44 protein-coding genes, 1 riboswitch and 1 other annotated feature (2 of these 46 running past the window's edge) are annotated in these 57,671 nt (G+C 36.6%); of the genes, 2 read left to right on the forward strand and 42 right to left on the reverse strand.

Annotation, left to right across the window (positions count from 1 at the left end; genetic code table 11):
* The 25 genes from sigH to DYE54_RS02925 form a co-directional block, all read right to left on the reverse strand.
* On the reverse strand, positions 1-392 hold the 5' portion of the coding sequence (gene sigH / locus DYE54_RS02805) for an RNA polymerase sporulation sigma factor SigH (RefSeq protein ID WP_115309810.1). The gene continues 280 nt to the left of window position 1, outside the view; 392 of the gene's 672 nt are visible here — the first part of the coding sequence; its start codon is at positions 390-392; its stop codon lies off the left edge, out of view.
* Between the two features lie 80 nt (positions 393-472).
* Positions 473-1,009: an NYN domain-containing protein gene (locus DYE54_RS02810; RefSeq protein WP_115309811.1), complete on the reverse strand. Its 537-nt coding sequence runs from the start codon at positions 1,007-1,009 to the stop codon at positions 473-475.
* A 12-nt stretch (positions 1,010-1,021) separates the two neighbouring features.
* Positions 1,022-1,750, reverse strand: coding sequence for a 23S rRNA (guanosine(2251)-2'-O)-methyltransferase RlmB (gene rlmB / locus DYE54_RS02815; RefSeq protein ID WP_115309812.1), 729 nt, complete (start codon positions 1,748-1,750; stop codon positions 1,022-1,024).
* 16 nt (positions 1,751-1,766) lie between these two features.
* A complete protein-coding gene (locus DYE54_RS02820) occupies positions 1,767-2,234 on the reverse strand; it encodes a Mini-ribonuclease 3 (RefSeq protein ID WP_115309813.1) in 468 nt (155 codons plus the stop codon).
* Positions 2,224-3,678, reverse strand: a complete 1,455-nt coding sequence (cysS, locus tag DYE54_RS02825) for a cysteine--tRNA ligase (RefSeq protein ID WP_115309814.1) — start codon at positions 3,676-3,678, stop codon at positions 2,224-2,226. Before cysS ends, DYE54_RS02820 begins: the two co-directional genes overlap by 11 nt.
* A gap of 49 nt (positions 3,679-3,727) precedes the next feature.
* Positions 3,728-3,932, reverse strand: a binding site (T-box leader).
* 128 nt (positions 3,933-4,060) lie between these two features.
* Positions 4,061-5,281 carry a peptidase T gene (gene pepT / locus DYE54_RS02830; RefSeq protein WP_115309815.1) on the reverse strand — a complete coding sequence of 407 codons (1,221 nt, stop codon included), beginning with the start codon at positions 5,279-5,281 and terminating at the stop codon, positions 4,061-4,063.
* A 56-nt stretch (positions 5,282-5,337) separates the two neighbouring features.
* Positions 5,338-6,810: a glutamate--tRNA ligase gene (gltX, locus tag DYE54_RS02835; RefSeq protein ID WP_115309816.1), complete on the reverse strand. Its 1,473-nt coding sequence runs from the start codon at positions 6,808-6,810 to the stop codon at positions 5,338-5,340.
* A gap of 56 nt (positions 6,811-6,866) precedes the next feature.
* Entirely contained in the window at positions 6,867-8,030 is a 1,164-nt protein-coding gene (gene ispD / locus DYE54_RS02840) for a 2-C-methyl-D-erythritol 4-phosphate cytidylyltransferase (RefSeq protein ID WP_115309817.1), read from the reverse strand.
* Positions 8,027-9,184: a PIN/TRAM domain-containing protein gene (locus DYE54_RS02845; protein WP_115309818.1), complete on the reverse strand. Its 1,158-nt coding sequence runs from the start codon at positions 9,182-9,184 to the stop codon at positions 8,027-8,029. Before DYE54_RS02845 ends, ispD begins: the two co-directional genes overlap by 4 nt.
* Positions 9,185-9,329: 145 nt before the next feature.
* Positions 9,330-10,706 (reverse strand): DNA repair protein RadA, encoded by a 1,377-nt coding sequence (gene radA, locus DYE54_RS02850; RefSeq protein WP_115309819.1) that lies wholly within the window; start codon positions 10,704-10,706, stop codon positions 9,330-9,332.
* A gap of 173 nt (positions 10,707-10,879) precedes the next feature.
* Positions 10,880-13,339 carry an ATP-dependent Clp protease ATP-binding subunit gene (locus DYE54_RS02855; protein ID WP_115309820.1) on the reverse strand — a complete coding sequence of 820 codons (2,460 nt, stop codon included), beginning with the start codon at positions 13,337-13,339 and terminating at the stop codon, positions 10,880-10,882.
* 95 nt (positions 13,340-13,434) lie between these two features.
* Positions 13,435-14,505 (reverse strand): protein arginine kinase, encoded by a 1,071-nt coding sequence (locus DYE54_RS02860; protein ID WP_115309821.1) that lies wholly within the window; start codon positions 14,503-14,505, stop codon positions 13,435-13,437.
* A gap of 11 nt (positions 14,506-14,516) precedes the next feature.
* A complete protein-coding gene (locus tag DYE54_RS02865; protein ID WP_115309822.1) occupies positions 14,517-15,059 on the reverse strand; it encodes a UvrB/UvrC motif-containing protein in 543 nt (180 codons plus the stop codon).
* Positions 15,060-15,064: 5 nt separating this feature from the next.
* Positions 15,065-15,538: a CtsR family transcriptional regulator gene (locus tag DYE54_RS02870; RefSeq protein ID WP_115309823.1), complete on the reverse strand. Its 474-nt coding sequence runs from the start codon at positions 15,536-15,538 to the stop codon at positions 15,065-15,067.
* 406 nt (positions 15,539-15,944) lie between these two features.
* On the reverse strand, positions 15,945-16,433 hold the full coding sequence (locus DYE54_RS02875; protein ID WP_115309824.1) for a ferritin: 489 nt from the start codon (positions 16,431-16,433) through the stop codon (positions 15,945-15,947).
* 361 nt (positions 16,434-16,794) lie between these two features.
* Complete coding sequence (locus DYE54_RS02880; RefSeq protein WP_115309825.1) at positions 16,795-17,571, reverse strand: ABC transporter ATP-binding protein; 777 nt, start codon at positions 17,569-17,571, stop codon at positions 16,795-16,797.
* The gene (locus DYE54_RS02885) at positions 17,565-18,476 is read right to left on the reverse strand and encodes an ABC transporter ATP-binding protein (protein ID WP_115309826.1); all 912 of its coding nucleotides are present in this window, start codon (positions 18,474-18,476) and stop codon (positions 17,565-17,567) included. The genes DYE54_RS02880 and DYE54_RS02885 overlap by 7 nt, the downstream gene beginning before the upstream one ends.
* On the reverse strand, positions 18,473-19,297 hold the full coding sequence (gene opp1C / locus DYE54_RS02890; RefSeq protein ID WP_115309827.1) for a nickel/cobalt ABC transporter permease: 825 nt from the start codon (positions 19,295-19,297) through the stop codon (positions 18,473-18,475). Before opp1C ends, DYE54_RS02885 begins: the two co-directional genes overlap by 4 nt.
* The gene (gene opp1B, locus DYE54_RS02895; RefSeq protein WP_115309828.1) at positions 19,294-20,238 is read right to left on the reverse strand and encodes a nickel/cobalt ABC transporter permease; all 945 of its coding nucleotides are present in this window, start codon (positions 20,236-20,238) and stop codon (positions 19,294-19,296) included. Before opp1B ends, opp1C begins: the two co-directional genes overlap by 4 nt.
* Positions 20,239-20,352: 114 nt before the next feature.
* Positions 20,353-21,942 carry a nickel ABC transporter substrate-binding protein gene (nikA, locus tag DYE54_RS02900; protein ID WP_115309829.1) on the reverse strand — a complete coding sequence of 530 codons (1,590 nt, stop codon included), beginning with the start codon at positions 21,940-21,942 and terminating at the stop codon, positions 20,353-20,355.
* Positions 21,943-22,316: 374 nt separating this feature from the next.
* Positions 22,317-22,640, reverse strand: a complete 324-nt coding sequence (locus tag DYE54_RS02905; protein WP_115309830.1) for a DMT family transporter — start codon at positions 22,638-22,640, stop codon at positions 22,317-22,319.
* Positions 22,641-22,681: 41 nt separating this feature from the next.
* Positions 22,682-23,143, reverse strand: coding sequence for a MarR family winged helix-turn-helix transcriptional regulator (locus DYE54_RS02910; RefSeq protein ID WP_115309831.1), 462 nt, complete (start codon positions 23,141-23,143; stop codon positions 22,682-22,684).
* A 281-nt stretch (positions 23,144-23,424) separates the two neighbouring features.
* Positions 23,425-23,727, reverse strand: coding sequence for an arsenic resistance protein (locus DYE54_RS02915; protein ID WP_281267705.1), 303 nt, complete (start codon positions 23,725-23,727; stop codon positions 23,425-23,427).
* Between the two features lie 333 nt (positions 23,728-24,060).
* Entirely contained in the window at positions 24,061-24,354 is a 294-nt protein-coding gene (locus DYE54_RS02920; protein WP_115309833.1) for an ArsR/SmtB family transcription factor, read from the reverse strand.
* A 132-nt stretch (positions 24,355-24,486) separates the two neighbouring features.
* Entirely contained in the window at positions 24,487-25,212 is a 726-nt protein-coding gene (locus DYE54_RS02925; RefSeq protein ID WP_115309834.1) for a dihydrofolate reductase family protein, read from the reverse strand.
* 347 nt (positions 25,213-25,559) lie between these two features.
* Between DYE54_RS02925 and DYE54_RS02930 the strand changes: the two genes are divergently transcribed.
* On the forward strand, positions 25,560-26,123 hold the full coding sequence (locus tag DYE54_RS02930) for a hypothetical protein (protein WP_115309835.1): 564 nt from the start codon (positions 25,560-25,562) through the stop codon (positions 26,121-26,123).
* Between the two features lie 100 nt (positions 26,124-26,223).
* On the opposite strand, the gene DYE54_RS02935 is transcribed toward DYE54_RS02930, so the two are convergent.
* The 17 genes from DYE54_RS02935 to DYE54_RS03015 form a co-directional block, all read right to left on the reverse strand.
* Positions 26,224-26,880 (reverse strand): DsbA family oxidoreductase, encoded by a 657-nt coding sequence (locus DYE54_RS02935; RefSeq protein ID WP_115309836.1) that lies wholly within the window; start codon positions 26,878-26,880, stop codon positions 26,224-26,226.
* 46 nt (positions 26,881-26,926) lie between these two features.
* The gene (locus tag DYE54_RS02940) at positions 26,927-27,526 is read right to left on the reverse strand and encodes a hypothetical protein (protein ID WP_115309837.1); all 600 of its coding nucleotides are present in this window, start codon (positions 27,524-27,526) and stop codon (positions 26,927-26,929) included.
* A 327-nt stretch (positions 27,527-27,853) separates the two neighbouring features.
* Complete coding sequence (locus DYE54_RS02945) at positions 27,854-29,794, reverse strand: heavy metal translocating P-type ATPase (protein WP_172460543.1); 1,941 nt, start codon at positions 29,792-29,794, stop codon at positions 27,854-27,856.
* A gap of 203 nt (positions 29,795-29,997) precedes the next feature.
* Positions 29,998-30,273 carry a metal-sensing transcriptional repressor gene (locus DYE54_RS02950; RefSeq protein WP_115309838.1) on the reverse strand — a complete coding sequence of 92 codons (276 nt, stop codon included), beginning with the start codon at positions 30,271-30,273 and terminating at the stop codon, positions 29,998-30,000.
* Between the two features lie 546 nt (positions 30,274-30,819).
* Positions 30,820-31,668 carry a MerR family transcriptional regulator gene (locus DYE54_RS02955; protein WP_115309839.1) on the reverse strand — a complete coding sequence of 283 codons (849 nt, stop codon included), beginning with the start codon at positions 31,666-31,668 and terminating at the stop codon, positions 30,820-30,822.
* A gap of 280 nt (positions 31,669-31,948) precedes the next feature.
* The gene (locus DYE54_RS02960; protein WP_115309840.1) at positions 31,949-41,152 is read right to left on the reverse strand and encodes an ESPR-type extended signal peptide-containing protein; all 9,204 of its coding nucleotides are present in this window, start codon (positions 41,150-41,152) and stop codon (positions 31,949-31,951) included.
* A gap of 1,029 nt (positions 41,153-42,181) precedes the next feature.
* Complete coding sequence (locus tag DYE54_RS02965; RefSeq protein ID WP_115309841.1) at positions 42,182-44,071, reverse strand: TonB-dependent receptor plug domain-containing protein; 1,890 nt, start codon at positions 44,069-44,071, stop codon at positions 42,182-42,184.
* 29 nt (positions 44,072-44,100) lie between these two features.
* Entirely contained in the window at positions 44,101-45,030 is a 930-nt protein-coding gene (locus DYE54_RS02970) for an ABC transporter substrate-binding protein (RefSeq protein WP_115309842.1), read from the reverse strand.
* Entirely contained in the window at positions 45,017-45,880 is an 864-nt protein-coding gene (locus DYE54_RS02975; RefSeq protein ID WP_115309843.1) for an ABC transporter ATP-binding protein, read from the reverse strand. Before DYE54_RS02975 ends, DYE54_RS02970 begins: the two co-directional genes overlap by 14 nt.
* Positions 45,881-46,915, reverse strand: coding sequence for a FecCD family ABC transporter permease (locus DYE54_RS02980; RefSeq protein ID WP_115309844.1), 1,035 nt, complete (start codon positions 46,913-46,915; stop codon positions 45,881-45,883). It abuts the gene before it with no gap.
* A 57-nt stretch (positions 46,916-46,972) separates the two neighbouring features.
* Positions 46,973-47,710 carry an energy transducer TonB gene (locus DYE54_RS02985; RefSeq protein WP_115309845.1) on the reverse strand — a complete coding sequence of 246 codons (738 nt, stop codon included), beginning with the start codon at positions 47,708-47,710 and terminating at the stop codon, positions 46,973-46,975.
* 11 nt (positions 47,711-47,721) lie between these two features.
* Positions 47,722-48,126 carry an ExbD/TolR family protein gene (locus DYE54_RS02990; protein WP_115309846.1) on the reverse strand — a complete coding sequence of 135 codons (405 nt, stop codon included), beginning with the start codon at positions 48,124-48,126 and terminating at the stop codon, positions 47,722-47,724.
* The gene (locus DYE54_RS02995; RefSeq protein WP_115309847.1) at positions 48,116-48,733 is read right to left on the reverse strand and encodes a MotA/TolQ/ExbB proton channel family protein; all 618 of its coding nucleotides are present in this window, start codon (positions 48,731-48,733) and stop codon (positions 48,116-48,118) included. Before DYE54_RS02995 ends, DYE54_RS02990 begins: the two co-directional genes overlap by 11 nt.
* 135 nt (positions 48,734-48,868) lie before the next feature.
* A riboswitch (cobalamin riboswitch) is annotated at positions 48,869-49,039 on the reverse strand.
* A gap of 93 nt (positions 49,040-49,132) precedes the next feature.
* Positions 49,133-50,389, reverse strand: a complete 1,257-nt coding sequence (locus DYE54_RS03000) for a PepSY-associated TM helix domain-containing protein (RefSeq protein ID WP_115309848.1) — start codon at positions 50,387-50,389, stop codon at positions 49,133-49,135.
* Between the two features lie 15 nt (positions 50,390-50,404).
* On the reverse strand, positions 50,405-52,639 hold the full coding sequence (locus DYE54_RS03005) for a TonB-dependent receptor (RefSeq protein ID WP_172460544.1): 2,235 nt from the start codon (positions 52,637-52,639) through the stop codon (positions 50,405-50,407).
* A gap of 236 nt (positions 52,640-52,875) precedes the next feature.
* Entirely contained in the window at positions 52,876-53,745 is an 870-nt protein-coding gene (locus DYE54_RS03010; RefSeq protein ID WP_245935681.1) for a GIY-YIG nuclease family protein, read from the reverse strand.
* 8 nt (positions 53,746-53,753) lie between these two features.
* On the reverse strand, positions 53,754-56,858 hold the full coding sequence (locus DYE54_RS03015; protein WP_115309850.1) for a type I restriction endonuclease subunit R, EcoR124 family: 3,105 nt from the start codon (positions 56,856-56,858) through the stop codon (positions 53,754-53,756).
* A gap of 427 nt (positions 56,859-57,285) precedes the next feature.
* Between DYE54_RS03015 and DYE54_RS03020 the strand changes: the two genes are divergently transcribed.
* Positions 57,286-57,671, forward strand: the start of a protein-coding gene (locus DYE54_RS03020; RefSeq protein ID WP_115309851.1) for a restriction endonuclease subunit S. Its footprint extends 475 nt past the window's final position; 386 of the gene's 861 nt are visible here — the first part of the coding sequence; its start codon is at positions 57,286-57,288; its stop codon lies off the right edge, out of view.

The raw sequence follows: 57,671 nt of genomic DNA on the forward strand, positions 1-57,671 counted from the left end.
GTTCGTTCCGCTTCATCCGTATAAATAGGTTTATTCAAAGATATATATGAATTGAGAGGAATGTGCTTTTGTCGCGTAGCTGTCTTAATAGCTGTAATAATCTGACGAGTTACACATAATTCAGCAAAAGCTTTAAATGAAGCTAACCGATCGCCTTTAAAATCACGGGTTGCTTTATAAAGGCCTATCATTCCCTCTTGAATAATATCTTCTTTATCCGCTCCAATCAAAAAATAAGACCGAGCTTTGGCGCGTACAAAATTCTTATATTTATCGACTAGATAGTCCACAGCTAAATGATCATCTTGTTCTTGAGCTAATTTACAAATTTCCTCATCAGATAAATCAACATAGCGGCGAAACTCATCATTTAAGCGTTGATTAACGCACATGCCAACCTCCACTCTCTTATTCTAGCAGAACACAACTAATGTATCTCTCATTATACTTGATAGCCCTTAGTTCTGCAAGGTTATTTATTACCACGGCGCAAGCTTTCCCATTGCTTAGCCACTTCGCCATCCAATTGATGCCCCACTTCATTACGCTGCAAGCGCATGCTATCTCGTTTATGAAAGCCTTTATAAAATCGTTGCTCATCCAGTTTAGCACGCTCTACTTGAGCTTTCAATTCTCTTGCTGAAATACGTAACGCACCAAAACCTAATACTTGGCTTTGTTCTGCATAGTCAGACGTACACACATACACATTAGCATAGGTATTTTTAAATGTAAATACAGTACGCTCAATATAAGAGTCTGCAGTCTCTCCATCAGCCGTATATACTTCTAAAAAATCCTCTGTCATATATTCTTCAGCAGCCCCTGGATTAGCAAACTTTCCATCAAACACCAGAATCACGCGATAGCCTTTATGTTTACCATAATTTTGTAAGATACTTTTAATACGAGAGCGCGCATGTTCTAATGAACTTTTACTTATTTTCTTTAATTCAGGCCAAGCAAAGATAACATTGTATCCATCAACAATTAATATATCTTCTTTCATAGTAAGACCTCATTATTGCCGTTGTCGCACCGCTTCATACAGTAAAATCGCTGCCGCCACGGAAGCATTTAAAGAATTAAGACGACCATACATAGGAATCGTCACTAGAAAATCACAACGCTCTTTTGTCAACCGACTTAAGCCTTTTCCTTCATTACCAATCACTAGCACTAACGGACTTGTCAAATCAGCTTCATATAAAGTTTGTTGTCCTTCCATATGAGCTCCTAAGACCCAAAAACCTTGCTTTTTTAATTCTTCAATCGTCTGCGCCACATTACCAACTTGTACTAAAGGTATACATTCTAATGCACCAGCCGATGTTTTAGCAACGGTAGCATTGATTGGTGCCGTATGTCGTTTAGGAATCAAAACTGCTGTTGCACCACAGCATTCAGCTGTACGAATAATGGCCCCCATATTATGCGGATCTTCTATACCATCCAATAAAACAAGGATAGGCGCTTTATCGGTGGGCCAAGCAGCTAATACTTCTTCTAAGTCAGCAAATTTCACTTGTGAGGCCAAAGCAACAACACCTTGATGTACGACACCATTGGCATATTTAGCCAGTTGATTATCCCCAACGCGACGAATTTCAATCCCTTTAGATTTGGCAAGCCCTATAATTTCTTGCATCGAACCTTGCACTTTATCATTCGCAATAAAAAGGCGCTGAATCGTACGGTCTGCTTTTAACGCTTCGCGCACCGCATTGCGTCCTACAATATAATCACTCATAGTTATTCAGTCTCCTTTATTTCATCGAATTTAATGTGTATTGAAAAGCCTGTCCCATTAGCGTTTGTAAACGTTCAGTTTGATTCGTACGATATAAATACCCCAGAACCGCTTCAAAGGCCGTGCTAGCTCGATATTCTTGAACAGTGGCACTTTTCGGCACATGAACTTGACTATTGCGAGCCCGTTTAGCTACTTGCTGTTCAACGTCCGTTAATACTTGTTCTGTATCCCAAGCTTGTAATACTTTAGCTTGAGCCTTAGCACAGATAAAATCTGTTACCAAATTATGAAGTACTTGAACCTTCATAATACCAGCTTCTGTCATCCGTTCTCTCACAAATAGAGAATATACAGCATCACCTATATAGGCAAGCATGAGGGAATCCTCAGCATTTGCTGTTGTATTTCCCTCATGCTCAATTGTACCTTTTAGTTTTTCAATCGCTGTAGCTCGTAAAAATTGATAGCGCTTAAAGTTCACGTTTCTTCCACCGAGCCCCTTGTGGCGAATCTTCAATTACAACGCCAATATTAGCTAATTCATCACGAATAGCATCGGCTAAATCCCAAAGTTTACGTTCACGGCAATTCTGACGAACATTCAATATTACTTGCATTAATTGTTCATACTCTTCGGCGCCAGCCCCCGCATTAGGACCTTCCCAAGCTTGTTCTAAGATACCAAGGATATCCGTCATCATCTTGAAGATAGATTTAACTTCATCCAATGTTTTATGGCACACTTTGCCATTGCAATTTTGCACAGCTTGATAATAAATATTAATTTCTTTAGCTAAACCAAACATAGGGGCACCAGCTAAGGATGTATTAAAATCATCAGCCATGGCATCTTCAAATTCATTAGCATATTTACGAGCATTTTCTAATAGTGCTTTTGCTTCATCATCGCATTCGCCTTCTTCTTGATTTTCTAGATAAAGAAGATTTTCAATAGCTGTCGTCATACGTTCTAACGATTTATTAGCTTCTTCTAATCGTTCATCACTGAAATCCAGTGGGCTACGATAATGAGTGCTCAACAAGAAATAACGAAGTGCATCAGGACTATACTCTTCCAAAATATCTTTAACTAAGAAGAAGTTATTCAACGATTTACTCATCTTTTCCTGATTAATTGTAATAAATCCATTGTGCAACCAATAACGAACAGCTGGATGATGACCGGTACACCCTTCTGACTGAGCAATTTCATTTTCATGATGCGGGAAAATCAAATCACTGCCACCACCATGGAAATCAAACTCTTCGCCTAAATATTTATTACTCATAGTCGAGCATTCAATATGCCAACCCGGACGTCCTTGCCCCCATGGGCTTTCCCAAGATGGTTCACCAGGTTTTGCACTTTTCCATAAAGCAAAGTCCATTGGATTGTGTTTACGATCGTCTACATCTACACGAGCACCAGCTTCCATATCTTCTAATGTACGTCCAGATAATTTACCGTATTCTTCAAATTTTTCTACACTATAATACACATCACCATCTAATTCGTAGGCAAAACCTTTTTCAATAAGAGTGGCAATCATTGCTACAATTTCATCAATATGTTCCGATACACGTGGATATACATCAGCATGACGTACATGAAGTGCATCCATTACTTCAAAATAGGACTCAATATAGCGATTGGCAATTGTATCCCAAGACACACCTTCGCCATTGGACGTATTAATAATTTTATCATCTACATCCGTAAAGTTTTGCACATACGTTACTTTATAGCCAATATGCGTCAAATAGCGACGGATAACATCCCAAGTAACAAATGGACGAGCATTCCCAATATGAGGATGGTTATATGGCGTTACACCACATACATAAATCTTTGCTTCTCCCTCCTTTACTGGCTTGAATACTTCTTTTTCTCTTGTCATCGTATTGAATACTTTAATTTCTCTCATCGCTACCGATGCCTCACTTCCATAAAAATATAAAAAGCCACCATCTCATTACAGAGACGGTGGCCCGCGGTTCCACTCTGTTAAGTCCTATGTAGCACTCACTCAAACGCGTAACGGGCGTGACCGAATAGACATACTCATTTCAGTCTATTAACTCCCGAATGCATTTCCCTTGGCTACACATGAACCCTTCCACCATTTAGTTCTCGCTGTAAAGCTAGTCTCAAAGTACTTCTTTCGTTCATCGTCTTTAATAACAATTTTTATCGATATATAGAGTATAATAGCATGAAACCTAACTAAAGTCAATGTTTCTACGCTAACTGTCTATCAATAATTACAGCAAAATTAAATAGTGCTCAATTAGTTTAAAACTGTCAAATTATTTTGCTACAGAAGCAATATTGATGATTGTTTTAACCGCTAATTCCATATGTTCCACACAAGCAAATTCGTGTGGCCCATGTAAATTTTCTACACCAGTAAATAGATTTGGTGTTGGAATCCCCATAAAAGAAATCTTAGAGCCATCAGTGCCACCACGGATTGGCTGAATCAATGGTGTTACACCAGCTTTTTCCATAGCGGCTTTAGCAATTTCTACACATTCCATATGATCTTTAATTACATCATACATATTGTAGTAGCTATCTTTAAGCGTCAAGGTCACTACTTCACGACCATACCGTTCATTTAATACCTTAGCAGCCAGTTCAAAAAGTTTCTTCTTACTTTCAAATAAGGCGCGATCATGGTCTCGAATTATGTACTTCATCGTTCCTGATTCCACACCGGTTTCATTACTTGATAACATAATAAAACCTTCGTAATCTTCAGTCAGTTCTGGAACAGCTGCCTGTGGTAACATACGGTCAAATTCCATAGCTAATTTATTACAATTAATCATGGTGTTTTTAGCTGACCCTGGATGAACTGATACACCATGAAGTTCTACGGTAGCAGCACAAGCATTAAATGTTTCATATTCTAGCTCACCTAAGCGAGTACCATCAATTGTATACGCAAAATCAACGGGAAAATCTCTTACGTCAAATAAATCAGCGCCACGACCAATTTCTTCATCAGGACCAAAGGCACACATCACGAGACCATGTTTCACTTCTGGATGCATCTTTAAATACCGAAGCGCTTCCATAATTTCCACAATTCCCGCTTTGTCATCACCGCCTAGCAAAGTAGTGCCATCAGTAACAATTAAAGTCTGTCCTTTATAGTTATTTAAGTTAGGAAAATCAGCTACACGACTATATAATTCTTTATCTTTATTAAGGAGAATATCTGTACCATCATAGTTTTCAATAATACGTGGGGCTATATTTTCAGCATTATAATCAGCTGTGTCCATATGAGCAATGAAGCCAATAGCAGGAACAACTTCCTCTGTATTAGCTGGTAAAGAGCCAATGACAAAACCATTATTTTCATTGACTTTTACACCTTCTAACCCAATCTCTGTTAAGTCAGCAGCTAGTACCTTAGCAAATGCCACTTGTGTGTCAGTACTTGGCACTGTTGTAGACTCTTCGTTAGACCGTGTATTAGTCTTTGTATAACGCAAAAAACGTTCAACCATCGTTTCCATAATAATCCTCCTTAATAAAACAAACTATGAAACTGTTTAACTATGCCCCCACAGAGTTAAACAGCCATTTGACTGATTGTTTCATCTAAACGAGCTAATGTTTTTTCCTTGCCAAATAAAGTAATAATATAATTCAAATCTGGACCATGCATTTGCCCTGTAGTAGCAATACGAATTGGCATAAAGACAAACTTACCTTTTAATTTTGTCTCTTTCATAATACCTTTAATCGTTGCTTTTACCACATCTGGAGTAATGTCCTCTAAATCCGCAATAGCTTCACGGAATGCTTTAAGTACAGTTGGGCAAGACTCTTCCGCTAATACGGCCTTAATATCTTCAGCGTGAGTTTCATCAAAAGCAAACGTATCATCAAAAATTAGTTTTGCTTCTTCTTTAATTTGTGCGCCAAAGCTAATGTGATCTTTTAAGCATACACAAAGCATAATAAGTTTTGCTTTTTCAGTTTCATCAGGAGTTGCCGATGCATAACCAGCTTCTTGTAAATGAGGTAAACATAATTCATATAGTGCTTCATCACTTAAATTTTTCATATAATTGAAGTTAATCCAATTTAGTTTATCAATATCAAATACAGCTGGATTTTTAGCAACTCGGTCCATAGAGAAATTCTGAATTAATTCATCTTTAGTAAATAATTCCTGTTCCCCTTCTGGTGCCCAACCTAATAAAGCTAAGAAGTTGTCAATCGCATCTGGTAAGTAACCAAGTTGACGATATTGATCAACAGAAGTGGCACCATGGCGTTTACTCATTTTCTTATAATCCTTACCAAGGATAAGTGAAATATGACCAAACGTAGGTACATCCCAACCGAGCGCATTGTAAATCGCAATCTGGCGTGGTGTATTAGAAAGATGTTCTTCTGCACGAATTACATGTGTAATTCCCATTGTATGGTCATCAATGACAACCGCATAGTTATAGACTGGAATTCCATCTGATTTAACAATAACAAAATCACCAACACCATTGGATTCAAAAGATACATGGCCACGTACCATGTCATCAAATGCAAACGTTTGATTCAAAGGAACACGCAAACGAATCGTGTGTTTACGACCTTCTTTATCATAAGCTGCTATTTGTTCGTCTGTTAAATGACTACAATGACCATTATATTTTGGTGTTTCACCACGATCTAATTGTGCTTGGCGTTCAGCTTCTAATTCTTCTTCAGAGCAATAGCAACGATACGCTTTACCTTCATCTAATAAACGTTGTGTCACTTCTTTATAAATATCCAATCGTTCTGTTTGACGATATGGGCCATTGTCGCCCCCTACATCAATACCTTCGTCCCAATCCATACCAAGCCATTTAAGAGCTGCTTTAATATTTTCTTCACTCTCACGAGTTGAGCGAGCTAAATCAGTATCTTCAATACGAAGGAGAAATGTACCGCCTTCTTTACGCGCTAATAACCAATTAAACAATGCAGAACGGGCTCCACCAATATGAAATGGGCCAGTTGGACTTGGTGCAAAACGAACTTTCATCTTTGCCATGTCTATATCCACTCCTTTGCTATTATCTATATCACTAATATATTGTACATCACTAATCATAAGCTGTATAAAGTTGCCACCGCTTGAGCCGCTAACCCTTCTAAGCGTCCAAAAGCGCCTAATTTTTCATGAGTCGTTGCTTTTACACTTATGAACTCTTCGCCAATCCCCAAAACACCAGCTAAATTAGCCTTCATAGCATTAATGTGAGGTTTTAATTTAGGGGCTTCAGCGATAACCATAACATCTACATTATACGCCTTAAAACCTTTTTCGTGTAGTAACTTCACAACTTGCTTTAATAATTCCATACTAGAAGCACCTTTAAAGGCCTCATCTTCTGGCGGGAACCAATAGCCAATATCCGGTAAGCCAGCTGCGCCTAATAAAGCATCCATTAACGCATGAATTAGCACATCAGCATCACTATGTCCATCGGGACCAAATTCACTCTCAATCTGCACGCCCCCTAAAATACAAGGACGCCCCGTTTTAAAACGATGTACATCATAACCAAAGCCAACACGCATCATAGGTTCTGTCACTCCTAAATACTGTTTCGCTTTCACAATATCAGCTGGTGTTGTGAGCTTACAGTTTGTATAATCACTATTTACAATATATACTGGCTTTCCTTGATGTTCAACTAAGGATACATCATCAGTACCTACAAATTGCGTCTTCTTAGCATATTCTTGTGCCTCTAACAGCCAAGACCTTCTAAAACCTTGTGGCGTTTGCACCGCATACAATTCACTTCGCCGTAGCGTCTGTACCACAGTTTGATCATCTCGAACCTGTTTAATCGTATCTACCACAGGTACGGCAGCCACTGCTGCACCATGTTGTTGAGCCGCCTCAGCTACAGCGGTAAACAAAGCCGCCCTAGCCATTGGCCGAGCACCATCATGGACTAAAACAATATCCGCCGTTTCACTAGTCGCTTTGGTGCCTGCTAATACAGAATCTTGCCGCTCTGCACCACCAATAACCAATCTAGGTTGCCACGGTAAATTGGTTAAAGAGGCCACTTCATTTTGAATGGCCTCTTCTTCACCATCAGCTACAACTATAATGACTTCACTTAAATCAGGAACATCTGCCATATGTTGTAAATTCCATTGTAGCACAGAATACTTGCCTAAACGCAAAAAGATTTTATTCGCCTCACATTGCATTCGCTTACCAGCACCAGCAGCCAATAAAATACAACTAATCATTCTTTAGTTCCTTTCGCTTTAGCAAAAATCATTCGTCCAGCACTTGTCTGTAATACAGACGTTACCATCACATCAATAGACGTATCTACATACTGAGCACCATTTTCAATAACAATCATAGTGCCATCATCTAAATAAGCTACCCCTTGATTATCTTCTTTCCCTTCTTTGATTACCTGTACACGAATCCATTCACCAGGAATCATAGCTGGTTTCAACGCATTTGCTAAATCATTAAGATTTAATATTTCAATACCTTGCAAACTAGCCACTTTATTCAAGTTAAAATCATTGGTTATGATTTTCCATTTTTTATCAAGGGCTAACCGCATCAATTTAGAATCAACCTCTGTAATATCCTCAAAATCATCGTCAATAACTTTAATATCGATTAATTCTTTTTGCTGTAAACCTTGTAAAATATCAAGACCACGGCGACCACGATTCCGTTTGAGCACATCTGCTGAATCAGAAATATGCTGCAACTCTTCAAGAACAAATAAAGGTACTACCAAAGGCCCCTCTAAAAAACCGGTCGCACAAAGTTCCGCAATACGACCGTCAATAATAACTGACGTATCTAATAATTTGGCCACGGAAACTGATTCAAAATCAGAGACAGCTAAATGAGCAGGTGCTTCTACCTCTTTAGGAGCAGCCTCTTTCTTTTTATCCTTTACAATTGTACGATTTTGAAGCCAATTTGCATACAATTCCGGTCCCTTACGAGACGCTAATCGCATACCAATATAACCAAAAATAGCACTCAAAATAATAGGGATATATGAGCCAATGAGTGGTACACGATAAAATGCCAAGCCAATAAGATTTGCTATTATAAGTCCAAAGAGTAATCCGGCTGTACCGGCCATTAATTCCTGATTAGGTACTCGAGATAGAAGCCGTTCCATATTTTTAGCCAGTCGCAACCCTTGACTAATAATGGGCATAGCAATAAAGAAACCAATAACGGCCCCCAATAGACCACCGAATGCTAAGGCTAAAATTTTAATAATAGAAATGCCAAAGAAACCCATTGTCCAAAACTTAACATCAATAATTGGTTCTAATACTGGCATAATACTATCCGTCAACATGTATCCCATAATCCCAACCAATAAGGCTATGACATAACGTAAAATTTTATATATCATTTTTTCACCTCCTTTCACATCGTACTCTTCTATTGTACATTAAAACGCTAAATAAATCATAAACTTCTGCACAATTTTTCACCAAATTAAAACAACTTGAATAAAAATAGTTATAAAACCATAAAATACTTGTCCTTAAGTACTGTCAACCAAATACCAAGTGCATAGCCTCTTGCACAGTCGTAACACCATGCACAGAAATTCCCTTTCGATTTGTTTTGACTTGTTTACTATTTCCGGCTGGCACTACAAATCGTGTAAATCCCATTTTAGCTGCCTCAGCAATCCGCTGTTCAATCCGAGGGATACTGCGAATATTACCAGTTAGCCCTACTTCACCAAGAATAACCATATCAGCCGGTACGGGGCGATTTTTTAAATTAGATACAATGGCTACTGCTACCGATAAATCACAAGCGGGTTCATTAACTTTAAGGCCACCAATAACATTTACATATACATCTTTATTACCTAAAGTCAAACCGCAACGTTTTTCTAACACCGCTAATAAAATAATCAGTCGATTTAAATCATAGCCTATGGAGGTACGTCGTGGCATACCAAAAGCGGTAGTAGCGACTAAACTCTGTACCTCTACTAAAATTGGTCGGATCCCTTCTAGATACGCCATGACAGCCGATCCAGTTTCTTCTTCAGTTCGCTCAGCTAATAACGTAGCTGATGGATTCACTAACTCTGCTAACCCTTCTTCTTCCATCACAAAGAGTCCAGATTCTGACGTAGAACCAAAACGATTCTTAATGCCTCGTAAAATACGAAACTGATAAGAACGTTCGCCTTCAAAATACAGTACCACATCTACCATATGTTCAAGCATACGAGGCCCCGCAATATTACCATCTTTGGTTACATGACCAATAATAATCACTGGCACGCCCTGCTCTTTTGCGAAACGAAGTAAACGAGCTGTACATTCTCTGACTTGACCTACACTACCTGGCGTAGAATCTAACGCATCTGTAAACATGGTCTGAATAGAATCAATAACAAGTAAAGCCGGTTTATGTTGTGATGCTTCCTGTAAAATAGAATCCAAATTTGTATCTGCCATAACCGCTAGCTGATTACCTTCAATCCCTAATCGCTCCGCACGTAACTTCAACTGCATCTGTGATTCTTCCCCTGATGCATAGAGGACTTTGCCAAAACGTTCGGCAATTCGCCCTGACACTTGGAGTAAAATCGTTGATTTGCCAATGCCTGGATCACCACCTAATAACATCAACGCACCTGGTACAATCCCACCCCCTAGGACTCTATCGATTTCATCATACCCTGTAGACATACGTGGCGAGTCTTCTGTTTTTATATCAGACAGCGCTACTGGTTTCGTCGCTGAACGATCAACAGGCGCATAAGCAGCAGTTCCTTTACTCGTCGTCGGGCGCACCACTTCTTCAACGAGGGTATTCCATTCACCACATTGTGGACATTTACCTAGCCATCGAGCTGATTCAGCACCACAATTATTACAAAAATAAACAGTTTTAACTTTAGCCATTATATAATCCTTCTAATTTTCAAAATTTTGAACTCATTAGATAAAAAAATCACGAACACCATCTAAATAGTATTCGTGATTTTAAGTGCAATATCCTGCAAACAGAGGAGAAAATTTATAGTTTCATGTAACTGACAATTATACATCAGCCATTAAAGTATAACCTTAAGTTATTATACCACCATCGTAATGTCACCATCTACTACTTTTGCCTTAATAACAGAACCTTCGTGAGCATCACCTTTCAAAATTAAATCAGAAATAGGATCTTCAATCAAGCGCTGAATAGCACGTTTTAAAGGCCTTGCCCCATAAGCAAAGTCAGAGCCTTCTTTAACTAATATATCAAGAGCTTCTGGCGTAACTTCTAAGGTTAATTCACGTTCAGCAAGACGTTTAGTCACATCTTTAAGTAAAATATTAACAATTTTACCTAAATCTTCGCTAGTTAATGGATGGAATACAACCATTTCATCAATACGATTCAAGAATTCAGGACGGAAGTGTTGTTTTACTGCTGCTAATGTATTTTTCTTAGCTTCTGCAAAGGTTTCTGCTTCATTTTTCTTAGCCTCGTCTTTATTCTTAGCAGCTAAGAAGCCCATAGTGGCACTATCTTCTTTCAAGAACTTCGAACCTAAATTACTTGTCATAATAATAACGGTATTACGGAAATCAACCGTACGCCCTTGATTATCTGTCAAACGACCATCATCTAATACTTGAAGTAAGATGTTGAAGAAATCTGGATGTGCTTTTTCTACTTCATCAAAGAGAATTACACTGTATGGTTTACGACGTACCGCATCCGTTAACTGACCGCCTTCATCATAACCAACATATCCTGGAGGCGCCCCAACTAAGCGAGATACAGTATGTTTTTCCATATATTCAGACATATCAAGTCGAATCATAGCATTTTCATCACCAAAGAGGTTAGCTGCTAAGGAGCGTGCCAATTCGGTTTTACCAACCCCTGTAGGCCCTAAGAATAAAAAGGAACCAATAGGACGTTTTGGATCTTTTAGTCCAGCCCGTGCCCGACGAACGGCTTTAGCTACAGCTACCACAGCTTCATCTTGACCAATAACACGCTGATGAAGTTCATCTTCTAAACGAAGTAGTCGTTGTGATTCTTCTTCGGCAATTTTAGCAACAGGAACTCCGCTCCATTCAGCAACAACGGCAGCAATATCATCTTCTGTAACAACGAGCTTTTCTTCGTCTTCTTTACTACGCTGCGCCTGTTTAGCTTCAATGTCTTCAGTCAATTGTTTTTCTTCATCACGAAGTTTCGCTGCTTCCTCAAAATTCTGACTGGTTACGGCTGCTTCTTTTTCTTTACGCACATCAGCTAATCGTTTTTCTAAATCTTTTACGTCTGGTGGCGCTGTAAAGACTTTCATACGTACTTTAGAAGCCGCTTCATCCATTACGTCAATCGCCTTATCTGGTAAGAAACGGTCAGAAATATAACGATTAGATAATTCAACGGCAGCTTTTAAAGCCGCATCCGTAATTTTAGCCTTATGAAATGCTTCATAGCGGTCACGCAAGCCTTTTAAAATTTCAAGGGCATCTTCTTCATTTGGTTCCCCTACCAAAACAGGTTGAAAACGACGTTCTAACGCTGCATCCTTTTCAATATGTTTCTTATACTCATCGAGTGTAGTCGCACCAATAACTTGGAACGTCCCTCGTGCTAATGCTGGTTTCAAAATATTCGCAGCATCCATAGCGCCTTCCGAAGCACCAGCACCAACTAATGTATGAATTTCATCAATAAAAATAATCATATCATCGTGTTTTTGAACTTCATCGATTGCCTTTTTAAGACGTTCTTCAAATTCACCACGATACTTAGCACCCGCTAACATAGCAGTTAAGCTTAACGAAATAATACGTTTATCCCGCAAAATTTCAGGCACATTTTGGTTTACAATTCGCTGTGCTAGCCCTTCTGCAATTGCCGTTTTACCAACCCCAGGTTCCCCAATAAGAACTGGGTTATTTTTAGTACGGCGACTCAAAATTTGGATAACACGGTTAATTTCTGTATCACGCCCAATAACAGGGTCAATCTTACCTTGTTTAGCCAATTCATTTAAATCAGTAGCAAAATCTTTCAAATCACCTAAATTACTATTCGCAGCATGGCCACCAGTAGCACCACCTACACTAGTACCATCACTACCACTCTGTTCCGATCCATAAATACTATTAATAGCTTTTACTACATCGGAACTGCGAATACCAAATTCGTGTAATACAGCAACAGCTACACCACCACCATCTTGTAAAATACCGAGCAATACATGTTCAGCACCTACATAATTATGTTGCATGCGGTTAGCAATCTCTACCGCCAACTGTATAACGCGTTTTGTCCGTGGTGTCATATATAATTCATTACCACGACTATTACCACGACCAACAGCTGCTAATACTGCATCCTCCGCCGCTTTATCTTCCAAACCTAAGGAATGCAAAGCTTTAGATGCTACACTATTAGATTCTTCCAATAAACCTAACAGCAAATGTTCAGTGCCCACATAATCGTGGCCAAATTCCTGCGCCTTTTTTTGCGCAATGCCAAGAGCACGTTGCGCACCATCTGTAAAACGTTCAAACATACAATCACCTCATATCTATATGATACATCGTAAAATTTATAAATTTATGTTAGTTTAATTTTATATATATTAACTTTATATATTAACTTTATATATTAACGAGCCAAGCGATCTCTCACAACTTTTGCTCGATAACTATCTCGTTCAGATGCTGTCATACTTTCCTTACCAGCATACTTACTTAAGAAATTAGGTCGTGTAGTGACCACTAATTCATTAAATACATCGGCTGAATGCTGTGGTAATACACCTAAATCCATACCTAACTGGACATCGCTAAGAAGACCTAACGCCTCTTCACCAGAAAGACGTCGAGCATACTGCAAGGTACCAAAAGCACGCCATACCCTGTCTTCAAAAGCTTCAAAATCACCATTTCGAATCGCTTCACGCGCTTTTACTTCTTCTTGCACCAATTTTTCAAGCACTTTCTGTAACTGAGTAATTGTATCTTCTTCACTAATTCCCATCGTTACTTGATTAGAGATTTGATAAATATTACCAAGTGCCTGTGATCCTTCGCCATATAAACCACGCACGGAGTAACCTAATTGTGTAATACTACGAATAAGTCGATTAATACGACCCGTCATGGCTAAGGCTGGCAAGTGAAGCATCGCCGAAGCACGCATCCCTGTGCCTACATTAGTAGGACAAGCGGTTAAATAGCCATAACGTTCATTAAACGCATAATCACATTTACTTTCAATCGCATCATCAATTTTCAGCGCGTGTTCTAGTGCTTCTTGCAGATGAAGACCCGCTTCCATCGTCTGAATTCGGATATGATCTTCTTCGTTAACCATAATGGCTACAGAAGCATCATCAGCGACTACTAAACTGCGATAAGGTAACTTTTGGCCCATTTGTGGACTCATCAAATGCTTTTCCACTAAAATTTCACGTTCTGTGTCCGATAATTTATCTAAACTAATGTTGGAGTACTCACGACCGTCGGCGGCTTTTAAAGTGCCTAACACACCGCGCATCCGGCTTTCAACATCTTTCAAAGACGCTTCGTGATTCCGATTAGTAAATTGCAAGCTCTTAAAATTACGTGCTAATCGAATACGACTAGATAGTACAATATGAGAATGTATATCACCGATAGGATCTGTACTACGTAGCCAGCTACTTAAAGGTTCATCTAAAATTTTGTCTAACATAGTCACACCCCCTATTGATTATCCTTATGTATCGATTCTTCTAATACTTTAATTTCATCTCGCAACCGAACAGCTTCCTCAAACTGTTCTGCTTTTACAGCTTTATCTAATTCTTGGCGCAAACGCTTAATTTGATGTTTCGTTTTAAAAACACCTGTTCCTCGACTTGGTACACGCCCTTCATAGGACAAAGACCCTTGCAAACGTTTTACCAATGGTGCAATTTGCGCTTCAAAAGTATCGTAACAGTGGTCACAACCAAACTTACCTGTTTGATTAAATTCACTAAATGTCATGCCACATTGACTACAACGTGTTTCTTGCCGTGGATTTAATAGACTATCTGGATACAAAGTATTTGTAAAGAAATCATTAGTAAAAAAATCATTATCTAACAGCGATGGACCAAAATTCATAAAACCTTGGCTACCAAACCCATCATTTGGTTGCTTAGCTGCACAAACATTACATAAATGACGTTCAGTTTTTTTACCATTTACAACTCGTGTCATATGTACGGTTGCTTCATTTTGTTTACAATTATCACATAACATAACCCTTATCCCTCCTTCACCATAGCTACCACTTGTTCAAATAAGCGGCGTACTTTGTGCTCTCGAGTCTTACGTTCAGGCTCTTCCATCAATATTGCAAAGGCTTCATGTAAAAGTGCAGCCTCTCGTTTACGTAACAACTTTTGTTGCATTAATTCAAATAGAGAATTATCTATCATGCCCATAGTTAATGGTTTATCACTTGATTCAGTAGTTTGTTGCTGTTTTGGTGCTTCCAATAATGCTTTAACAGGAATCCGTGTAATACTAATAAAACCACCAAGGCCTCGACGAGACTCTACAATAAAACCGCGATCATTAGAAAACCGTGTACTTAGAACATAACTAATCTGTGACGGTGCACAATTGAGTTCATCAGCTAATTCATTACGACGTAACACAATACCTTCTTCTTTAGCTTGTTCTTCTAGTAACTTTGCTAAAATAAATTTTTCAATACGATCCGCTAGAATACCCATATGTCATCTCTCCAAACTGTTTATATATTATTACTATATCTTTCATAGATTACCTTCATTCTTTGTTCAACTTCGGTTATAGTCATTTGTCATTATTTGACTTTCTACTCTTTTGACTTTTTGTTCTTTTAACCTTGACTATATAATAATTGACTTTTTGACTTTTGTCAATAGAAAAGGTCAAATTTTTATAAAATTTTTGACTTTTTATTTTTTTGACTTTTTAAATATCATAACTATTACCTAATATACTTAAAACCTATTAATCATTTACACACTAAAAAAGCGCTCCGAAGAGCGCTTTTTGGTAGCTTATCATTAAGCTGTTGTAATTTTTATCAGTAATGCTTCTACTTAGAAGCAAAGGGTATTATTAACACTTGCCTAAGCCTGTGTTAGTATTGAATTATTGTTGACGATTACCCAAGCGAGCATCCACGAACAATTGGCTTGCACGGCTATCACCAGCAAATGTAAATTCATCAACTAAATCACGAGCACTAGCTTCTTCTTCAACCTGTTCAGTAATAAACCAGTTTAAGAAGTTAACTGTTGCATAGTCTTTTTCTTCAGTAGCTAATGCATACAAATCATTAATTTTACCAGTAATAACTTGTTCATGATTATAAACCATTTCAGCTACTTTCAATGGATCAGAGACTTCAACAGCCTGTGCTTTAATATCACCCAATGTAGTCGTAGCATTACGGCTTTCTAAATAATCAATAATTTTAAAAGCATGATCCATTTCTTCTTGGTATTGTAAACGTAACCATGCTGATAAACCTTTAAAACGAGCATCAGCCATTGCCAAAGACAATGCTAAATATAAGTATGCGGAATTAAATTCAAAAATAACCTGTTCATTTAATGCTTTTGCGATATTCTTATTCATAAAAATGTCACCTCAAACCTTTCCTATTATATAATTTTAATATTAAAAACTTAATTAAATAAAGTTATAACTAAAGTTACTAACCTTAATTGATTCTCTGTAAGTACTTATTATTGCTTACATATTCATTATAACACATCGATAATTATAAATCTAGTCTCAATTTTCAATTTTAAATTTAATTGATAATTTGAGATTGTTTATCATTTATCATCTTCTCTCTATTTAATTCTTTTCACTAACGCTTTCCTTATGGTTACTATATTCTTGTAAGATTAAAATAACATGAAACTATAGTGAAGAAAAGGATTGATTTATAATAAATCAATCCTTTTTCCGATATTTATTCTCAATTTATTTTTTACTCTCTATTAATTTCTAAAATAGAGTGCAATAATTTTCTGGCATACTCACTCCTAACTTCACTAATCATTTCAACAGGTATGATTTCTGCTACCTGCCCCTTGTTAAGAAATAATACACGATCGCACATATACGTAACTGATGGTAAATCATGTGTAATAAATATATAGGTAAAATTATATATCGCTTTAACTTTCATCAACAAATCCATAATTTGAACTTGTGTATGAGCATCTAAAGAACTAATGGCTTCATCAAACAGAATAAGTTCTGGTTTCACTGCAATAGCCCGTGCAATACATACACGTTGTAATTGCCCTCCAGATAACTGATGAGGATACCGATTAATAAAATCAGCAGACAATCCTACTAATTCTAATAATTCAATAGTCTCTTTATCAAAATCTAATTTAACCTGAGTACGTCGCTGTAAGACTACTAGGGATTCTTTAATAATATCACGAACTGTAAAACGACTATTCACCGATGTTGTGTAATCTTGAAATACAACCGACAAAATTCCTGGTTCTATTTTTTCTTTACCATATAATACGGTATCACTCAGAGTAACAGTCCCTTTATAGGGTGTTAACAACCCACATATAACTTTACCAATCGTACTCTTACCACTACCTGATTCGCCAAGAATCCCCAAACATTCTCCTTGTTTTACAGAAAACGTTATATTATGTAAAATCGTTTGATATTCCTTTTTAAAAATTAACTTGCTATGAGGTTTTGGAAAACGTATGACTAGATTATCTACAGTTAACATGTAGCCTCCCTTCCCACCATTTCCGGCCATAAGGATGTATTCTGTTCCCTATTACGCTGCCCCTTACCAACTCCGGTGACAGTCTCTGCTACCTGATTGTTATACAACATTTGTCGATATCGATTGGCAACAGCTAACTTCTGTTCAATTAACATCTTCGTATAGGCATCTTTAGGACTTGTCAAAATATCTTTGAATGTGCCATAATCAGCCACTTGTCCGTTATTCAATACCATAATTTCATCAGCCAAATGAGAAATCACGCTAATATCATGCGTAATAAAAATCATAGCTACCTCTTTAGATTCTTTAATTGTCTTAAACTCTTTAATAATTTCATACTGTGTAATGCTGTCAATAGCGGTAGTTGGTTCATCACAAATTAAAATTTCTGGCTTCATAGCCATAGCAATGCCAATCATAATACGTTGTAACATACCACCACTTAATTGATGCGGAAATTTATTAAGTACATCCTCTGGCTCTCGAATATGCATTTTTTTAAGTATCGCCACAGCATTAGCCTGCCATTCGCTTTTGGGAAACAGAGCATGTGTTTCAAACGTTTCAAACATCTGATTTCCTATTTTATAAAGAGGATCAAAACAAGTCATAGGATTTTGCATAATCATACCAATCTCTAATCCCCGCAAAGGCCTTAACTCCAATGGCGACATAGTTAGTAAATTTTTTCCCTTAAACAAGGCCTCACCGGAGACAGTAAAATCTCGGCTCAAAATTCCTAAAATGGCCTTAGCCGTCATGCTTTTCCCGCTACCAGACTCTCCTAAAATCCCTAAACAGGAGCCTGCTTCTAATGAAAAAGATACATTATTTAAAATTTGTTTTTCACGCACTTTATTATGATGTACAAGGGATAAATTATTGACCACTAATAAGCTCATTCCTGCACCTCCTTCGGATCAAGCGCGTCTCGAATAGCATCGCCTAATAGATTAAACGCCGATACTAATACTACAATCGCAATCCCCGGTACTAACATTTGGATAGGATTCACTGTTAATACATTTTTTGCCTCATTAAGCATCGCCCCCCACTCAGGTAAAGGAGCCTGTATACCAAGGCCCAAAAAAGACAATGTCGAAATATTGATAATGGTCCATCCTACATCGAGACTCGCAAGCACGGCCATTTCAGAACTAATACTTGGTAATAAATGACGAATCATAATAAAACGTTCCGTACTTCCAATACAACGAGAATACAGAATAAAATTTTTATCCCGATATTTCATAACATTTGTCCGAATCATGCGTGCATACCAAGCCCATTTAATAAGAACATTGGCAATAATAATATTTTGTACATCCACACCTAATAGGGCAATAACGGCAAATATCATAATCTGACTTGGAAACGATAACATCATATCAACAACACGCATAATGACTTCATCAATAATACCTCTGAAATAACCAGATAATAATCCCATAACGGCACCTAAACCAATCGTAGCTAACATCGTTAATACCGATAAAAATAACGTAGGCCGAATCCCATATATTAGTCGAGAAAAAATATCACGGCCTAAATGGTCGGTGCCAAACCAGTGCTCTGCACTATAAGGCGCAAACTTCATCAAAATATTGCTTTCATAGGGATCATAAGGCGCAATCCAAGGTGCCAAAATTCCCGCTAACGCTATGAATAGAATAAACGAACTTAAACCAACTACCATATTATTCTTTAACAATAAACGAATCATTGAGCACGCTCCTCTCTAAGTCGCGGGTCAACAATGTATTGAATAATATCAAACAATAAATTAAATATAACAAATAAGAATCCCACAAATAATACATAGGTTTGAATGATTGGATAATCACGATTAAAAATTGAACTAATGCAAAGTTGCCCCAGCCCTGGCCAAGCAAATACATTCTCCACCACAATAGTCCCAGCGATCAACTGCGGAATACTCATACCAATGGCTATAATACAAGTATGTAATGAGTTTTTTAAAATATGTTTCGTCAAGATTGTTCGTTGACGAATACCTCTCACTGTTGCATATGTAACATAATCCTCTTTCATATTCTCAAGCATATTGTTACGAATTAAGCGAATATATGTAGAAATGTAAGTTAACGATACTGTAAAAGCTGGTAAAATCAAATGTTGCCAAGATTCACTGCCACTAGTAGGCAATAAATCTAATTTGATGCTAATAACCCAAATGAGTAATAAACCAATCCAATATGCCGGCATAGACGTTGTTAAAAACACCAGAGCGCGCATAATTTTATCAAACCACCCACCCTTATACACGGCACAAAAGAATCCAATAGGTATACTTAATCCCACTACAAAAACAAGGGATGTAAGCGCTAATAACAAGGTGGCTGGCAAGCATCGTTGAAACTCCCCTAATACGGTGCGTGCTGGATTAATATAACTGACACCAAAATCTAATTGCAAGCAGGCAATTACCCAGTTCATATAACGAATTAAATATGGTTGATCAAGGCCTAATTCAGCTCGTACTTGCGCTATCGCCTCAGGCGTCACAACTGGTGTTTGACGAATACGCAATGCTACTTCCGCCGGATCTGATGGAATTAAATTAATAAAAACAAAACATACAAAAGAAATGGCTAATAGTAAAGGAATAGCCGTCAATGTACGTTTTATAATATACGCCCTCATGGCACTGCCTCCCTAAATCAAAAAGAGGCTATTGTAGTCACTCCTACAACAGCCTCAATAACTACAACTAGTTACCACCTATAGTCTGCACAAACAAACTCACCACTGATTTCTTTATTTCAACGTTATGTCCTTAAATGGCACTTCATATAGAGTTGGTGTAAAATGCAAACCTTCTACCCGATTATTGTAGATAGCTTTGTTATTTTCATAGGTCAATGGAATATACACAGCATCTTCATGTAAACGAGTCAATACAAATTTATATAAGTCTTGACGTTCAGTTTCATTCGTAGATGTTAAAATCTTAGTAATTGCTTCATCAATTTCAGCTTTATCTGCTAAACCTTGTTGTGCTGCATAATCGCCATATACAGGCTTACGCATACCAGATAAAGAGGACTGTGGATCATATGGCAAGCCCCACGAAATATTAAATACCATATCAAAATTACCAGACTTCATATTATCGCGATAGGACTGCTCTTCTTCACCTTTAATGTGAAGTATAATGCCTAATTTCTTGTATTCAGCTTGTAAAAATTCAGAAATAGCTTTTTCAGTTACACTATCACTGTTATATAGCAAATTAAGTTCTAATGGCGTTCCTTCTTTTGTCAAAATACCATCAGCCCCTAGCACATAGCCAGCAGAGGTCAACATTGATTTAGCTGTTTCAACATTATACTCATAAGGTTTTAACCCTACGTTGGCATAAGGCACTGTTGATGCATATAATGTATCGGCTGGTTTTTCAATACCATAAAACACACCTTCTGAAATAGCCTCTTTATTGGTCGCATGTTGTAACGCTTGACGAACTAATTTATCACTTAAATGAGCTTTTGTTGTATTTAATACAATCTCGCGCGTAGACATAGGTTCAGATAAGGCGACCTTAAAGCCTTTTTGATCTTTAAATTTACGAATTGCATCAGCATCTACCATATTTTTACCGAATATTAAATCAACTTCCCCTTTCTCAAGGGCCAAAATACGGGTCTGATTATCTGGAATCACCTTAACTAAAATTGTTTTAACCTTTGGCTTTTCCCCCCAGTATAATTCATTAGCTTCAAAAATAGCGTATTTATCCGTCACCACTTCTTTTAATTTATACGGCCCACTGCCAATATATTCAGTAACCCCATCCTTAGTACTCCCGTTTTTCATTGCTTTTGGTGAAATCATAGCAAATGGACGTGTTACGCCTAGTTCAGTTAATAATGGATAATACGGTTTTGTAAGATGAATTACAAATGTTAAATCATCAGTAGCTTCATAATTGTCGATTAAACTCATTGATTCTAGCCATGTATGACGAGATTTATTTTCAAAAATAGCATCAAAATTAGCCTTAATCGCATGCGCATCTAACACTTCGCCATCACTAAATTTTACATTTGGACGGATTTTAAAAGTATACGTTTGGCCATCTTCACTAATTGTCCAACTTTCAGCTAATGCAGGCGCATAACCTGTATCCGTAATCTCTACTAATGTATCATACAGCATTTCTTGGGCATACATTTCCCCCGCATATAAATGGGGATTTAAATCACGCACATCGCGAAAATTAACAAACGTAAGCTGATCACTGTTTGCACTTTGGCTTGCTTGATTGCCGGCCGTTCCTGCACAACCTAAAATACCAAACGCACTTACTGTTAATAAGGCGGCACATACAAGTCGTTTTAATCTCATAGTACAACTCCTCAACGTTTCTACCAAATACACTACTACCACAAACCGAAACAACATATTTTGATAATAATTCACATTTATATCTATTGTCAATAACACTTTGTACACTAAATCGACCGTATGTAATAACTTATTTTTAATTTTATTTTTTTCGATATCAATACGATTATTCCCATAATTTAGGTATGTAAAACTAACATCAACAAAGAAATATAATTAATATGCTACTTTTCCCACAAATCATTATATTGATAATATCTATCAATTACCAAATTCTTAAATATACTCTCAATCAAAAAAGAGAGACTATTTCCAGTCCCTCTTATCAAAAATTCAAATAACTATTTCAATATTATTTGATAGGTAATTCTGTTTTAATGAGCACCTTTCAAATTTAATAAAATTACTCCTACAACGATAAGTGCAATACCGACTATCCCCGTCATAGATAACTCTTCCTTCCAAATATATACTCCAATAAAAGCTGTCAGTGCGGTACCAATGCCAGACCAAATAGCATACGCAATACTAAGCGGTATTAAATTCAACGCCTTTGAAAGAACAAAAAAGGAAGATCCCATGCCTACCACAAAGACAAGTGATGGTATTAACTTCGTAAACCCCACCGACAACTTTAACATCGATGTGGAAAAAATCTCTAATACAATAGCGGTTCCTAATAAAATATATCCAAACATAATACACCCTCCTAGATAATAATTTCAATGTATGGAACAAACTAATCTTCAAGTTGTGAAATTGTGACTTTATCTACACCTTCTCTAAAGGCCATAATAAATTGATGCATACCTTCTAATAAAACAGCTATATTATCTTCACCCATAACGGTCAACGCATGAGTCTCAACAGCTTGCAGCTCTTTCATAAGAGGACGAAATTTTTCTTGTCCAGCCCTTGTTAATCCCATACATTTCTCGCGATTATCATTATTTATGTGCATATAATAAATTAATCCATCTTGGATTAACTGCTTACATATTGTTGATATTGTTTGTTTAGGTATAGCCCAATCATCACATATCTGACTTTGCGTACCATACGGTTGATAAAATAAAGTTACTATAATAGCTAATTTATTATAACTAATCCCTTTCGATTTAGCCCATGCAGCATAGAGTTCAGCAATCTGACCAAAGTAACGCCCCATAGCTGTGATTTGTTCTTTTTGTAAACAATCCATATAATAACACACTCCCCTTCTTTACTATTACTTTTTAAGCGATTTTCTCTAATCCCAATTCGGACTATATCCCTTACTATGAATACAACAAATATCAAAGTTCTTAACAAAAATATAGTCCTAATTCGTACCATTAACACATCTATAATAGTATGAATTAGGACTATTGTCAAGAATTCTAATCAAATTCTTTATACCTTTTACTATTTATTCTATTTATCTTCAACTTCCCTACGTTTATTACATCTCCAAATACTTCTATACCACACGCACTAATAATTTTACGTTTTATTAAACTTTACAGATAGATGATTCGCAATCTTCACCAATAAAAGCATAACCGGTACTTCTACTAATACACCCACTACAGTTGCTAAAGTTGCTCCTGATGATAATCCAAAAAGAGCTATAGCAACTGCTACCGACAATTCAAAAAAATTAGAGGCCCCTATCATTGAACAAGGTGCAGCCATTGAGTACGGAAGTTTTAAATAATAAGCAATTGCAAAAGTAATTCCAAAAATAAAAAACACTTGTACAATAAGTGGAATAGCAATTAAAACAATATCTAATGGTTGTGCCAAAATCTTATCTCCTTGGAATGTGAAAATCATAATAAGAGTTAATAGTAACCCTACCATTGTATAGGGATCAAATCGCGGGATGAAATGATTCACCAAAAACGCTTCACCATATTTTTTTATAATAAATCGTCTTGTAATAATGTATAAGCACTATCCCCCTTTGTTAATTTACTCCATACAAATTAATACCCAAATTGTTAGATTTTTTTCAAAAAATGAAATGCCCTCTGACTTCATAATAGCCTCCTACTAAAATTCTGATCTTACGCTCAAATCAAAATATTTTGATTTGAAATTTATTTTTTAGTCACCCCAAAAAAGGGTGACTAAAATTTATAGAATATTTGTTGCAGCCAATAAGACTTCAACCGCTTTCTGACGCCCTTCTGGCGAAATATGATAAAATGTCCATTTGCCTTCCGGTCTACCAATCACAATACCTGACTCACAGAGGATTTTCATATGATAAGATAGACCAGATTGCGTTAAATCAAGCTGCTCTAATAACACACAAGAACATTCTTCGCCATGTTGTAAAAGAGCTAAAATAGCTAACCGTTTTTCATCAGATAAAGCCTTAAATATTTTAGCATTAGCTTTATGATTCAAATGCTCATTTGCTAACATATGAGTTCATCCTTCCATCAAATCAAACATTATTGATTTGATGTTATCATACACCTTTACATTTGATTTGTCAATTATACTAATTAACAACAATTTCTCAATACATCATTAGGTCTAAGATCATATCACCATTTAAGGTTTAATAACCTTATACCGTGCCCAAATAGCGCCACCTGTTTGCGCTGAAACATCAATCAATTCAAATCGTTGCGGCGTGTCTGTAGCAAGCCCTTCTGGCGCTGCAAATAATGCCGGTGTTTTCATAGAACCGTCAGCTGACGCTGCAATAACTACACTCACTTCATCACAAAGACCGGCTTGTATGAATGACCAATTGACGATACCGCCACCACCTAACATAAGCCGTTTCACACCAAATAATTTACATAACTTATCCATCGCCAGCGCATAATCAAGTTCTGTATCGCCAGCAATAATGTACGGAATATTCTTAGACCGTAAAAATGCTTTATACGCATTACTTGCCTTTCCCGTCAATACTTCAATAACCTGAGCCCGTGTTGTCTCATAGATAACTGTACTACTTTCCCAACCTAACCGGCCAGAAGTATCAATTGAAACATAATATAAAGGCTCATTTTTAGGTACAACAAAATCACCGGCTGGTACGAGTGGTGCTGACTCATCTAACACCGGCTCTTTATAAAATGTAAAATTATCATCCGTTGTCACTCGCCCTGAAATCCAACCATCCATTTCATAATAAGGCTTTTCTCCAAAGGCAATATCATAAAATACATCCCCTGCTTTTGTGCCTTCTGGTGTATCAAAAAAATTCCCCATAATCTTACCATCTAACGATGTCACCATGTGACAAAAAATATACGGCCGTTCCATAAGTAACCTCCTCTAATTGTCAATTTATTATATATTCAGCATACCCTATGGAGTTAACTTCAAGTCAAGCACTTATTGTAATTAAATACTCCTAAAACAACCTTAATTACTATTAGTCATAACACCTAACAATTAGTGAATGACTATTAACAAAAAGTATTATCTTATATCTTCATTTTTTGATATGCTAAATATGACAAAAACATGAAATATAACAAACTGTTAAAATTATGAGCTTAATCTTTTATCGGTTTAGTTTAATTCAGTCTCTAATATTTCTGCCTTAGTCAAATTTATATGTAATGAAGTGTTTAGTGTTTTTTGTGTTTTATTAGGAGAGTGATAGTATGAAAAAATTCATGCGCATACTAACAGTGTTATTTATCCCTTTATTTATGGCCACTTTGTACAATCCAGTGGATGCTAGCTGGCTCAGTAAAACATTGGACAAACTCGATCGTGCCTTAGGTATACCAGCCGGTACTACAACAACCTCCGATGGTACGATGAAAGCTTCTCAACGTGGTGAACGTTGGATTGAAGTGTCTTCGAATAAATACTATACAACCTATGTAGACCGCCGTAGCTTAGAAGCTAGCGGACAAGCACAAAATCGTGTAGTGAGGGCCCATGTAATGCATGTATTTACACCATTAGGTTCTCAATGGATTGGCAATACAAGTGGTGGCAATGTAAAGCCAGATGTGATTACTGTTTCTATCAGTAATTATCCTGAAAAGTACACTACTACAAATTTAGATGGTTTTTCTAAGAAATATTATGATGTGCATGGCAATTTAATTTATGATGGTTGGTTAAATGACACTGATGATTACATTAGATATACTCCTATGTCTGAGCAAGAACAAATCAAAGATACACTCTTTGCTATGTTCGGTTGGAATTACTAACAGATTATCGTACTCATATAATTAAAAATCTTATAAACACCAAAAGGACTGAATCACTATGGCTATTCAGTCCTTTTTACAATTTAATTCAAATTTAAATTTACTGCGTTATTTCTTTTTCAAGCATTTCACGAAGCACTTTTTCAAATTCTTCTACTGGCAAAGCCCCAGGTAATGCAACTTGATCATTCACAACAAAGAATGGCACTGCTTGAATACCATAACGAGCTGCTAAGGCTTCTTCTTCACGCACCTCATTACTATATGCATCAGATGCTAATACCGTACGAGCTTCTGATTCTGATAGACCAACTTGTTTAACAATATCTAGTAAAACACTATGGTCAGCTAGTGGTTTACTTTCTGTAAAATATGCTGCATATAATCGTTCGGTCAAAGTATCTGATAATTCATAACTTTTTGTCTGAGCCCATTTTGTTAAACGATGCGCATCAAAAGTATTGGTAGATTGTGCTTTGTCATATTTAAAATCAAGACCAATGGCCTGCCCCATCAAATTAATGCCATTTATTTTATCTTCAGCCACTTCACGTGATAAACCATACTTTTGAGCAAATCGTTCAACTGTTGTAGTATTACAAACAGTGGGTGCTGTGGGATCCAGTTCAAACGCTTTCATAATGACTGTAATATTAAGATCTTTTTCAGCCTTAATCTTTTGAATAGCAGCTTCTAAATGATTACGCCCAATATAACAAAAAGGGCAGGCATAATCTGACCAATATATAATTTCCATAAAGTTCCTTTCTACTATTAATAAACAATGATTCCAATATTAGTTATTATAAAATAACTATACGAGTCACAACATTATCATCGTGTATAAATCTAATGCCCACTATATAATCTGTATAATATTTAAACACTCCGTAAAACCATTTATTTTCTTGAACTAAATCAGGTCTACCATATAAAGAATATACTTTTTCTAAACTATCTCCTACAGCTACACCTCTCGCAGTAGTAGCATCACGATTTGTAATCTCAATAGTTTGAATTTCTTCGCTATGTAAAAAAGGATAAAAATAAATACCACCATATGCAACAGACACTATATAACCACCACTATATTCTATGGCCGTTGGCTTGCCTAAACTTTGTTGAATATCTGCAAAACTAGCCCCTCGCGATATACCAACAACCATCAAATCCTCCTTTGGTAGAAACTTTCCATATGGACGCCCTTTAGGAGCATTATCATATTTCCCCTTCATATTTGCTAATGCACTTTTCATTTTACTCTTATTTTGTGTAACCCCATTATTAGTAGCAGCTTGTACAGCGCTAGAATTTACTGGTTCTACATTAGTTATATCTAACTGCAAAGTACCTAATATTCCTAAACTAGCCACTACAGCAAATACTTTAAATGCTTTTTTCATCGTTAACACTCCTCCCCCTTAACAAAGTATTATTACCAACTATCAATCGACCATTTATTGTACTATATTCAACAAATAAACTAAAATTCCTTTAATTATAATTTCTTTAATTACACATAATATAATAAATACACTCATATCCTAAACAAGAAATCTAGTAGGTTAATTTATTCTTAAAGCTTCTTAATTAACAAAGAGGCTCTTGAATATCCTAAGATTTCAAGAGCCTAAATTACATTTTCTTTTTAGATAAGTTTAATTTAGAATACATTATTTACTTTTAGATTACATTATTTACTTTTAGATTATATTATTTATTTTTCAAATTTATTCACTACGCCATTTTAAAAGCAGGGCTGAATTAATGATTACTAAAACAGAACCTGCATTATGTACTAAAGCGCCAGTTACAGGATTTAAAATTCCTGGAAATGACAACCCAATGGCTGTAAAATTCAAAATCATAGCAAAAGCTAAGTTCCATTTAATAGTACTCATCATACGTTTTGACAGAGCAATTAAATGGGGTAATTCTTTCACTTCATCATCTACTAGCGCAATATCAGCTGCTTCAACTGCAATATCGCTACCAACACCGCCCATAGCAATTCCTACATTAGCTTTTTTAAGCGCTGGCGCATCATTAATTCCATCACCAATCATAACTAGAGATTGATTCATTTGTTGATATTGTTCCATATAATTTAATTTATCTTCAGGTAAGCAGTTTGCTTTAATTTCACGAATTCCTAACTGACTGCCAATCGAATAGGCTGAATTTTCATTATCACCCGTCAATAAAATGCTCTGTATCCCTAATTGATGGAGTCGCTCAATCATAGCGACACTTTCAGGCCGTACTGTATCAGCTAATGCAATATAACCAACTAATGTATCAGCCATAGCTACATATACAATGGTGCTTCCTTTAGATAAATACACGGATACTGTATCTAATATAGCTTCACTAATAGCAATGCCATTTTCAGACATTAAACGCTCATTCCCAACTAACATATATTGATTATCTACTACGCCTAATACACCACGGCCAGGTAACATTTTAAACTCTTTACAAGGCAGTAAAGGTGTTTCAAATGTATCTTTATACGATGCAACTATTGCCTTACCTAACGGATGTTCTGACATAGTTTCCAAACTAGCAGCTAATTGAAAAATGGTCTGCTTTAAATCGTTCATCTGTACAGTTAATGTCTTAGCAGTTACTACTTTATTGGGAACAACTTCCACAGCCACCACCTTAGGTACACCATATGTCAAAGTACCAGTTTTATCAAATGAAACTTTAGTAACCGAAGCCAAGCGTTCAAGCGCATCACCTTCACGCACCAAAAATCCATGCTTAGTCGCATTGCCTATAGCGGCCATAATGGCCGTTGGTGTAGCCAATACTAATGCGCAAGGACAAAATACAACAAGAATTGTAACAGCTCTCAAAATTTCTCCAGTCACTAGCCAAGTACCGATTGCCGATAGTAAAGCAATAACTACAACCCATGTAGCCCAACGATCAGCCAAACCTACAATGTTAGCCTTTCCAGCATCAGCCGATTGAACCAAACGTATCATGCGCTGAATCGAGCTATCCGCCCCTACTTTAGTCGCTCTCATATCAAAGGCTCCAAACTGATTAACAGTACCGCTAGCGACTACATCACCTACTGTTTTATCAATAGGCAATGACTCACCAGTAAGAACAGCTTGATTAATTGACGTTTCACCAGCAATAATTTCACCATCAACAGGAACGGTTTCGCCTGGTAATACACGAAGTATATCGCCAATATCGACAGTTTCAGCCGCCACTAATTGTTCACCACTGGGCGTAATAATTCGTGCTGCTTGTGGTGTAAGATTGACTAATTTTTCAATGCCAGCCCTAGCCTTAGCTACTGTAATTTCTTCCAATAAAGCACCGATTTGCATGATAAACGCCACTTCAGCTGCTGCAAATATTTCACCTGTTGCCACCGCCGCTATCAAAGCTAACGAAACAAGTACATCCGCTTTAATATCAAATTCTGTTACTAATCCTATAATTGCTTCTAAAATAATAGGTAAACCACATAAAATAATGGCTACCCAGGCTATATCAAATGAAAACAACTGAATATTCAATAAACTAGCCAAGACCGCAATTCCAGAAACGATTAAAAATAGTATATCTTTTTTAATGCCACCTAGCTCTAATATATATTCAATTCTATTAAATAACGTGTTTTCTAATTTACGAATGGCCGCTTCCATACATTTTCCTCCAAAATTCCCTTTACCCAGATTCACTCAATATATGACCAATCATTCATATATAAAATTCCAATATACCCATAGGGGTATATCTATATAAGCATTATATACCTATAGGGGTATAGGTTGTCAAGATAGATAAATAAAAAAGACGAAGTATACCAACGGCCTCTTCGTCTACCTTCATCTTTACATTTCACACGTTACTGCATATTCGCAAATCGTTCGACTGCTTTTGTAAATTTATCTAAAGTCTTATCCACATCACCATGCTCTAAGCCATCACGAACACAGTGCCGAATATGGCCTTCTAAAATAACTTGACCTACCCGATTTAAGGCTGACTTTGCTGCATTAATTTGAGATAAAATATCTTCACATGGCACATCTTCATCAACCATTCTATCAATCGCTTGTACTTGTCCGATAATCTTCTTTAAGCGACGATGTAAATTATCTGCATCCATACACTGTTTCATAAACATCCTCCATTTACCCTATTATGTTTAATGATACCTTTCACAGCACATAATGTCAATAAAAAGGCCTGTTTTAACGCCATATATGAAAATCCCTCATCATTAACAAACCTTTCGTTATATATAAAAATATCGCAGTATATGAACTTAGTCATCGTACTGCGATATTCTCTGCATTTCATTATTGAATTGGTTTGTATAGCTCTCACTAAATTGCATTTTAAAAGCTACCTCGCTGCTTACACTCACTATTATTTGAAATCATATACCAAATTATAGTGCTTTGTACCAGTCTTCAATCAATTGGTTAATTAAAATAAGAATTGCCATCATAATAAAAACTCCCTTTCTCAAAATCTAATTTCACTAGATTCTATAGATTATTTTTTATGTATGATGTTATTCTAAACTATAAAGTAGCTTTACAGTCAATAGCTTTTTTGATGAATTCCTATGAAATTTATATGAACTTTGTAAAAATACATTTGTCTTTTAATTTAGGAATTTTTACTATCTAATTTAAGCATTATAAACTAAATATTATCTCTATTCAACACGTTTTACAGGTACTTGTAACATAGAAAATACTTCATCATGTAATTCTTCATCAAAAGTAGTATCTAAGAAACAGGCGTCTACTACATCACCACATACCTCGTACCCTTCCTTTTCGATCCATCCTAACAAACGGTTCAACACGGTCACATCATTAGGACGACCTCGCTTGTACTGACATACATATGTCCCTTCTGGCAAAGTAACTAAGGTTGATTCAAAACCGGTTGATTCAATTGGAATTCGAATATAACAACCCCCATCTTTAAGTGGTTTCTCAGTGAGCAATGACTCTTTTTTCAAAATCGTACCAAAGCTATAAGCTGGCAAAAATTCATGACTATATAAATCGCGCCACAACCCCATAGCTGTCAGATGAATATTTTGACGGTCAATGTCACCCGTTTCACTTGCTTGAAAGGGATGAAAAATAATACTTCGCGGTTTATAATGTCGTATAAATGGTGTTTCTTGTGGTTGTGAAACCGCAATCACCGCTTCTTTATACATATATAGACGCTGTTGTAAAGCGAGTCGCTTACGTCCAAGCTCCTGCAATTCCCGCTCAATCTTACCTTCTTGTTCTACTAATAATTGTAATTCCGCTTCAGGATTTCGTTGACTAATATGTTTTTGTATATCTTTTAGACTAACACCTAAGGATTTCAAAAAACAAATTTCACGGAGAAGTGGAATTTGAATACGGCTATAATAGCGATAGCCATTATCGGCCACATATACAGGAGAAAATAGCCTTATAGAATCATAATATAGTAAAGTGGGTCTAGTTAAACCATGCAACTTTGCCATATCACTTATGCTGATTAAATTTTCATGCATACAAGGCCTCCTATATTATAACAACTAACAATCATTTGAATATTATTTGAATATTATTTGGATATTATCTAATCATTATCTAGGTGTATTTAGGATTTATTTAAATATACTTAAAATATTACCTAATATAACCTGACTTTTATTAAATCTATTATATCATACGCCTATATCATACGCCCTATATAGAATATCTCCATATAATAGTTTATCTATCAAATGCCAATAGATACAAAGAACTCGAATTCACTACGGAACTCGAGTTCTTTACTTATATTATTGACTAGGCTTGTTTCATAGCTACCAATAACTGGCGCAATTCTTCTACTTGGCTCTGTAAGTCAGAGATCTTAGCATCACTTTGTGCTTTTACATCTGCTAACTTAACCTCATATTCTTTGCTTGTTTGTGCTTTGATATGTTCAGCCAACGTTTCAGCGCCATCACCAGAACCAATACGGAACGTAGCTCCCATATTCGCCATAGTTTTACCACCTTCGCCATAAGATAGACCCAAAGTATATTGTTGATCACTATTTGGCGTATATGCATAACCAAGAGCTACCGCTTGTTTATTTTCATACACACCAACACCAGCCATAATTTGACCTTTTTCACCACCAATGTAAGGAAGTGGGTTAAGAGCCGCGAGAGCTGCTGTCATAGAACCTACATTATTACTGTGGTTTTTAGCATCACTACGAACACTTTCTAACTGCCCCATATTAGCCGCATCACTAGCTAAGACACCATTGCCAACATTTTGAATGCGATTACCATGAGCATCAATTACAGCTTCTACAGTATTGCCATTAGTATCTTTAGTGGCAGGCGTTACAGTTAATGTTCCTGGTACATTAATCCCATTTTTGAAATCAACCGGTTCGCCATCTTTGCCACCTAAACCATCTTTGTTAATAGTTACATAGATATTACCTTCTTTATCTTGTAAACTAATACCATTAGCATCTACCGTTGTTTTATTACCCTCTTTGTCGGTAATTTCAATACCTTCCGGTTTCATAGAGGATGTATTCCCATTAGCATCAGCTAATGTACTGTCTTTTGGCGTAAGCGTATTGCTATTCCCCTTATCATCGATAAGAGTTAAACCATTGCCACTATAATTTGCACTATTGCCATTATCCCCCTTAATAGTCAAGCCATCTTTACTATCCAGTGAAACTTTATCACCTAATTTTAAGCTACCATCACTCGTAAGATCAATATTCTTAGCTAGTTTAACTTCTAAACCAGCCGTACCATCTGCAACAACACCAATATTTTTGTTGGTCAAATTATCAGTATCTGACACACCACCTGTAAGGGTAAGTTTTGTGCTTAATGGTCTATGTACAATATCACCTGTATCACCACCAAAATCAAGGCCTGCTTGTGCTACAACTTGTAAATCTTGTACTGTTGTAATCTTATTAAGAGCTGAACCAGTAGTACCTAATAAACCACTAGTACCATCAGCACCACCAATAATAGCTTTTGCATAATTAGAGCCACGATTTTCTGAAGCATCAGAATCTTTATCTACTTTAGCTAAACCTAACCCACTGGAGCCAGCATTGGAAGATAAAGATGTATTTCCTTCAGCCGTGCTATCTGCCGGTTTAGCGCCGTCATTGACCTTGCCATCGGTTACATCTGATGGATTATAGTATTTACCATCAACTTCAGTCAACTGCATACCATCAGCTGCCATTGGATTGCCCTTAGCATCCACTTTGTACACTTTATCATCAACAGCTATGACTTTATTACCTTTTTCATCAACTGTTTCCATACCACCAGCAGCACTGAACTTTCTTTCTAGTTCTTTGAACTGATTATAGTTAACCGCATCACCAGATTTTTCAGCAGCACCTACATTTTGAAGTCGATTGCCACCATTATCAAGGCCTTCTTTAGTTAAGGACACATTAGCTTTACCATCTTCTTTCGGAGTAATTGTCATACCACTACCATTGACAGTAGTTGTATTGCCATCTGTATCAGTAGCTACAACAGCACCATTTGTAGTAATGCCATCAGCATTTACAACTGTTTCTTTGTCGCCATTTTTAGACGTTACCCCTTCAGCCGTTAGGCTAGACTTTTTATCTCCATCTTTAGCTGTCAATCCGCTAGATGTTACCGATACCTCTTTTCCATCAGCCCCTTTAGTTGTAAGAGCGTCAGCAGTCAAAGTATTACTATTGCCAGCAGCGTCAATAAGTTCATTCTTTGTAGCTGTGGATGTATTGGTATTACCATTCTGATCTTTAATTTCAGACTGTGTGGCAGTAGTGCTGTTAGAATTACCTGCTTTGTCAGTCACAGTAACCCCTTTAGCATCGATAACATTGGTATTATTATCTTTATCGGTTAATGTAGCGCCTGCTGCGTTGGTTACAGTTATGTTACCTGCTTTGTCAGTTAAGTTTGTTCCTTCTGGACCATATACTGCTTTGTTACCCTCTTTTTCAACAGAAAGACCTTTGTCAGGCGTTAAGCTTACATCTTTGCCAAGACTTAAACTACCATCAGCACCAAGGTCAATGTTCTTAGCTAGTTTTACAATTAAACCATCAGTTTCATTTGCTACTACACCAATATTGTTATCAGTCAAATCCTCAGCTTTCGCTATACCACCTTTAATAGCCAACGTATCGCTAAGTGGACGATGTACAGTTACATTTTCAGTATCTCCAACAAAGTTTAGGCCAGCTTGTGCTACCACTTGTAAATCGCCAATTGTGGCAACTTTACCTAAATCTTTACCAGATGCTTGCAATAAGCCCCCTGATTTAGTACCATCGGCGCCAATCTTACCGCCAACAAGTACATTAGCACCATTTTCACCATCATTAGCAATAGCGTTAGCATCATCACTCACCTGAAGGCCTAAGCCACTATTTGGTGTATTGGTGGCTGCAGAAATTGGAGTTTTGGATGTATCAATTGGCGTCACTTCATTACCTGCTTTATCAACTGCTTTCCCATCTTTAATCTCTGTGCCAACTGGATAATATTGACCATCAGATAATTTCACCACTTCATTGCCTTCGCCATCAACCAATTTAGCAGGAGAACTTGTGCCCATATCAGCTACTTTATCTTTTAACTCTTTATATTGGTCAAAGTTAACTACATCGCCAGATTCTGTACCTGCCGCCACATTTTTAAGCTTATTTCCACCATTATCAAGGCCATCTTTAGTTAACGATACATTGCCTTTGCCATCTTCTTTTGGAGTAATTGTCATACCACTACCATTGACAGTAGTTGTATTGCCATCTGTATCAGTAACTACAACAGCACCATTTGTAGTAATGCCATCAGCATTTACAACTGTTTCTTTGTCGCCATTTTTAGACGTTACCCCTTCAGCTGTTAGGCTAGACTTTTTATCTCCATCTTTAGCTATCAATCCGCTAGATGTTACCGATACCTCTTTTCCATCAGCCCCTTTAGTTGTAAGAGCGTCAGCAGTCAAAGTATTACTATTGCCAGCAGCGTCAGTAAGTTCATTCTTTGTAGCTGTGGATGTATTAGTATTACCATTCTGATCTTTAATTTCAGACTGCGTGGCAGTAGTACTGTTAGAATTACCTGCTTTGTCAGTTAAGTTTGTTCCTTCTGGACCATATACTGCTTTGTTACCCTCTTTTTCAACCGAAAGACCTTTGTCAGGCGTTAAGCTTACATCTTTGCCAAGACTTAAACTACCATCAGCACCAAGGTCAATGTTCTTAGCTAGTTTTACAGTTAAACCATCGATTTCATTTGCTACTACACCAATATTGTTATCAGTCAAATCCTCAGCTTTCGCTATACCACCTTTAATAGCCAACGTATCACTAAGTGGACGATGTACAGTTACATTTTCAGTATCTCCAACAAAGTTTAGACCTGCTTGCGCTACAGCTTGTAAATCTCCAAGGGTAGCTAATTTACCAAGTTCATTACCAGATGCCTGTAAAAGTCCACCAGATTTAGTACCATCTTCACCAATCATACCACCAACTAATGTATTAGCACCATTTTCACCACCATTAGCAATAGCTGGTGTAGACTCATTCAGTTGAATACCGAGTCCACTATTTGGTGTATTTGTTGCAGCCGAAATTGGATGTTTAGATGTATCAATTGGCTGTACTTCAGCACCATTATTATCAACGGTTTTGCCATCTTTAACTTCTGTACCCGCTGGGTAATATTGGTCGCCAATTTTAACAACTTCATTACCTGCATTATCCACTAACTTAGACGGGGAATTAGTGCCCATATCAGCTACTTTATCTTTTAACTCTTTATATTGGTCAAAGTTAACTACATCGCCAGATTCTGTACCTGCCGCCACATTTTTAAGTTTATTGCCACCATTATCAAGGCCATCTTTAGTTAACGATACATTACCTTTGCCATCTTCTTTCGGAGTAATTGTCATACCACTACCATTGATAGTAGTTGTATTGCCATCTGTATCAGTAGCTACAACAGCACCATTTGTAGTAATGCCATCAGCATTTACAACTGTTTCTTTGTCGCCATTTTTAGACGTTACCCCTTCAGCTGTTAAGCTAGACTTTTTATCTCCATCTTTAGCTGTCAATCCGCTAGATGTTACCGATGCCTCTTTTCCATTTTCACCAATTAGTTTATTTTCAGTTGCTGTGGAGGTATTACTATTGCCAGCAGCGTCAATAAGTTCATTCTTTGTAGCTGTGGATGTATTGGTATTACCATTCTGATCTTTAATTTCAGACTGTGTGGCAGTAGTACTGTTAGAATTACCTGCTCCATCAGTCACAGTAACCCCTTTAGCATCGATAACATTGATATTATTATCTTTATCGGTTAATGTAGCGCCTGCTGCGTTGGTTACAGTTGTGTTACCTGCTTTATCAGTTAAGTTTGTTCCTTCTGGACCATATACTGCTTTGTTACCCTCTTTTTCAACCGAAAGACCTTTGTCAGGCGTTAAGCTTACATCTTTGCCAAGACTTAAACTACCATCAGCACCAAGGTCAATGTTCTTAGCTAGTTTTACAGTTAAACCATCGATTTCATTTGCTACTACACCAATATTATTATCAGTCAAATCCTCAGCTTTCGCTATACCACCTTTAATAGCCAAGGTATCGCTAAGTGGACGATGTACAGTTACATTTTCAGTATCTCCAACAAAGTTTAGGCCAGCTTGTGCTACCACTTGTAAATCGCCAATTGTGGCAACTTTACCTAAATCTTTACCAGATGCTTGCAATAAGCCCCCTGATTTAGTACCATCGGCGCCAACCATACCACCAACTAATGTATTAGCACCATTTTCACCATCATTAGCAATAGCTGGTGTAGACTCATTCAGTTGAATACTGAGTCCACTATTTGGTGTATTCGTGGCTGCAGAAATTGGAGTTTTGGATGTATCGACTGGCGTCACTTCATTACCTGCTTTATCAACTGCTTTCCCATCTTTAAGCTCTGTGCCAACTGGATAATATTGACCATCAGATAATTTCACCACTTCATTGCCTTCGCCATCAACCAATTTAGCAGGAGAACTTGTGCCCATATCAGCTACTTTATTTTCTAAAGATTTTAACTGTGAATAATTAACTGCGTCAGTATCATTTTCACCGGCTTTTAAACCAGTAATAGCATCACCTTTCATATCCATACCGGTAGCCGATAAAACAGCTCCATCAGTAATTGTTACTTGTGCTGTAGAAATGCCATTTGTATCAACTGTTGTACTGCCTGTTGTTACTTTAGCTGTGATAACTCCATTCGTGTCAAGGGATGTATTACCAGCGGTTACTTTATTAGTTGCTACCCCAGTATTATCAATAGTCGTAACCCCTGCTTTTACACTACCGGTATCCCCTAATTTGATATCTTTATTTAATTTAATTAACAAGCCGTCTTTAGTGTCATTGGTAATTACGCCAATATTGCCATCAGTTAAGGTAGCATCATTTGCTACGCCACCTTGAAGAGTTAATTTATTGCTCAACGCACGATGTACCTCTTCACCGCGATCACCAGCGAAATCTAAGCCAGCTTGTGCTACTGCTTGAAGATCTTTAATAGTGGCTACATTATTTAAATCTGTGCCATTTTTGCCTAATAAACCATCCTTACCATTAGCACCGCCCACTACCGTTTTAGCTTCCGTTGCACTAATAGCTGGTGTAGCACCATCGGCACCAGGTTTGCCATTGGCTACTGTGCCATCAATACCACTGGCTACATTGCCAATTTGACGGGCTGTATCATCACCTACAGTCACTTTAATATCTTCAGGTTTTACATCTTGCTTAATGGCAGGTTTGCCAGTTTCATCTACTGGATTACCATCTTTATCTAGCGTCGTTCCTTCTGGATAGAAGGTATCGCCAATTTTAACAACTTTATCACCATCCTTCGTTACATACGTAATAGAAGATCCATTAGCTGTATTTTCTAAATTATTAATCTGTTTTTTGAAAGAATCAGATAAGTCAACGGTAATAGCCTTGTTTGTTGCATCTACAGTAGTCATAATACGAGCATTATTATCAGCGCCCACAACATCAACTTTAGTATTATTTTTGTCTAAAGTAATTGGTGTAGAATTAGCGCCCGCACCAATTTGTAAAGATTGAATGGAGTTAGTCGCACTATTTTTTACTGTATTCCATTCATTTTTCACTGTGCCCAAGTCTTGCTGAACTGTCCCTAAATCAGTTTGGAGCGTTGTAACGGTAGAAGTTAAACCACCTACTTTAGAAGTTAAGTCAGTTACAGACGTCTGAATACTAGGCACTGCTGCAATACTGCTTTCAGCAGCCTCTGTTAAACCTACAGTAATAGAGTTACCAGATACAGCTGTAGACACACTCTTTAGACCTACAATATCTAAACGATTATTATCCTTTGTTAGCGCAACACCGCTTGCCTTATGATTAGTATCAGTGCCAACAGTAATTGTTTGAACGGCCGTATTTGCTACCTGCTTAGCTGCATCGGCAGTACCTTGAGCTTTATCTGCTGCACTTTGAGCCTGTCCTGCCGCAGTACTGGCTGTGTTAGCAGTACTTTGAGCCTTATCTGCTGCACTTTGAGCCTGTCCTGCTGCGGTACTAGCTGTGTTAGCAGTACTTTGAGCCTTATCTGCAGCTCCTTGCGCGGTACTTGCTACTGTACTAGCTGCATCAGCTGTATTCTTAGCCGTATTTGCGATGCTATTAGCCGCTGTGGCAGTGCTATTCGCTTTATCTGCTACAGTTTTTGCATCACTAGCCGTACTATTTGCCTGTGTCGCTATATTATTAGCTCGTTCTGCTGTAGTTTTTGCTTCACTCGCTGTACTATTAGCCTGTGTCGCGGTGCTATTCGCTTTATCGGCTACAGATTTTGCATCGCTAGCCGTACTATTAGCCTTTTCTGCCGTAGACTTTGCTGCCTTGGCCACATCTAATGCCTCTTGCGCCTTTGTATTATTAGCGGTTAATGCAGTGCCTGTAGAATTAGCTGTGCTTAAAGCAGTACTTGCGGCAGTACTTATACTAGCCACAGAGCTCAATGCTGTTTTAGCTGTATTAGATAAATCAAATACTACCTGATTTCCAGCAATACTCGTAACAATGTCTTTATTATCATTGGCGCCAACAAAATCAGCACGAAAATTCGTTTTATTTAATTTAAATCCACCTGTTTTACCATCTTTATTAGCTCCAACAGTGAATTCCTGTACGGCCCCTGCCGCATTACTTACAGCTGTACTAATATTATTCATCGTCGTATTAAGCCCAGATACAGCAGACGATACAGTCCCCATTGTAGTGGATAAACTACCTACTGTACTGTCAATGCGGGTCACCGCTGTACTAATACTTGGTACTGCTTTAATAGCGCTCTCAGCGGAGGAAGTTAAACCAATATTAATTGCATTCGTTCCCGATACAGCAGTAGTTACACTGCCTACACCTACAAGATTTAATCGATTATTAGTATTATTCAATGCTACCGTACCGGAATTAGGAGAAGTACCAACATTGATTGTTTGAACGGCTGTATTTGCTTTTGTTAATGCCGTGTTTGCATTTGTATTAGCTGTGTTAGCCGTTTGCAACGCTGTATTTGCATTAGAGCTAGCTGTATTAGCGGCTTGTTTTGCATCGCTCGCATCCTTCTTAGCTACATTAGCATTGGTAGCCGCTGTATCAGCCGTTGTCTTAGCTTGTGCAGCTGTGTTGCTTGCTGTGGCCGCAACTGTTGAAGCTGCCTCCGCTTTACTGGTTGCCCCTGCCGCCGCGGTACTTGCTGCTTCAGCTGTAATCTTCACATTAGCCGCTGCCGTACTGGCTGCATTAGCTATAGTCTGTGCAGTGCTGGCATTTGTAACTGCCGTATTAGCCGTGCGCTGAGCTGTTGCTGCATCAGTTTTTGCTTGATTTGCTACTGCGGCAGTACTCGTTAAATTAGTTTTAATTGTTGGCACATCAGCAATAGCCGTCTTCGCCGTTTGTGACAAATCCACTGTATACGCAATAGTACCATTAGTATTCGTTGTGTCATTAACGGCAAGAGTTAAATTATTGCTACCTACAGCCACATTAGTTTTAGTGATATTATTAGCTACTGCATACAACTGAGATCCATTAATGGCATCCGTACTCGTCGCCGATACTGCACCAGGTGCCACATTAATAATCTGACGTTGTACTGTATTATTCCCTACAGATACAACGGCTCCTGGTTTAGATGTAATAGAGCCCGCAAAACTATAGGTAGTCCCTTTAATTGCCACATTACTTACTTGCACCGCATCTTTCGTTGTATGAGACGCCGTCCCTAAAGCAACAGAGCCCACTTTATCTGCTGTGGCTCCCATGCCGAGTGCCGTTGCGACATTTTTAGAAGCTTGACTTAATGCCCCTAAAGCTACCGCACCATGGCCAGATCCAATGGAACGCACACCTACAAAAACAGCACCATCTCCATTACCATAAGTAGGATTAGCATTATAATTCGTATAGTTTCCTTTGCCTGCTATCCAATTGTTATAACCGAATTGATTATAATCCGTGGCACCCGCAAAGGTATCTAAATCATCGCCACCAATACCGATAGTGCCATAACCACCTACACGTACATTACCGCCTATGGCAATACTTTGATTACCAGCAGCACGAGTGAAGTTAGTATTCAAAGTTGCATCAGATCCACCAATAGCAATGGCTTGATTCGCCGATGCCTTCGCATTATCACCTAAAGCCACTGCTTGCGTGCCTTTAGCCTCTGCACTTGAACCATGTGTAGTTGCCGCCTGTACAGGGTGCTCCGTTCCTACGCTCCCTAACACAGCCATAAGAGCTAAACTTACACCTAATTTGACCATATTATTATTTTTACTTGCACTACTCTTCGTGTGCCCCTTAGCAAATTCAGACGCTACCACATAGCAATGTTTAGTACGACTCCACACAATCTTATAAATCTTATTCAAAATTTACACCTCCCTATGCCAATATACAATCTAACTTTTCTCTCCGTAGTATTACAGTAAAAACCCTTAGACTATACCCTAATCGCCTCTCACTAAATTCTCTAGCCCTAACTCTCTCACAACGTCATTTTATACTTATACAAATGGCCTCATTATTGTGAAGACTTATTTTAAAGTCTACCCATAAACTACGCATAGACTACTAATAATTTTTAACGATAGTCGATTAAAGTGATTACGCATTATTTACTTACCTATATAATGCAGACCACTATTATCCCCTATTGAAGTAAATAAAAAACTACTTGAATATTTCTCAAGTATACGCCTATGTACAGATCCTATTCCTCATTTTCTATTCAATAAGTAAACATCATCTTTATTATTAGTTAATCATTTACTCATCAATTTTATCACAAAAATTTAATAATATGCAAATATCAAAATTATATTTTATATCATATAAAATAAGCTTTTAAAGCAAAAACAAAATACCTATATTATTTTTTATTTTAAATAAACTAAATAATATAAAATTTTATGTTTAATTTATATCATATTAATTCTAAATATAACTAATATTTATCCACCACTTTCTTACATAAAAAAATCAATATTTCTTCATTTTCACTATATATACCAATGATAATAAACCTTTATTTTCAAAATCAGCATATCTATCTTTAAGAATAATTATCCTTAAACCTATCTTTACTTCTACAACACACCGAAAATCTCTATTCTTTTTTCATAAGTTGTACTATTAATAAACAACCAATTAAAAATACCCCTTAATGTAGGAGCTATTTGCTTCTAACATCAAGGGGTATTACTGAGTGTCCAAAATCAGTAATCGCCTGCTAAACTTAGATACTATATTCAGTTATATATCATAAACAACAAATTACTATTTCCTATCTATCGCTCATTACATAACTCGTGCAAATTTTCAACGCTTCTACCACATTAGCCAACTGTAGTTTTTTCTGTTTATTATAATGACTACATATATATTAACAACTTTATTAATTAAAATGTCATTTCCAAACCTAGCTGATAGTTACGCCCCGGCATTGTCCACCAATCACGAGCACTACCATAGGAAACATTTGACATTTCAGCATAATAAACATCAAAGATATTATTTACTCGTCCAAAGATTGTAATTTCATCAGTAATTCGATAGTTAGCACTAACATTAGTAATCCAATACGTATTCTTAGGGAAAAAATCGCCTTTGTCAACACTCACTGAACGACCTGGACGATCAATTACACCACGCACATCTAAATGAGCATCCCATTTAGATGCATTATAATCTAAACTAAAATTAACAGCATGCTTTGGTACATAACCATCAAGATTGGCACTTCTAGCACTTGTTGCATCTACATGAGTATATGTATAAGCTGCTTTAGCAGATAAATGCGATGTAATTTGTTTATATAAGTCCATACTCAAACCATAAGAATCTTCTTTATCAAAATTTTCATAAATATTATTCAAAGACTTTGTATCATAGCCAATTTTATCTTTAGCATGTCGTACAAAGAAATTCATATTTCCTAGCAATGTATCATCAAATTGATGATGAACACCAAAGTCTATTTCATACCCTGTTTCGGGTTTAAGATTCTTATTACCACCATAAAGACCATATAACTGATAAGCAGTTGGTGCTAAGAAATATTCATTATAAGACACATATACGTTAGTCTTATCATTAACATCATAAGCCAATGAAATATGTGGCGAAGTATTCGTCCCAAAGGCTGAATGATGATCTACACGAAACCCTGGTATTAACGTCCACTTAGACGCAAACTGCCATTCATCTTGCACGTAATAAGACGAGTTAGTTAACTTCACTCCATTTTGACTATCTACTTTATCTTGGTGCCAGTCAAAACCACCAACAATAGTATGTGCACCAAGAGTATATGTAACTTGATCACCAATAGCTTTCGTATGTATTTCAGTATCATAATCACCATACATAGCATCTTTAGCACTTATATCATAATGATTATTTAACACATATAGTTGATGACTTAAACGGTCATTAATTGTACTTTTCCAAATACCACGAAAAGAATCATTAGCCTCGGAATTATGGCGAATGTGAAATAGTGAAGCATTCGAATCCGCATATTTTACGCCAGCTCTATACGAGTCATATGAAAACATGACATTATTCTTACTATCAACATTTCCACCAACCATAAAAGACGCTGTATGCCCATCCAAACGCTGTGGAATTGTAAGACCATGGGCATCTTTATAACTACCCATTAAATCTTTCTGATAAGATGCACGCCAATATAGATCGCCTTCTTTCCCCTCATTAATTACTTTATATTGTTCTTGGTCATAACTACCACCAATAGTTCGTACTGTTGTACGCATGCCTTCATCAGGTACTCTGGTAATCATGTTTATAACACCACCAATTGCACCTGAACCATATAAGGTAGATGCGGCCCCTCGTACAACCTCTACTCTATCAATCCCATCCATATTTCTCATCATAGTTAGCGGTGGATTAACGCCTGTCGCATTCATAGTAATGCCATCTACCATAAAAAGCACATTATTACTGCCATTCATTCGTAGAGTATTAGAATAACCAGCACCTGAACCATAACTATCAAATTGCACACCTGGTACAATACGAAGAGCATCTCCTAAATTATCTTGATGGCGTTCTTGTAAATCTTCCCCTTGCAAAATTGTCACACTAGCTGGTACTTTATTAATGTTTTTCTCTGTGCGTGTTGCTGTTACAACTACATCAGGCAAAACATATACTTCCTCATTATCCCCTTCAGCCCATACAGTTTGACGCCCCAGTGTCGTTCCTACCAAGACTAATGTTACATATACAATTATTGCTTTTTTATTTTTTACTGATTGTTTCATCTAAAAACCTCCTAACACAGCACACTACACTATTTTTTATAGCCATACACATCTATAGCCATCATTTCAACAGCATTGACCATAAACTGTGAGTAACTCATAATCCATCGCGCATCAATAACATACACGCGTTTATTTTGCACCGCTTTAATAGTTTGCAACGCAGGATCCCTATATATATTTTCTACCTCAATTTCTTTATACTGATCAAAACTATATACATTTGACGGCACAATAATTATATCAGGATTAATCCTTAATAAGTCTTCTCGTTTACCACTTTCGCTTACATCTAGCCCCAGCATAGCAGCCGCATTAGACGCATTAATAATTTGACAAATAGTATCAAACGTACTGCCGAGTCCTCCTGTTAAACCTAATATACTATAAAAAGCAACCACTTTCTTCTCTGAAACGCCCTTTGTAAAAGATTGCACCTTCGTTAGCCGTTGCTCCATATCAGCTACCATAGCTGCCCCTTTTGCCTGTTCATGCAATATGGAGGCTAATTCTTGAATTGTTACTTTAATCTCTGATACAGTATGAGGCGCTTTATATACATAAACAGGTATTTTTAATGCCCGTAACATCGTTATCATTTCCGAATCAGACCAATCAGGGACAATCAATAAATCAGGCTGTAATGCCATAATCGATTCGGCATTAAGCTTAATACGGTATTTAATTTGTTGCGACGCTTCAGGAAAATTATTGGGCAAATTACCAATGGCTAAAACTCGTTCATGCCCAATTAAAGAAATAACTAAATCTTCGGTACTAACCCCAACAGGAATAATCCGCGAAGGTCTATCAGGAATAGCTACCATAACACCAGTAGAATCACGGACTAAATGCATCCCCTCTACCAGCTTGGTTTCATCAAATGACTTGCAACCTACAATAGAAAATAATACTAATACTCCGAGTAATAAAGCACAGAAACGGTTATATGTTGTCATAATTAGTCCGCCTCAATGCTATAGAAATATTTTTAGGTAATGGTTTTTCAGTGCGATACTGTTCTATGGTTGTTACATCCTTAGGAAACACAAAAATACGTTGTTGTTTAAAATAAGGATCTTCATAAACTGCCGCAGCTAACTGAAAAGCCTCTTTCAAATGACCTGCCGTTAACACATCTCGCGGAGTGCCATCAGCTAGTAACCGACCTTCTGAAAAAAGTAACAGACGGGTACAAAATTTTGCTGCTAATTCCAAATCATGAACAACAATACAAATTCCTTTTCCCTGTTCACAATAGAATTTTCCTTGGCGAAAAATTTCATCAGCATATACTAAATCGAGTGCTGCTGTCGGTTCATCTAACAATAATAAGTCTGTATCTTGTGCCAATGCTTTAGCAAGAAATACGCGCTGTCGCTCACCGCCACTTAATTCATTAATAGTGCGATGGCGAAGCGACCAAATCCCCACGTCTTTCATGACTTGATCTACAATAGCTTTGTCATGCGATGTTTCATTTTGCCACCATTTCAAATACGGATACCGAGCGGTTAATACTATCTCTTTAGCTGTATAACCGAAATTTAAGCTAATATTTTGTTGCATATAAGACACTTGCCGCGCAATCTGTTTATCTGTTAACTGCTTTATATTATGGCCATTTAAAATAACCTCACCAGACTGTATCGGAGAGAGCCCCCGTAAAGACTTTAAAAATGTCGTTTTACCAGACCCATTGGGCCCAATAATACCTACGAATTCTCCACTTCGAATGGTAGCAGATACATTATGTAATATAACTTGCCCACTTAAGGATACACTCATTTGGTGTACTGCTAACTCCATCTAAATGCCTCCTTTTTGACGAACACGACGCAATAAATATAAAAAATATGGAGCCCCTAAAAGGGCTGTCATAATGCCTACCCTAATTTCACTTGGTGCCGCTACTATACGTCCTAATGTATCACAAAGCACAAGGAATACAGCCCCTGCCAGCGCTGATGTTGGTAATAAAATTCGATGATCTGGCCCCACTAAAATGCGCACGATATGAGGAACAATAAGTCCTACAAACCCAATAGCGCCACTCACACAAACAGCTACAGCTGTAATAAAAGAGGCAAGAAATAAAAAGAGTACTCGATATAACATAACAGGAGCACCCAGGGCCTTAGCTTCTATTTCACCAAGAACTAGCACATTTAATTGACGTCCTAGCATCATTAAAATAGAACTACACACTACAAAGGGACCTACTGCTAGCAAGACATGCTCCCATCGTCTAAAATCAAGACCACCTACCATCCAAAACAAAAATTCTCGCAAACGATATTCATTCATCAGTGTTAACATACCAGAAGTAAAAGCCCCCAATAACATACTAACAGCAACACCTGCCAATAATAACGTAGCCGTTTCTACACGCCCCCCTTGCATAGTCAATATAATAGTTATCGCCACAGCTAAAAAAGCCCCTATAAAGGCAAATAAAGGCATATAAAACATACCTAGCGATGTTAACCCCAATGAAATAGCAATAACCGCACCTAACGAAGCCCCCGCCGAAACGCCCATAATACCAGGGTCTGCTAACGAATTTGAAAAAATGCCTTGCATAACAGCCCCAGCTAAAGCCAACGATGCACCAACCATAAGACCTATCAATACCCTCGGCATTCGAATATACCACAGTACCGCTTCTTGTTCTGGTTCTAATGGTGTAATGATTTCTATTGGTAACCCCATCCCCTGAGCCAAGCTCTCTAGTCCACCCACAATCGGAACTTTAATGGTCCCTACGTGTAAAGCAGCAAGTACTACTATAATCAATACGCTTATTAAGGCCAAAATACTAACAATTTGTTTTCTTCTTCTCATACATTGTTTCCCATTCTCTTATTTTCATTTTCTCACCTATATTCACATCTACAGGTATTACCTTAATTGAAACTCTACATTCAAACTTGTCCTAGTACTCACAGCTTCCGCACCTCGTCTAGCCGGTTCAAACCGCCAAGTACTTACTGTATCTAAAGCAGCTTGATCTAGTATTTCACTGCCTGATGAATCAACTACCCATACAGATTCTACATTTCCATCTACTCCAATAGTTAAGCCTACACCCACACTACCACGAACGCCTTGATTTCTAGCTGAGCGCGGGTATCGTGGTTTTGGTGTATAAATTGGCACCGGTCGATAAAAAGTCGCATCCACTACTTCGCCATTTTCATCGCCTTGAATGCCTGGTTGGTCACCCGTGCCAAAACCTGCGCTACCACCACGCCCATTACCTGACGTTTCACCACCAAAAGTACTTTCTAAACCAGCCCTATCATCGCCCTGTTGCTTAATATCCTGATGCTTAGTAATGATACTATCATCATTACTACTCGTTAAGGGATCCGAATATTCAGGCAAAGTAGTAATAGGTGCTATGGCTGGTAAATTGACCGTAAAATTACCACTACCATCACCGCCATCCCCGCCACTATCAGGTGAGCCTTTCGGTACTGGCCGTTTAATTTCTACATAGTCAACCTCAATATGATTCTCAGGCTCCTCAAATTTCGGTGTTTCAGGCCAAGGTAAAAAAGGAATTGATAGCAAAACTATGGCGTGAAAGACTAAGGAGGCTATCCAAGGTTTCGTCCACATATTTTGATAATTCATTACAATTGCTCCTATCTTTCCTCAGCAGCGATTGATACTTTTTGTATGCCTGACTTTTTCACTGTATCAATAACACTAACTACACGCCCATAATTTACACCAGCATCACCCCGAACAATAATAGCCAAACTAGGATTTTTACTAACCTCGGTTTCTAAACGGTGTCTTAATTGTCCCTCTGGCACTACTTCTTTTTCTAAATAAATTGTCCCATCTGATGCAACGGTAATAGGAAGCACTTCATCTAAACTGACTTTAGACGTAGCTGCTTGTGGCAATTGAATAGGTACACTTTTTTGAACAACCATAGTAAGCATACTCATCATAAAAAAGACAAGTAAAAAGAAAATAATATCGATCATAGGGATAATCATTAATTTGGGTTGATGATCTATTTTCATGGATTTAAGCTTCATAGCGATTACCTGCATTCGTATTAATTACATAGATTGACGTTACATATTCTATATCAGCAATCAACACATTGACACGTTGTGCTAAATAGGTATGAATCACTAATGCTAAAATAGCCACTAACAAACCTGTAGCAGTAGCAATTAAAGCTTCACCTACACCGCCAGTAATAGCAAACGGTTCACCTGACTCAATAGATAACACACTAAAGGAGCCAATCATTCCAACTACGGTACCTAATAAGCCCAATAAAGGGGATAGAGTAACAATCGTTTCCAAATAATTTAAATATTTTTTCAACTGAAATACTTCATGCATAGCAATACTTTCAGCTACATCATTAGCATTTAAATCCTCCGTCCGTTCATCAATTGCCTCTTTAATAATCTTACCAGCTACACCACCAGCTTCCTCACAGATAACTTTAGCTTCTTCTAATCGATTATGTCGTAATAATTCAGGTAAACGCTCTTTTAACAATTCAATGTTTGCAACAGCTCCTTTATAACATAAATACCGATTAACCCCAATAGCGACTGCAATAATAGATGCCAGTAAAATGGGGTACATAACTAAACCGCCCTTGTGAAATAATGCTAATAAATCCACGACTATAATCCCTCCAGCCTAAAGGTAAAAATAAAAAAGACACATCTACGAAGATGTGTCTATAACATAACTAAGAAAATAAAAAATTCACAATTTATATTATCGCCAATCCCCTCCCCATCGCTCGTAGGTAAAACGGTGATTCTTCTATAGGCAGTTCTCCTGGCTTAGATTCATAGCTTACCTCGCCTTCCCAGATTTAACCAGTGGCAATGTGAGGTTTGCTCCTCTTACAGTGGCGGGACCGCATCGGCTTATACCGATTTCCCTATTAAGTCTAATGACACCTATATATTCTCTATTTAATTAAGTATTAACTATAGTTTATATAACTCTAGTATGACTGTCAACCATATACCTATATTTAATTTTTAAAGTTATAAAATCAAATATTTTAACTTATTTTTTTAAATTTATACCTCGTAAATTAACGCCCAATAACATAATGCTCAAAATTCCACAAACTATTCCTGCATAAGTACCAATTAATCCATACAATGGCAATATTAAACAACCACAAGTTAACAAAAAAATACCTTGACTCAACGGATACTTAATATTGACTTTGACCCAGATACCTCGTAATGATTTAATAAAAAGCACTATCATCATTAAACAGCTAACTACTAAATAAAATATCCAAATTAATTGTAGTACTGGATGTTCATGGTTTTTTAAATGTAAATCTACACCCTTGGCCAACCACTTAATATACCAAGGTGACACCGCTTCATAACGCATCATATTATTCTTCTTATATGCTGATACCCATAAACTGTCAGTTGATAAATAGCCTTGATAACAGTCTGAAACCGATTCTTTATCTACTAATCGAAAATAATAGGTACTACTACTCGCTTGCGTTAACGCACTGACTGAAGGGATATTAATTGATACTACTTCTTTATCTGGATATATATCCTTAACCGCTTCAAATATTTCAGTATAGGAATAGATATCCCCATCAACAGATTGAAAACTAAAATATTCCTTAGCTGCTAAATTATGCTCTAAATAGTCTATTTTTGAAAAATAAGAGTAACCAATTAATAAACCTCCCGAAATAAATAAAATAATACAATAAGGAGCTGCTATAAGCCCTAATATTCTATGAAGTGAATAATAGCCTATTGTACTTTTTCTATTAACTAATCTTCGATGTAAAAAATACCCTGCAAAACACGTAATTAAACTTATAAAAGTAAAAACCAACAATATAATACGACCATAATTTCCTAACCCTAAATTACTATGTAATTTAGCCAACCAACGCGTTAGTACATTCAAATAGTCATTATTATAATAGCCTGGTATAAATTCATTATTTACTGATATCCATTCATCATTTTTACCATAAAAATGATAACGAATTAATCCATCACGCCCCGGTTCTTTAAAACGAATCGTTAGCATCGACTTTTCAGGTCTAATAGTCATTGAATCAAGTTGCAAATTAGAATTTTCTTTTAATACTTCTTGTACTTTAACATCACTATTGCGCCACATTGCTGCCCCTGTATAAGGCGTTCCAAGTTGATCAAAATGCACAAAAGAAATACTTCTAACCATAATCACTAAACCTGAAAAGCAAAGTAAAAAGAAAATTGCTAAACTAACTATACCAGCATACTTATGTACTCGATACCAACGTCTCATATATTTATCAACCTTCTAATATTCATAACGAACACCTAAGGTATAAGTGCGACCAGCCGTTGCTTCATTATCGTAAAATTCTCTATCAAATATATTATCAATGCTGAATTTAACTGTAAAATCAGGTGTTACTCGATAGCCCACACTTGTATTGACTAAGAAATAACCATCATAAGCCCCATACTCACCACCTGGGGCATTGGCATTTTGACGAGGACTCACATATTGCATATCTAGCAAGGCAATCCATTTCGCTCTATCATACGCTAGCCCTGCATGGAAAATATGTTTAGGCACACCATAATCAACTTGATTATTATAACCAGATTGATTCGTATTTGTGATTTCAGGCCCACTCACTTTGCCCATCTGCCAAGCATAATTAATATACGAGCTTAAATTATCATTAAATCTATGTTCATAATTTAACTCAATGCCACGACGATTTTCTTCCCCATAGTTAATATATTGTTTATATTCAACAATACTACTATTAGGCGCATAAAAATATGTATAAGCTACTTTATCTTTTGTTTCTACTTGATATAAAGAAATATCTAATGTATCTTTATCAGTTAAATGACGTTTCATCCCCACTTCCCAGGTCTTAGATATTTCAGGATCTAAATCTGGATTAGGAATTACATTTCCCATACCTGACCCACCAAACCGATAAATATTATACAAAGCTGGTGGATTAAATGATTCTCCATATGATACATAATAATTCATATTCTCATTGGCTTTATACTCTAAGGCAACCTTGGGACTTATATGATTATACGTTTTACCCTCTGAAGTTGTATCATAACCATTTTTACCGCTACGCCAGAATTTTCCATCCCCTTTTTTGAAACGATCATAACGAGCACCAACAAACAAAGACCATTCATCATCAAATTTATATTCATCTTGAACGAAAACCGCTAAGTTTTTCACTTTCCCTTCGTCCTGTGCATATTGCTCAATAATTGAACCCTTATTATGCCAAGAAGATAAATCATAACGTTTTTGAATCATTTCTTCTTCGTGATAAGAAACCCCTGCATTAATGGTATGTTTTCCAATATCATGCCACGTCTTTTCAATTTCATAGGCCCATTTTTTACCTGGATGTTGCGAATAATCACCAACCCCGGCCCAATCAATCCCTGTATATTTACTTGGAACCGTAGCCGATGTAAATCCATCAACTTTATCATGCGCATAACTTGCTCTAGCTAAGAAATCATTCGCCGTATCCTGATACGACAAAATATGCGTGTCCCGTTTATTCTCACTATCATAACCTAAAAAATTTTTAGGAGAGAGACTTATATATTTATTCTCGCCAACTAATATATTACCTTTCCAAACGGGATTTCCCTTAGCATCACGTACATAAGTAAATGGATTCTTATAAAAAGACTGACTATTCGTTCTTGAATAACTATATGTTAACAGTTTATCTTGATTAAAATTATAGCCAATCTTAAAGCCATAATTTTCATGTTCCCATTCTTTTTCACCACGCCCACCATATAAATAGGTACCATTACTTAATTGTTTCAAATCAGCACTAGCATCAATTTTAGTATTCGCTTTCACCGTATTAGCTGAAGCTGCCCGATAAAAACCACGATATCCATCAGACGAACGCTTTTCATAATTCACTCCTAAAGACCACTTATCAGATAATCTAGAGTTTACTGTAACAGCTTTTTTCCAAGTATTGTTACTACCATATGACATATCAGCTACTACAGAAGTACCTTCCTCGGGCACTCCTTTTGTAATAATATTAATAACACCTGCTACTGCGTGGCCCCCATACAAAGAGGATGCGCCCCCTCTTAGAACTTCAATACGTTCCACATTCGTAATGGGCACCATATTAAAATTCACTACACCATTGTATGAACTATTTTGCTGTACCCCATCGACTAAAACTAGTACATCCGTCGAATCCATGCCACGCATAGTTAAGCTGCCTTGAGCACTCTGATCAATAAAAATACCAGGCAAAAATTGTAAGGCTTCTTGCACTGACGAGATATTCTTATGCTCTATATCTTGCGACGTAATAACACTTACACTAGCTGGCACATTCGCAATATCTTGATTAGTTTTAGTAGCAGTTACTACTACTGTCCCCAAATCATAATCCGATGTCACTACACCTTCTGCAGCTACAATTGAACTACTCAATACAATGCCAATACTACTACAACATAGTAATGCAACAAGTCTTGATTTATTCTTACCTAACATATTACCCCTCCTAAGTAAATCCCCGCTAAATATACCCATACACCTATGCGCTACATGAAAACTTCATAAATAGCCTTTATAAGTCGAATTATACTGCCCTATATTACCCCAGTCAACGAAATACACATAGTAATGAATTATTATCATAACTCAATGCCTATTTTTGAATAAAAAGTAAAAATTAATAAAATACAAAAAATCCCCCAACCATAAACGGTCGGGGGAGGGGATAAATATCAACTGTTTAATACTTTTTCTTCTAACGCTTTTTCTATTTCACCTAATGTCATACCATCACTAACTCGTTTCCAAACTAGTAACCCATTAGCACTAGCAAAATGTACAAAGGTCGCAGCAGCAGAAGGGGAAGAAAATAGTATATCTTCAATTAATTTTCCATTTTTTATTTTACTTTTATACTTATCTCTATTACGTATTACATAATTAGGACAACTAGCTGTTTTTTCTTGAACAACTTCACTACCTTTAAATACCATAAAGCCATCATTTGTCCGTTTACCATAAGCCTTATAACCTTTTAAAGTAGTAATCAACTTGTCTTCTTTCGTTTTTGTGCTTTTACCAATAGGATCAAATATTTTATAGCCCATTGTCCCTATAATCATTTTAATATAAGAAATAAACTCTTCTAACACACATTCTTTTTCTTCAGAAATATTGCCAATTGTAGGCTCTACATTATTTGTAACTTTATAACGGTTACCTTTCTTTGCCATATTACAAAATTTATTTTCCAAAAAGCTTATTTCTGTAGGGCCAAAAGAGTCATCTGATGTTGTGATAATAATAGCTTCCGTCCAATAGTCAATAGATTGATGTGCTTCTACTGCTCTAGATAAAACGCCTAACCCATTTTTTCGTATTCCTCCCTGCCCTATATAAATACTGGCGTTATCATCTTTATCAGTTCCCATTAGAAAATAAACACCACTTTGTTGTAAATATTTTAAGTCATTACAATTATCCGCTAAGGTTCTGGGGATTTTATACACTACACCTGGGCGACCTTCCATACTCCCCTTAATACGACCAGTTGGCTCTTTATCTAATAAAAATAAGGTAATAACTGCTCCATCTATAGCCAATAGTATCCCTACTTTCTCCGCAATGGTAAAATATCCTTTTCTATCATCTGTTTCAAATCAGTGGTTATAGCCCTTTTATATTTTAATCTAGAAACCGGTTCTTCAGTAGTTTCCTTATATTTAGTATAATCAGCAGTCTTAACTAACTCAGATTCGCCAGGTTGTATTTCATTTCGTGGATTATAGGTATCACCCATATATGATACAATATGCTCTTTTACGCCCCATTTTCTTGAGAAAGTTTGATATGCATACTCCCGTGCTTCTTGACTTTTATCTTCTAACAGCTCTGAAATATTAACATCTCTATATTCATTTGGATTAGACAAAATACCTTGCCAAATCTCATCTAGCATTGTAGCAATCTTAGGATTTGATTTAAATAATTCTTCAATAAATCCATTAACTTCAGCCTCTGCTTTTTTCCCGATAGAAGTAAATAAAACCTCTTGCCCTTCACTAGAGGTACTAGGCACATAGCTTTGAATTAAAGAAATAATATATTCATAATTTATTTCTTCTGTATGAGTCGTCTCTAGCTCATAACTAACATCAAACTCTATATTATCACCTGAGTCATCGCCTGTCCCTCTACGTTTTTTTAATTCATCAATAACATTTTCATATTTCCCTCGATACTCTTCCCACTTATCAAATGTTATTGAAAACTCTGTTCCTAACATAGATTCGTCAAAATCACTATACACTCGAATCGCACTAAATGCTTTATCTACATTTTGAAATGCCTTAGCATATCGCCGTAAGGATTCATCTGAAGCCCCTTGGATAACTATATCGCTAACATTAGGAGCAATTAATAATAATGCCTCAATAGCTTTTATAAAATTATCTCTTGATTCTTGCCAAGTAGGTGCCAATACATCATTCTCACCGCCATTTGAATATAAAATTAAAGCATTTTTAACGTGCTCCTCAAACAAAGCCGGCGTTTGGAATGTTACAATCTGTCCAAATTTTTTATCTACTGTAAATAGTCGATTAGTTCGTGAAAATGCTTGAATTAAATTCTGCGGTTGCATAGGGGCACGATCAATAAATAAAGTACTCATACAAGGTGCATCAAAGCCTGTCAATAAACGATCAACAACAATTACAATATCCAACTGTGCAGCTCGACTTAAATATTGACTCTTCTTTCGTGCTAACCGATCATTAATATTGCTATTATATTGCCGAATCGTTTCCATTGAATAGCTAGTTCCAAATTCTTCATTATAATCAGCAATACACTCTTTCATTACGCGCTGATTCTCAATAGATGTTTCATCATTTTCTGAAATAGAATAAGTTATAGCTATCTTTGGAAAATCAGGTAATACCTTTTTAATATTTTCATCAACTTTTATTTTTGAAGTCCCGTTTTTAACAGCCTTAAATAACTTATAATATTTCTGAGCCTGTTCGATAGAACTCGTTGTTAATAACGCATCATATGTCTGTCCAGGTCCTTTTATAAAACCTAATTTATTACGTGAACGGTTAACAATAGAATCTACTACTTGTAACATATGTGATTCTGATAAAAACACCTCTGCTGGAATTAGTTTTTCTTTATCCTTAATTTCCATATCCATAATAGTACGTAGAACTTCCGGACTTAATTCCTCATGGCTATTCCCCATTTTAATACGAGCAATCATTTCATCTAATTGATATTCTGGAATTGTCCGTTTATATTCCACTTGAAAACCTAATACAGCTCTATCATGAATAGCTTCTTTTACTGTATATTGATGTAAACGTTTACCATATTGTTGCTCTGTAGTTCTTGGCAATTCCCCTACTTCAGCATGAGCATTTTCTGCAAAAATAGGAGTACCTGTAAAACCATACCACAATGAATTAATAAAAAATTTCTCAATCTCATGTTTTTTCTGTGCTGAAATTGCTCGATGACATTCATCAACAACAAATGCTAAATTTAAATGCGTAAGCTTCTTATACCTAGGTGTATCTTTTTTAGTTTCAAATCGTCGCATTACATGATGTAACTTTTGAATCGTCGTCACAATAACATTACGATTTGCAGAAAGTAACCGCTCAATCAATTCATTAACATTATCCGTCTCATCAATATCAATGACATCATTTTCTGCATATGACTGAAAAGATGCAGTCGTTTGTTGATCTAAATCAACTCTATCAACAATAAAAATAGTTTTATCAATCGATGGAATCATTAATAAATTACGTGCCACCTTATATGAAGTTAATGTTTTTCCGGAGCCAGTTGTATGCCATACATAGCCCGATATTCTTGTTTTAGAAGCCTCTTTAACAGCTTCAATTGCATGAATCTGATAAGGACGTAATGCAATCAACGCCTTCTTATCATTATCTATCACTGTATATTGGGTAACCATTTTATGGGCCATAGGAATTGATAGAACCTTATCTGCAAAATTAATATAGTCATCTACAGGTTCATTGCTTTCATCAACCCATTTAGTTAAAAACTGTTCATTTAATTTTGTATCTGGAGCAGTTGCAATATATCGAGTATCTGTACCATTTGAAATGACAAATAATTGTAAACAAGAATAAATACCTGTAAACTTACCTTCTTGTAAATATTTCTTTATTTGTCTAAAACCATCCATATACGGATGTGTTCTATTTTTTAATTCAATATGGATCATTGGTAATCCATTAATCAATAGCGTTACATCAAAACGACGATTTTGATCCATCCCAGAGCGTTTTACAGATTGAAACTGATTAATGACTTCATAACTCGAAATACCACCAGCAATATCTTGGCGATTAATGACACGTAATCTAATTGTACCTAAGGTAGCATTCTCACGCTGTACTTGTACTTTGGCAATACCGTTTTCTCCAGCTAACCATTTTGCTGCATCATAAAAAGTAGGAAAATTTAATTGATTTTTTATTTGTTGAAATTCAAGATTAGTTAAAGGAACTCCATCAAGTACATCAACATTATTCTGTTCTAACTTTTTTCTAAAATTATCCCATAAATCATCTTCTGTTCTTAAATCTGGACGCTCTGTCCACTGTGATACTCCAGATACTAGTTGATTGATTAACTCTCTCTCCATTTTACTTTCAGATGTATATTGCATGCCCATGTAGCCACTCCTAACTATTTTATATGCAACTTAAAATTTCCTCATGTAATAATTAATTCTAGTATATCATGATATATTCCATATTGCTTGAAAAAATAACGCTATTCACCCTTGGGAACAGCGTAAGTTAGGAGAAGTCACTCTAAAAATTACTCGGAAAAACAACAATCTAGAGTCAATATTAGTCTTAACTATTTCAGGCCAACTAGGATTAATATCTCAATTAAAATATTTTAATAAAACTGTTGCTGGAAAAGATTTAAAAAACTATTATTTAATCAAACATGGAGAATTTGCTTATAATAAAAGTTATTCAGTAGCAGCTCCTTGGGGAACCATTACTCGTTTAGAACGCTATAAATCAGGTGTTTTATCAACCCTATATATATTATTTAAACCAGTAGAGTCAATTATAAATTCTAATTATATGGCTGCATATTATAAATCAAATCATTGGCATTTTAATATTTCTAAAATAGCTACTGAAGGTGCTAGAAACCATGGATTATTAAATCTATCTCCTCGTGATTTTTTTAATACAACTCTTAGCTTTCCACAAAATAAAAATGAACAAAAAAATATAGCTAGTCTAATTAATTACTTAGAAAAAACAATTGAACTTCACCAGCGTAAGTTAGAAAACTTAAAATTATTAAAGTTAGGATTAATACAGAATTTATTCCCCGCAAATGGAAAATTAAGGCCTATGATTAATATAACTAATAATGTTGAAAACTGGCAACAGCTTAAGTTATTTGATGTTTTAGAGATACCGATAAAAGAAAGACTAGAGAATCCAGCTTTAAATAAATT

The sequence above is a fragment of the Veillonella criceti genome (genome assembly GCF_900460315.1).
GTDB lineage: Bacteria > Bacillota > Negativicutes > Veillonellales > Veillonellaceae > Veillonella_A > Veillonella_A criceti.

Excerpts from the sequence above, each read along its gene's own strand:
- DYE54_RS02810 (WP_115309811.1), bottom strand. The coding sequence starts at position 1,009 with ATGAAAGAAGATATATTAATTGTTGATGGATACAATGTTATCTTTGCT.
- rlmB (WP_115309812.1), bottom strand. The coding sequence starts at position 1,750 with ATGAGTGATTATATTGTAGGACGCAATGCGGTGCGCGAAGCGTTAAAA.
- cysS (WP_115309814.1), bottom strand. The coding sequence starts at position 3,678 with ATGAGAGAAATTAAAGTATTCAATACGATGACAAGAGAAAAAGAAGTA.
- pepT (WP_115309815.1), bottom strand. The coding sequence starts at position 5,281 with ATGGAAACGATGGTTGAACGTTTTTTGCGTTATACAAAGACTAATACA.
- gltX (WP_115309816.1), bottom strand. The coding sequence starts at position 6,810 with ATGGCAAAGATGAAAGTTCGTTTTGCACCAAGTCCAACTGGCCCATTT.
- ispD (WP_115309817.1), bottom strand. The coding sequence starts at position 8,030 with ATGATTAGTTGTATTTTATTGGCTGCTGGTGCTGGTAAGCGAATGCAA.
- DYE54_RS02845 (WP_115309818.1), bottom strand. The coding sequence starts at position 9,184 with ATGATATATAAAATTTTACGTTATGTCATAGCCTTATTGGTTGGGATT.
- radA (WP_115309819.1), bottom strand. The coding sequence starts at position 10,706 with ATGGCTAAAGTTAAAACTGTTTATTTTTGTAATAATTGTGGTGCTGAA.
- DYE54_RS02855 (WP_115309820.1), bottom strand. The coding sequence starts at position 13,339 with ATGTTTGAACGTTTTACAGATGGTGCGCAACGTGCTCTTGGCATTGCG.
- DYE54_RS02860 (WP_115309821.1), bottom strand. The coding sequence starts at position 14,505 with ATGTTAGACAAAATTTTAGATGAACCTTTAAGTAGCTGGCTACGTAGT.
- DYE54_RS02865 (WP_115309822.1), bottom strand. The coding sequence starts at position 15,059 with ATGTTATGTGATAATTGTAAACAAAATGAAGCAACCGTACATATGACA.
- DYE54_RS02870 (WP_115309823.1), bottom strand. The coding sequence starts at position 15,538 with ATGGGTATTCTAGCGGATCGTATTGAAAAATTTATTTTAGCAAAGTTA.
- DYE54_RS02875 (WP_115309824.1), bottom strand. The coding sequence starts at position 16,433 with ATGAATAAGAATATCGCAAAAGCATTAAATGAACAGGTTATTTTTGAA.
- DYE54_RS02880 (WP_115309825.1), bottom strand. The coding sequence starts at position 17,571 with ATGTTAACTGTAGATAATCTAGTCATACGTTTTCCAAAACCTCATAGC.
- DYE54_RS02885 (WP_115309826.1), bottom strand. The coding sequence starts at position 18,476 with ATGAGCTTATTAGTGGTCAATAATTTATCCCTTGTACATCATAATAAA.
- opp1C (WP_115309827.1), bottom strand. The coding sequence starts at position 19,297 with ATGATTCGTTTATTGTTAAAGAATAATATGGTAGTTGGTTTAAGTTCG.
- opp1B (WP_115309828.1), bottom strand. The coding sequence starts at position 20,238 with ATGAGGGCGTATATTATAAAACGTACATTGACGGCTATTCCTTTACTA.
- nikA (WP_115309829.1), bottom strand. The coding sequence starts at position 21,942 with ATGAGATTAAAACGACTTGTATGTGCCGCCTTATTAACAGTAAGTGCG.
- DYE54_RS02905 (WP_115309830.1), bottom strand. The coding sequence starts at position 22,640 with ATGTTTGGATATATTTTATTAGGAACCGCTATTGTATTAGAGATTTTT.
- DYE54_RS02910 (WP_115309831.1), bottom strand. The coding sequence starts at position 23,143 with ATGGATTGTTTACAAAAAGAACAAATCACAGCTATGGGGCGTTACTTT.
- DYE54_RS02920 (WP_115309833.1), bottom strand. The coding sequence starts at position 24,354 with ATGTTAGCAAATGAGCATTTGAATCATAAAGCTAATGCTAAAATATTT.
- DYE54_RS02925 (WP_115309834.1), bottom strand. The coding sequence starts at position 25,212 with ATGGAACGGCCGTATATTTTTTGTCACATGGTGACATCGTTAGATGGT.
- DYE54_RS02930 (WP_115309835.1), top strand. The coding sequence starts at position 25,560 with ATGAAAAAATTCATGCGCATACTAACAGTGTTATTTATCCCTTTATTT.
- DYE54_RS02935 (WP_115309836.1), bottom strand. The coding sequence starts at position 26,880 with ATGGAAATTATATATTGGTCAGATTATGCCTGCCCTTTTTGTTATATT.
- DYE54_RS02940 (WP_115309837.1), bottom strand. The coding sequence starts at position 27,526 with ATGAAAAAAGCATTTAAAGTATTTGCTGTAGTGGCTAGTTTAGGAATA.
- DYE54_RS02945 (WP_172460543.1), bottom strand. The coding sequence starts at position 29,794 with ATGGAAGCGGCCATTCGTAAATTAGAAAACACGTTATTTAATAGAATT.
- DYE54_RS02950 (WP_115309838.1), bottom strand. The coding sequence starts at position 30,273 with ATGAAACAGTGTATGGATGCAGATAATTTACATCGTCGCTTAAAGAAG.
- DYE54_RS02955 (WP_115309839.1), bottom strand. The coding sequence starts at position 31,668 with ATGCATGAAAATTTAATCAGCATAAGTGATATGGCAAAGTTGCATGGT.
- DYE54_RS02965 (WP_115309841.1), bottom strand. The coding sequence starts at position 44,071 with ATGAAACAATCAGTAAAAAATAAAAAAGCAATAATTGTATATGTAACA.
- DYE54_RS02970 (WP_115309842.1), bottom strand. The coding sequence starts at position 45,030 with ATGACAACATATAACCGTTTCTGTGCTTTATTACTCGGAGTATTAGTA.
- DYE54_RS02975 (WP_115309843.1), bottom strand. The coding sequence starts at position 45,880 with ATGGAGTTAGCAGTACACCAAATGAGTGTATCCTTAAGTGGGCAAGTT.
- DYE54_RS02980 (WP_115309844.1), bottom strand. The coding sequence starts at position 46,915 with ATGAGAAGAAGAAAACAAATTGTTAGTATTTTGGCCTTAATAAGCGTA.
- DYE54_RS02985 (WP_115309845.1), bottom strand. The coding sequence starts at position 47,710 with ATGAATTATCAAAATATGTGGACGAAACCTTGGATAGCCTCCTTAGTC.
- DYE54_RS02990 (WP_115309846.1), bottom strand. The coding sequence starts at position 48,126 with ATGAAGCTTAAATCCATGAAAATAGATCATCAACCCAAATTAATGATT.
- DYE54_RS03000 (WP_115309848.1), bottom strand. The coding sequence starts at position 50,389 with ATGAGACGTTGGTATCGAGTACATAAGTATGCTGGTATAGTTAGTTTA.
- DYE54_RS03005 (WP_172460544.1), bottom strand. The coding sequence starts at position 52,639 with ATGTTAGGTAAGAATAAATCAAGACTTGTTGCATTACTATGTTGTAGT.
- DYE54_RS03015 (WP_115309850.1), bottom strand. The coding sequence starts at position 56,858 with ATGGGCATGCAATATACATCTGAAAGTAAAATGGAGAGAGAGTTAATC.